Genomic DNA, 57671 nt, shown 5'->3' on the forward strand with positions numbered 1-57671 from the left:
AAAATTGAGCCCCTCCGGCGATTGAGGAGCGGGGGTCCGGGGGCGGAGCCCCCGCAGCCGACGGCAGTCTTTCGGGAAGGGGCGGGGAGGGGCGAAAACTCAGCCCGTCCGGCGATTGAGGACGAGCGCGGAGCGCGAAAAAGAAGCCTCTCCGGCGATTGAGGAGCGGGGGGCCGGGGGCGGAGCCCCCAGGGAGTGCCTGGGTAGGCCCGCACCTGAACGCACCCCACCGCACCCGGCACAATGCACCCCGTGATCCAGGACCTCTTCACACCCTCCGTCCAGCACAGCCTTGACCTGGTCGGAATCTTCGTGTTCGCCATCTCCGGGGCCCTCCTCGCGGTACGCAAGAACTTCGACGTGTTCGGCATCGCCGTACTCGCCGAGGTCACCGCCCTCGGCGGCGGCATCTTCCGGGACGTGATCATCGGCGCCGTACCCCCGGCCGCCTTCACCGACCTCGGCTACTTCCTCACCCCCCTCTTCGCCGCGGCCCTGGTCTTCTTCCTGCACCCGGAGGTGGAGCGGATCAACCTGGCCGTGAACGTCTTCGACGCGGCCGGCCTCGGCCTGTTCTGCGTCGCGGGCACGATAAAGGCGTACGAGTACGGCCTCGGTCTCACCTCATCCGCCGCGCTCGGCCTCGCCACGGCCGTCGGCGGCGGCGTGCTGCGCGACGTGCTCGCCAACGAGGTGCCGTCGCTGCTGCGCTGGGACCGTGACCTGTACGCGGTGCCGGCCATGGTCGGCGCGGGCATCGTGGTCCTCTGCATCCACTTCGAGGCCCTCAACGCCTACACCAGCGCCCTCGCCGTCATCACCGCGTTCGTGCTGCGGCTGCTCGCCATCACCCGGCACTGGCGGGCCCCGCGCGCCTGGAACCGGCGATCCGCGGTCGACGAAAAAGCTACCGCTCAGTAGTCGCCTGTTGTACCGTGCATCCATGACTCAGGGCACGCAGGCTGCGCAGGCCACGACACGGGCCACCATCGGCGACGGCGAGTTCGACCGCGACACCGCGGTGGTGCGCCGCGCGGAGGGTGTCTACGACACCGAACTCTCCGCGGGCTGGACGATCATCAACGCCGTCAACGGCGGCTATCTGCTCGCCGTCATCGGCCGCGCCCTGGCCGACGCCCTGCCGCACCCCGACCCGTTCACGATCTCCGCGCACTACCTCACCGCCTCCCAGCCGGGCCCGGCCGTGATCCGCACGGACACCGTCCGCGCCGGCCGCACCCTCTCCACCGGCCAGGCCTCCCTCCTCCAGTACGAGGCCGACGGCACCGAGGTGGAACGCATCCGCGTCATCGCCTCGTACGGAGATCTGGACGCCCTGCCCGACGACATCCGCACCTCGGCCGAGGCGCCGCCCATCCCGCCGGTCGACCAGTGCTTCGGCCCGCAGGACGCGCCCGACGACGCCCCGGTGCAGGGCAGCACCGCCATCGCCGAGCGGCTGTGGCTGAAGCTGGACCCGGCCACCCTCGGCTGGGCGCTCGGCGCACCCTCCGGCAAGGGCGAGATGCGCGCGTGGTTCGGCCTCGCCGACGGCCGTGACGCCGACCCGCTCTCCCTGCTCCTCACCGTGGACGCCCTCCCGCCGACCGCCTTCGAGCTGGGCCTCTCCGGCTGGGTGCCGACCGTCGAGCTGACCGTGCACGTGCGCTGCCGCCCCGCCCCGGGCCCGCTGCGCGTCGCCATCGCCACCCGCAACCTCGCCGGGGGCTTCCTGGAGGAGGACGCCGAGGTCTGGGACAGCGCGGGCCGACTCGTCGCCCAGTCCCGGCAGTTGGCCAGGACGGTCCTCGCCCGCTGATCCCCGTACGCGTAGGAGTGGGCGATCCTGGGTGGCGTGAAGTCCGAACGGCTGCTCTCCATCCTGCTGCTGCTCCAGACCCGCGGCCGCGTGCCCGCGCGCGAGCTCGCCGAGCGCCTAGAAGTGTCCGTCCGCACGATCTACCGCGACGTCGAGGCGCTCTCCGGTAGCGGCGTCCCGGTGTACGCGGAGCGCGGCCGGCACGGCGGCATCGCGCTGCTTCCCGGCTACCGCACGGATGTCACGGGGCTCACGGCCGACGAGTCGCGGGCGCTGTTCGTGCTGGCCGCCGAGGGTACGCACGCCGCGCTCGGCCTGGACTCCGCGATCGGCTCGGCGCTGCGCAAGGTCATGGCCGCGCTGCCCGCCCCGCACCGGCCCGGCGCCGAACTGGCCGCGCGCCGTATCCTCGTCGACCCGGTGCGCTGGCTCGGCGGACCGCGGTCCGCGGTCGACCTGGAGGCCCTGCAGGACGCCGTGTTCAGCGACCGCCGCATCGACGTGCGCTACCGCCACAGCGGCCGGTCGGCGGCGCGCGACTACACCGTCGACCCGTACGGCCTCGTCTCCAAGGCCGGTGTCTGGTATCTGGTCGCCGACCGGGACGGCGCCCCGCGGCTGCTGCGCGTCGACCGCGTCGAGGCGGCCGAGCTGACCGGTGAGCCCGTGCGCAGGCGGCCGGGCGTCGAACTCGCCGACGTATGGGAGGAGTTGCGGCGCCGCGTCGAGGACCGCTCGGGCGCGATCGCCGTGGAGGCGCGGGTGCGGCGGCCCTGGCTCGACATGTTCGTCCGGATGAACGGCGCGTACATGACGGCGCCGCCGGGGGAGGGGCACGACGACGAGGACTGGGTCCCCGTACGCCTCGCCTTCGGCGACATCCGCGAGATCCGCCAGCTGCTCTCCTTCGCCGACCGCGCCGAGGTCCTCTCCCCGCCGGAGGCCCGCCGTGAACTGGCGCGGGCGGCGGCCTCGATCGTCGGGCTCTACGCGGACGACGGCTGACCCTCGTCCAGCCAGTGTGCGCTGCCCACATTGATCAGGCGCAGCCTGCGTCGGGTGGCACGGGTGATACGCGCGGTCTCCTCCGTGGCGTCCGGCCCGGCCTCCAGGAGTGCGGCCGCGGTCATCACCATCTGGTCCACGTACATGCCCGCCAGCATGCGCAGGTCCTCGGGCTGCCAGCCGCGCAGTTCGGTCTCCGCGGCCAGTACCTCGGTCAACTCCTCCGAGAACAGGTCGAGTTGGGTCGCGATGGCCCGGCGCACCGGGGCCACTCCGCCGGTCCGCTCGCGTACCAGGAAGCGGAAGTAGGCGGGCTGCTCGGCGACATGGCGGGCGATCAGCTCGACGGTGCGCGCGATGCGCCGCTCGGTGTCGCCGGTCTCGGCCAGGATCGCGGCTGTCAGGGCGCGCAGACTGCCCAGGGTCTCCTCGACCAGGGCCACGCCGAGGTCCGGGATGCCGCAGAAGTGGCGGTAGAAGCCCGCGGGGGAGATGCCGACCGCCCGTGTCACCTCGCGCAGGCCGAGGCTGCTGAGGCTCTGCTGCTCCAGGAGTTCCAGGCTCGCGGACATGAGGGCCTGGCGGGTCCGCAGCTTCTGGGCCTGGCGTGTGCCCGGGGGGTCGGGACTGTGACTCATGGAACTCAGTAAACAGCCGTTCTCTGTCGCGAGGGACCCCTCGCACCCTTTAGACTCAGTAGTCAGTGAACAGTCGTACGCTGAAACCTGAGAGGCGTATCGTGATCGCACTTGTCGCCGCACTCCTGCTGCTGGGCGTTCTGCTCGGCTCCGTGGCCCAACTCCCCCTCTCCGTATCCCTCGTGGCCGCCGCCGTCATCGCCGGCTGGCTGGCCGCCTTCGCGGTGCGTGAGCAGCTCGCGCGCCACCGTTCGGAGTGAGTTCCGTGACGTCTTCCTCTTCCCTGCGCGCCGACCGTGCCGGGCCGCCGCGTGACGCGACCCGCCGCCCCGACTCCATGGCCGTCGCGTCCTTCGTCCTCGGCCTCCTCGGACTCCTCGTCCTGAACGTCGTCCTCGGGCCGATCGCCATCACCCTCGCCTGCCTCGCGCTGCGCGCCGGTACCTCCCGCCGCGGCCGCGCCTACCTCGGCCTCGGCCTGGGCGTCGCCGACCTGCTCGTCCTCGCCGCCCTGACCGCCGCCAACTCGACGGTGGTCTGGAACTTCGGCTGAGCTCGCGCCGCAGGGCTCAGCCGAGAAACCGTACGAGCTCCGCCGCCAGCTCAGCGGGCGCGTCCTCCTGTACGAGGTGGCCCGCGCCCTCGATCAGGCGCAGCTCGGCGCCCGGGATCGCCTCGGCCAGTTCGTACGCCTTGGCCGCCGGGATCCAGGTGTCCTCCGCGCCCCAGCACACCAGGACCGGAAGCTTCAACTCTTCGTATCTGTCCTGGATCTCATCGGTGAAGCGCTGGTCGTTCAGGGTGATCTGCCGGTAGAACGCCGCCTGTCCCTCCGGTGTGCACCACGGCGCGACCAGGCGTTCGTGGACCCCGGGGTGCAGCCCGAGGTGGCTCCCCGAGCCCAGGTACTCCCGTACCAGAGCCGCGTGCAGCGGCGCCGGGAGCTGGGCGAACACCTCGGCGTGCGCCCCGAGCAGCCGGTACGTCGGCGAGCCCCACGGGGCGAGCGCCACCGGGTCGAGCAGCGCGAGGCGCTCGTACCGCGCCCCGTGCAGCAGGTGGGCGCGCAGCGCGATGCAGCCGCCGAAGTCGTGCGCGACGACGGCGGGTCGGTCCAGGCCCCAGTGGTCGAGCAGTTCCGTGAAGACGCGGCCCTGCTGGTCCAGGGAGACGTCCTGGTCGTCCCGCATCTCCGAGGCGCCGTACCCCGGCAGGTCCCAGACGTGGACCCGGTGGTGCGGGGCGAGCGCGCGGGCGACGGATCGCCAGACGTACGACGAGAACGGGGTGCCGTGGACGAAGACGAGGGGAGGCGCATCGGGTGCGCCGAACGAGGCCCAGCGGACCTCGCCGGACGAGCTGTGGAAGGTGCGGTCGAGTGCCCAGTCGTGGTCGAGAACCCGGTTGGCTGTCATGACCGTAAGCCTATTTGGTACTGACACTCGGCGCCAGGGTTTCGCGGGACCCTGCCGTGCCCCCCTGCGCCCGCCGTGCCCCCTCCGCGCGGCTCGTAGAATCGATCGCACCATGGCCTATCTCGACCACGCCGCGACCACTCCGATGCTCCCGGAGGCCGTCGAGGCGATGACCGCGCAGCTCACCGTCGTCGGCAACGCCTCCTCCCTGCACGCCGCCGGGCGGCGGGCCAGGCGCACCGTCGAGGAGGCCCGCGAGACCCTCGCCGACGCGCTCGGCGCCCGCCCCAGCGAAGTCGTCCTCACCTCCGGCGGCACCGAGGCCGACAACCTCGCCGTGAAGGGCCTGTTCTGGGCGCGACGGGCCGCCGATCCGGCGCGCATCCGCGTCCTCGCCAGCCCCGTCGAACACCACGCCGTGCTCGACGCGGTGCACTGGCTCGGCGAGCACGAGGGCGCGACGATCGAGTACCTGCCCGTCGACGCGTACGGCCGGGTGCACCCCGAGGCGCTGCGCGCGGCCATCGAGCGCAACCCCGACGACGTCGCCCTCGCCACGGTCATGTGGGCCAACAACGAGATCGGCACCGTCATGCCGATACGTCAACTCGCCGACGTGGCAGCGGAGTTCGACGTTCCGCTGCATGCCGACGCCGTCCAGGCCTTCGGCCAGCTCCCCGTCGACTTCGGTGCCTCCGGGCTCGCCGCGATGACGGTCAGCGGCCACAAGGTCGGCGGTCCGTACGGCATCGGGGCGCTGCTGCTCGGCCGTGAGTACGCCCCCGTGCCCGTGCTGCACGGCGGCGGGCAGGAGCGGCATGTGCGCTCCGGGACCCTCGACGTGCCCGCCGTCGCCGCGTTCGCCGTGGCCGGGCGGATCGCCGCCGAGCGCCGCGACTGGTTCGCGCGGGAGATCGGCGGCCTGCGGGACGAGCTGATCGCCGCCGTCCGCGCCGCCGCACCCGACGCGATCCTGGGCGGCGACCCGGCCCCGGCCGGCCCGGACACCCTCGGCCGACTGCCCGCCAACGCGCACTTCACCTTCCCCGGCTGCGAGGGCGACTCACTGCTGCTCCTCCTCGACGCCCAGGGCATCGAGTGCTCCACCGGATCCGCGTGCACGGCGGGCGTGGCCCAGCCGAGCCATGTCCTGCTCGCCACCGGCACCGACCCGGACCTGGCCCGCGGCACCCTGCGCTTCTCCCTCGGGCACACGACGACCCGCGCCGACATCGAGGCCGTGGCGAAGGCGATCGGCCCGGCGGTGGAGCGGGCGCGGTCGGCGGGGCTGAGCTAGGCGCTTCCTGCGGGGCCAAATCCAGCCCGTCTGGGGGCACCTCCCGGCCGAAGGCTGGGGGAGTTTGAGGACGAGCCCGCAGGGCGATCGACGGTGACCGGGTCGACGGCACCTTTACGTCGACCTTCTTGCCGCCTCACGAACAAGCCGCATGTACTTGTCCCAGTCCCAGTGCCGCCCCGGGTCGGTGTGCGTGGCGCCCGGGACCTCGTTGTGGCCGATGATGTGCTCGCGGTCCACCGGTATCCCGTACCGCGCGCAGATGTCCGCCGCCAGGCGGGCCGACGAGCGGTACATCACGTCCGTCAGGGTCTCCGGCTTGTCGACGAAGCCCTCGTGCTCGATGCCGACGCTGCGTTCGTTGTACTCGCGGTTGCCCGCGTGGAACGCGACGTCCAGCTCGCGGGCCATCTGCGCGATGTGGCCGTCCTTCGCGCGGACCACATAGTGCGCCGCCGCGGCGTGCAGCGGATCGCGGAAGACCCGCACCGCCGTCGCGTAACTGCCCTCCGTGACATGGATGACGACGCGGTCGACCGTGAAGTCCGCGGGCCGGTCCGCGTACCGCAGGTTCGCCTCCGAGGCCGCGATCCACTGCGCGCCCCTGTGGTCCACGTCCCCGTCGTTGCGCTGCTTGTCGACGCCGGGCACCCGCCACCACAGGCGGCCCAGCTCCTCGTGGAACAGCGCCGCGCCCCCGCCCACGACGACCGCGCCGCCGATCAGCAGCCCGCGTCTGCTCACGCCTCGCCCCGACCGCTCCCGCTTCTCGTCCTTCTCGCCGCCGGACCGCTCTTCGGCCACTGAACCTCCCCGTGCTCCCCGTGATCGTAGAAACGCGCGAGGGGTCCTCGAAGGTTCCGTCTACCCTGGAGGAGTTATGACTGAGATCCCCGCCGCCCCGCAGCGCCGCCTCCGTGTCCTCGCCGCCATGTCCGGCGGGGTCGACTCAGCCGTCGCCGCCGCCCGCGCCGCGGAGGCCGGGCACGACGTCACCGGAGTGCACCTGGCCCTCTCGGCCAACCCGCAGTCCTTCCGCACCGGAGCCCGCGGCTGCTGCACGATCGAGGACTCCCGCGACGCCCGCCGCGCGGCCGACGTCATCGGCATCCCCTTCTATGTGTGGGATCTCGCCGACCGCTTCCGCGAGGACGTGGTCGAGGACTTCGTCGCCGAGTACGAGGCGGGCCGCACGCCCAACCCGTGCCTGCGCTGCAACGAGAAGATCAAGTTCGCCGCGCTCCTGGACAAGGCCCTCGCCCTGGGCTTCGACGCCGTCGCCACCGGGCACTACGCCCAGGTCGTCACGGACGCCGACGGCAACCGCGAACTGCACCGCGCGTCCGACATGGCGAAGGACCAGTCGTACGTCCTCGGCGTCCTGGACGACCGGCAGCTCGCGCACGCGATGTTCCCGCTCGGCGACACCGTGACCACCAAGGACGAGATCCGCGCGGAGGCCGAGCGCCGCGGCCTCGCCGTCGCCAAGAAGCCCGACTCGCACGACATCTGCTTCATCGCCGACGGCGACACCCAGGGCTTCCTCGCCAACCGCCTCGGCAGGGCGGAGGGCGACATCGTCGACGAGTCCGGCACGAAACTCGGCACCCATGAGGGCGCGTACGGCTACACCATCGGCCAGCGCAAGGGCCTGCGCATCGGCACCCCGGCCCCGGACGGCAAGCCGCGCTACGTCCTGGACATCTCACCGGTGAACAACACCGTGACGGTCGGCCCGGTCGAGGCGCTCGACGTCACCGCCCTCACCGCGATCAAGCCCCGCTGGTGCGGCACCGCCCCGGCGGGCCCCGGCACGTACACCGCGCAGCTGCGGGCGCACGGCGGCGAGACCCCGGTCAGCGCGGAGCTGGTCGACGGCACGCTGCACGTCACGTTCGACGAGCCGGTCCGCGGCGTCGCCCCGGGCCAGGCCATCGTGCTCTACGACGGCACGCGCGTGGTGGGCTCGGCGACCATCGCCACGACGGGGCGCGCGACGGCCGCCGCGTGACAACGCCGGTTGTCAGCCCGTGACTTCCTCCACCTCGTAGAAGCAGAAGTGGTCCTTGACATCGGCCACCAGGGGCTTCGGCTCCGGATACGCCCACACCAGATCGGGCGCCTCCGGAAGCGACCAGTACGAGGCGGTGCCCTTGAACGGGCAGTACGTATGCGTCTCCGAGGGCGCCAGCAGGTCCGTGCGGACGTCCTGCGGCGGCAGGTAGTAGCGCGCCGGGTAGCCGGTCTCGCGCAGCACCAGGGGGCGGGCGCTGTCGGCGATCACCTGCCCGTCGCGCACCACGCGCACGTGCTGCGTGCCCTGTTCGACGGTGATCCTGTGTCCCTCGGTGCGGTGTTCCTCGGTGGGGTGTCCCTCGGCCACGGCGGTCCTCCCAGGAGTGCGGTCGGCGTCACTCCGTACAGCACACGCGCGGTGCCGGATCTTCCCGTACGCGCGCGTGGAGTCGGCCGGCCGCGGGGCGGGGACGGAGTGTCGGTGGCGGGCCGTACGGTGACCGCATGAACATCTGCGTCTTCCTCTCCGCGGCCGAGCTCGACGAGCGCTACACCCGCCCCGCCCGCGAGTTCGCCGAGCTGCTCGGCAAGGCCGGCCACACGCTGGTGTGGGGCGGCTCCGACGTCGGCCTGATGAAGGTCGTCGCGGACGGCGTCGAGGAGGCGGGCGGCCGTCTCTTCGGCGTCTCCGTGGAGTTCCTGCAGGCCAAGGCGCGGCCCGTCACCGAGCCCGACCAGATGCTGGTCACGGCCGACCTCGCGGAGCGCAAGGCGGCACTCCTGGAGAACGCCGACGCCGTGGTGATCATGGTCGGCGGCACGGGCACACTCGACGAGGCCACCGAGATCCTGGAGCTGAAGAAGCACGGCAGGACCACGAAGCCGGTGGTGCTCCTGAACACGGCGGGCTTCTACGACGGCCTGAAGACCCAGTTCCGTCGCATGGAGGACGAGGGTTTCCTGCCCGTTCCCCTCACCGAGCTGGTCTTCTTCGCGGAGGAGCCGGTCGGTGCCCTGGCGTATCTCGAGGAGTCCATGGGCACGCGCTGATCCGCCTGTTGCGAGAATGGCCCGCATGGCTATTCATGTGATCACCGGAGCGGGCTCCGGCATCGGCGCCGCCGTCGCGCGCCGCCTGCACGAGCGCGGCGACGACCTCGTCCTCCTCGCGCGCGACGCCGGCCGCGCCAAGGAACTGGCCGAGCGGTACGAAGGCGCCCGCACCCTCGTCGGCGACCTCGCCGAGCCCGACCGCCTCTCCTGGGCCTTCTCGCACCAGCGCCTGCCCGACCGGGTCGACTCGCTGCTGCACATCGCGGGCGTCGTCGACCTCGGCCGGGTCGGCGACCTCACCCCCAAGATCTGGCGCCACCAGTTGGAGGTGAACCTGATCGCGCCGGCCGAGCTGACCCGGCACTTCCTGCCCCAACTCCGCGTCGCCCAGGGCCAGGTGCTGTTCGTGAACTCGGGGGCGGGACTGGACGCGCACGCCGACTGGTCCGCGTACGCCGCCTCCAAGCACGGCCTGAAGGCGCTCGCCGACTCCCTGCGGGCCGAGGAGAAGCCCAACGGCCTGCGCGTCACCACGGTCTACCCGGGCCGCACGGCCAGCCCCATGCAGGCCAAGGTGCACCAGCAGGAGGGCAAGGAGTACGACGCGGACCGCTGGATCGACCCGGAGTCCGTGGCCACCACGATCCTGATGGCCCTCGACCTGCCGCGGGACGCGGAGGTCAACGACCTGACGGTGCGGCCCGGCCGATGAGCGAGCACGTCTTCGGCCCCGCCACCGGCGTCGGCTCGATGCCCGGGGGCGACGCCCGTGAGGCCGCGAAGACCGTCACCGGCACCTTCGAGGACTTCACGTACCTCGCGGAGCTGCCCGCGCGCGGACCCGGCGCCGACATGATCGGCCGCACGGCCGGCCTCCTCGTCGAGGTCTACGCGCGCGTGGAGCCCAGCGGCTGGCGCATCGGCGACCGCCCCGGCATGGACACCCGCCGCGCCCGGTCCTGGCTCGGCGAGGACCTCGACGCCCTGGAGGAGTTCACGCAGGGGTACGAGGGCCCGCTGAAGGTGCAGGCCGTGGGGCCGTGGACGCTCGCCGCGGCCCTGGAGCTGAAGAACGGCGAGGCCGCGCTCTCCGACACCGGGGCCTGCCGCGACCTCGCGGGCTCGCTCGCCGAGGGCCTGGTCCGGCACCTGGAGGACGTGCGCCGCCGCGTCCCCGGCGCCACGCCCGTGCTCCAGCTCGACGAGCCGTCCCTGACCGCCGTACTGCGCGGGCAGATCAAGTCCGCCAGCGGCTACCGCACGCACCGCGCGGTGGACCGGCAGGTCGTCGAGGCCACGCTGCGGTCGGTCATGGAGGCGGCGGGCGTCGACGTCGTCGTCCACTCCTGCGCCCCGGACGTGCCGTTCGCACTGCTGCGGCGGGCGGGCGTCGCCGGGGTCTCCTTCGACTTCGGGCTCCTCACCGAACGTGACGAGGAGTCCATCGGGGAGGCCGTCGAGGGCGGTACGAAGCTGTTCGCGGGCGTCGTGCCGTCCACCGACGCCGCATTGTCAGACCCTGCCAGTAACGTCAGTGGTGTCAGGACGCTGTGGCGCAGGCTGGGGCTGAATCCGGGGTTGCTCGCGGAATCGGTGGCGGTCACGCCGTCGTGCGGACTCGCGGGGGCCTCTCCCGCGTACGCCCGCAAGGCGCTCGCGCACTGTGTCACGGCGGCGAGATCACTCGCGGACAACCCTGAGTAACCGTTACGGGAGGACGAAGACGGTGGCCGGCGACAAGGACGCACAGACTGCCTCGACCGGGAGCTCCGTGCCCGCTCAGGCGCGCGAGGAGCACGCCCAGCTCGCGGAGCGGATCGAGGAGCACCGCTTCCGGTACTACGTGAAGGACCAGCCGGTCGTCAGTGACGCGGAGTTCGACAAGCTCCTGCGCTCCCTGGAGGCCCTGGAGGACCGCCACCCGGAGCTGCGCACCCCGGACTCCCCGACGCAGAAGGTCGCGGGGGCGTACGAGACGGAGTTCACCGCGGTCGAGCACCGCGAGCGGATGCTGTCCCTGGACAACGCCTTCGACGACGCGGAACTCGCCTCCTGGGCCGACCGCGTGGCGAAAGAGGTCGGCTCGGGGGACTACCACTTCCTGTGCGAGCTGAAGGTCGACGGCCTCGCGGTGAACCTGACGTACGAGCACGGCAGGCTCACCCGCGCCGCCACGCGCGGGGACGGCCGCACCGGCGAGGACATCACGCCCAACGTCCGCACGATCGCGGACATCCCGGAGCGTCTGAAGGGGGACCGCATCCCGGAGCTCGTGGAGATCCGCGGCGAGGTCTTCTTCCCGATGGAGAAGTTCGAGGAGCTCAACGCCCGCCTGGTGGAGCACGGCGACAAGCCGTTCGCCAACCCCCGCAACGCGGCGGCGGGTTCACTGCGCCAGAAGGACCCGCGCGTCACCGCCACGCGTCCGCTGCACATGGTGGTGCACGGCATCGGCGCCCGCGAGGGCTTCGACATCGACTGCCTGAGCCACGCCTATGAGCTGCTGCGCGAATGGGGCCTGCCCACCGCGCAGTACAACAAGGTGGTGGACGGCATCGACGGCGTCCGCGAGTTCATCGCGTACTACGGCGAGAACCGCCACTCCGTGATGCACGAGATCGACGGTGTCGTCGTCAAGCTCGACGAGATCCCGCTGCAGGGCCGCCTCGGCTCCACCTCCCGCGCGCCCCGCTGGGCGATCGCCTGGAAGTACGCGCCGGAGGAGGTCAACACCAAGCTGGTGGACATCCGCGTCGGCGTCGGCCGCACGGGCCGCGTCACGCCGTACGCGTGCGTGGAGCCCGTGACGGTGGCCGGCTCGGAGGTCGAGTTCGCGACGCTGCACAACCAGGAGGTCGTCAAGGCCAAGGGCGTCTTCATCGGTGACACGGTGGTGCTGCGCAAGGCCGGAGACGTCATCCCGGAGATCCTCGGCCCGGTCGTGGACCTCAGGGACGGCAGCGAGCGGGAGTTCGCGATGCCCGCCGAGTGCCCCGAGTGCGGCACGCCGCTGCGGCCCATGAAGGAGGGGGACATCGACCTGCGCTGCCCCAACTCCCGTTCCTGCCCGGCCCAGTTGCGCGAGCGGCTCTTCTACCTCGCGGGCCGCAAGTGCCTGGACATCGAGAACTTCGGCTATGTCGCGGCCACCGCGCTCACCCAGCCCCTGGAGCCCGCCGAGCCGCCGCTGAAGGACGAGAGCGGACTCTTCGACCTCACCGTCGAAGAGCTCCTGCCCATCAAGTCGTACGTCCTGGACCAGGACTCCGGTCTGCCCAAGCGGGACCCGAAGACCGGCGAGGAGAAGGTCGTCACGTTCTTCGCGAACCAGAAGGGCGAGGCCAAGGCCAACACCCTCGCGATGCTGAAGAACATCCAGGAGGCCAAGGACCGCCCGCTCGCGCGCGTGATCACGGGCCTGTCGATCCGGCACGTCGGCCCGGTCGCCGCGGAGGCCCTGGCCCGCGAGTTCCGTTCCATGGACCGGATCGAGCGGGCGGGCGAGGAGGAGCTGGCCGCCGTCGAGGGCGTCGGGCCGACCATCGCGGCCTCCCTCAAGCAGTGGTTCGAGGTGGACTGGCACCGCGAGATCATCGACCGCTGGCGGACCGCGGGAGTCCGCATGGAGGAGGAAGGCGCGGGCGACGAAGGGCCGCGTCCGCTGGAGGGATTGACGGTCGTCGTGACCGGAACGCTGCAGACATATACGCGAGATGGCGCAAAAGAGGCGCTGCAGCGTCTGGGAGCCAAGGTGACCGGATCCGTCTCCAAGAAGACGTCTTTTGTGGTGGTTGGTGAGAATCCGGGTTCGAAATATGACAAGGCCATGCAGGTCAAAGTCCCGGTTCTGAACGAAGAAGGCTTCGAGGTGCTCCTGGACCAAGGCCCCGACGCGGCTCGCGATGTCGCACTTTCGGCCGAGGAGTAGCGGTTGAAGGCCACCCGTTCAGCGCATACCAGATGCATACGGGTGGTCGGGTCGCATTCGGGCAACCGTTGTCGACCGCTGCCCGTAGAAGCCTTCTGCGGCCTACTGTTGAGGAGTGCGCCTGCCGTGCCCCGCTGCCGAATGGGGTATCTCCAGCTCCACGAGAGCCTGGAGAAGGGTTTTCAGACGCGGTGACTTCTGAACACGAGGGCCGCGTGGCGTGGGCACCGCCGGCTGTGAGAGGGACGGGAATGAAACCGACCGAAAGCGCCGATCCGGTGTCAGGGCTGCGCCGGTTGATGCTGCCCGCGCTGCCGGCCGCGGTCGCGGCCACCGCGGCGGTGGTCCTGGCAGCGGGGGTCGTCCGAGCCTTCACCGATCACCACGCACTCTTCCCCAGCGGCGTCGTCGGCTGGTCGCTCGCCGTGCTCACCGGCGTCATCGTCGGCCACCTCGTCCTCCTCGGCCGCGAGCGCTGGTGGGGCGGCACCGGCTCCGGAGCCGCCCTCACTCTTGCCGTGCTCCTCCTCTACGGCTGGGTGCCCGCGGGCATGGTCAGCCTCAGCGTCGTCGTGCTGGTCGGCGCCGCCCGCAGACGCCGCTGGTGGCAGGCCGTGCAGCACGGCGCCGTGGACATCATCGGCATCGGCGCCGGAGCCCTGGTCCTCGCGGCCTTCGGCCAGGCCCCCTCGGTCGAGACCCCCTGGGACCCGAACAGCTGGAACGTCTGGAGCGCACCGGAGATCGTCCTGGTCGCCGCCGCGTACCTCCTGGTGACCCGCCTGCTGCTCTGGTACATGAACGCGCCGCACGGCGCGGGCCTGCCGACCGTCGCCCGAACCGCCGTGGTCCGTCAGGCCCTCGTCGGCGTCGCGCTGCTCGGCATCGCCCCGCTGATCTGCGTCGTCGCCACCGCCCTGCCGATCCTGCTGCCGCTCTTCGCGGTCCCGCTGATCGCCCTCGACTCCACGCTGTGGATCGCCCGGGCCCGGGCCGAGGAGCAGTTGCGCGACCCGCTCACCGGACTGCCCAACCGGCAGTGGCTGTTGGAGCGGACCTGGACCGCGCTCGACGAGGCCGAGCGGGCCGGGGCGCGCTCCGCCCTCGTCCTGATCGACCTCGACCGGTTCCGTTCCGTCAACGACACCCTCGGCCATCTCGCCGGTGACCGGCTGCTGCTGCAGATCGCCGACCGGCTCCGGCACGCCCTGCCGCGCGGTGCGGAGGCCGCGCGGCTCGGCGGCGACGAGTTCGCGGTGCTCCTGCCGACCTGCGACTCCACGACCAGCGCGCAGCGGGTCGCCCGCGGCCTGGTCGCCGAGCTCAGCTCCCCGCTCGACCTGGACGGGCTGACCCTCGTCCTGGAGGCGAGCGCCGGTCTCGCAGTCTTCCCCGACCACGCCCTGGATGCGGAGGGCCTGCTGCGCCGGGCGGACGTCGCGATGTACCAGGCGAAGCGCGACCGCACCGGCGTCGAGGTGTACGAGTCGAAGCGGGACTCCAACACCCCCGACCGCCTCGGTCTGTTGGGCGACCTGCGGCGCGCGCTCGACGCGGGCGAGGTCGAGCTGCACTACCAGCCGAAGGTCCGCTTCGACGGCCAGGTCGCCGGCCTGGAGGCGCTGGTCCGCTGGGTGCACCCGGAGCGCGGCAAGGTCCCGCCGGACGAGTTCATCGCGATCGCCGAGTCCTCCGGTCTGATGCCGCACCTGACGGAGTACGTCCTGGAGACCGCCCTCGCGCAGGTCGCGCGCTGGCACAAGCAGGGCCTGAAGGTGCCGGTCGCGGTGAACGTCTCGCCGCGGGACGTCCACACGCCCGGCTTCGCGGGCGCCGTCGCGGCCCGCCTGGCCCGGCACGGCGTCCCGGCGGGCGCGCTCCAGCTGGAGATAACGGAACACGTCCTCCTGGAGGACCCGCAGCGCGCCGCGGACACCCTGGCCGGGCTCACCGGGCACGGCGTGAAGATGTCCCTCGACGACTTCGGCACCGGCTACTCCTCGCTCGTGCACCTGCGGCGGCTGCCCGTCAGCGAGTTGAAGATCGACCGCTCGTTCGTGGCCCGCCTCGCCGTGGACAACGAGGACGCGGAGATCGTCCGCTGCACCGTCGACCTCGCCCACTCGCTCGGCCTCCTCGTCGTCGCGGAGGGCGTCGAGGACGACGAGACGTGGGAGCGGCTGCGGGACCTCGGCTGTGACGCGGTGCAGGGCTGGCTGGTCGCGGCGGCGATGCCCGCCGTCGAGACCACGTCCTGGCTCCGCGCCCGCGGCTCGCGTGGCTGGCGCCGCCCCGCGGAGCTGTCGGCCGAGGCCGACCCCGACACCCAGGAGGAAGCGGATCGGCCCTCCGGGCACGTGGTGAAGTAATCGGCCCTCCGGGCACGTGTGAAGGAACGGTCCTGCGGTCCCGGCGGGCCACGTCCGCGTACGCGCGCAGGTCCTCTCCCGCCGTCGTCCGCGTACGCGCGCAGGTCCTCTCCCGCCGTCGTCCGCGTACGCGCGCGGGCCGTGTCACGCGGTCCCTCGACCCCGCCGTCGAAACCGTTTCACGGGCACGGGGCCGGGCCCCATAGGATTGGGCCAGACACATCACGCTCATCCCAGTGAGGATCCGCATGCCTGGCATCACGCGCGAGGAGGTCGCCCACCTCGCTCGGCTGGCGCGTCTGGAGCTGAAGGACGAAGAACTCGACCACTTCGCCGGCCAGCTCGACGACATTCTCGGCGCGGTAGCACGCGTCTCCGAGGTCGCCGACCAAGACGTACCGCCGACCTCCCACCCGCTGCCGCTGACCAACGTCATGCGCGCGGACGAGGTCCGTCCGTCGCTCACCCCCGAGCAGGCGCTCTCCGGCGCCCCGGCCCAGGAGCAGCAGCGTTTCAAGGTGCCGCAGATCCTGGGGGAGGACTAACCCATCATGACGGACATCATCAAGCTCACGGCCGCCGAGATCGCCGCGAGGATCGCCTCCGGTGAACTCACCGCCGTCGAGGTCACCGAGGCGCACCTGGCCCGGATCGACGCCGTCGACGAGAAGGTGCACGCCTTCCTGCACATCGACCGCGAGGGCGCGGTCGCGCAGGCGCGCGCCGTCGACGCCAAGCGCGAGGCGGGCGAGAAGCTCGGCCCGCTGGCCGGCGTCCCGCTCGCGCTGAAGGACATCTTCACCACCGAGGGCGTCCCGACGACGGTCGGCTCGAAGATCCTCGAAGGCTGGCTCCCGCCGTACGACGCGACGCTGGTCAAGAAGCTCAAGGCCGCCGACGTCGTGGTCCTCGGCAAGACCAACATGGACGAGTTCGCCATGGGGTCGTCGACGGAGAACAGCGCCTACGGCCCGACCGGCAACCCCTGGGACCTCACCCGGATCCCGGGCGGCTCCGGCGGCGGTTCGAGCGCCGCGCTCGCGTCGTACGAGGCCCCGCTCGCCATCGGCACGGACACCGGCGGCTCCATCCGCCAGCCCGCGGCCGTCACCGGCACCGTCGGCGTCAAGCCGACCTACGGCGGCGTCTCCCGCTACGGCATGGTGGCCTTCTCCAGCTCCCTCGACCAGGGCGGCCCCTGCGCCCGTACGGTCCTCGACGCGGCGCTGCTGCACGAGGCCATCGCCGGGCACGACCCGATGGACTCCACCTCCATCGACGCCCCGGTCCCGCCGGTCGTCGAGGCCGCTAGGAACGGTTCCGTCGCCGGGATGCGCGTCGGCGTCGTCAAGCAGTTCCGCGGCGAGGGCTACCAGGCCGGTGTCGTACAGCGCTTCGACGAGTCGGTCGCGCTGCTGAAGGAGCTCGGCGCCGAGATCGTCGAGCTGGACTGCCCGTCCTTCGACCTGGCGCTCGCGGCGTACTACCTGATCGCGCCGTCCGAGTGCTCCTCGAACCTGGCCCGCTTCGACGCCATGCGCTACGGCCTGCGCGTCGGGGACGACGGCACGAAGTCCGCCGAGGACGTCACCGCGCTCACCCGCGAGGCCGGCTTCGGCGACGAGGTCAAGCGCCGCATCATCCTCGGCACGTACGCCCTGTCGAGCGGCTACTACGACGCGTACTACGGCTCCGCGCAGAAGGTCCGCACGCTCATCACACAGGACTTCGCGAAGTCCTTCGAGCAGGTTGACGTCATCGTCTCGCCGACCACGCCGACCACCGCCTTCCCGATCGGCGAGCGCGCCGACGACCCGATGGCGATGTACCTCGCGGACGTGTGCACGCTGCCGACGAACCTGGCGGGCAACGCCGCCATGTCGCTGCCCTGCGGCCTCGCGCCGGAGGACGGCCTGCCCGTCGGACTGCAGATCATCGCCCCCGCCATGAAGGACGACCGGCTGTACAAGGTCGGCGCCGCCGTAGAGGCCGCCTTCGTGGAAAAGTGGGGTCACCCGCTGCTTGAGGAGGCTCCGTCGCTGTGACAGCCATGGCAAAGAAGGCCAAGAACTTCAAGAAGTCCAAGACCGGCGTCTATGTCTCGCTGGCCAGCACCGCCTTCGGCGCCGTCAGCGTCGCCAAGCAGGCGAAGATGGCCCGCAAGGACAACGACCTGCTGCGTCTCGCGGACGCCGCGGTCTCCGCCGCCGCCATCGTCACCGGCCTGGCGATCCTCTATCGCGAGCTGAAGCGGCTCGGCGACGACGACGTCCTCCTTGGCTGAGAGGGAAAGTTTCACCGTGACTGTCACGACTGACCTGGTGTCGTACGAGGACGCGCTCGCGTCGTACGACCCCGTCATGGGCCTTGAGGTCCATGTCGAACTCGGCACCAGGACGAAGATGTTCTGCGGCTGCTCGACCGCGCTCGGCGCGGACGCCAACGCGCAGACCTGCCCGACCTGCCTCGGCCTGCCCGGCTCGCTGCCCGTCGTCAACGCGACCGGCGTCGAGTCCGCCATCAAGATCGGCCTCGCCCTCAACTGCGAGATCGCCGAGTGGTGCCGCTTCGCCCGGAAGAACTACTTCTATCCGGACATGCCGAAGAACTTCCAGACCTCGCAGTACGACGAGCCGATCGCCTTCAACGGCTACCTGGACGTCCAGCTGGAGGACGGCGAGGTCTTCCGCGTGGAGATCGAGCGCGCCCACATGGAGGAGGACACCGGCAAGTCGACGCACGTCGGCGGCGCCACCGGCCGGATCCACGGCGCGTCCCACTCCCTGCTCGACTACAACCGCGCGGGCATCCCGCTCATCGAGATCGTCACCAAGCCCATCGAGGGCGCGGGCGAGCGGGCCCCCGAGGTCGCCAAGGCGTACGTCGCGGAGCTGCGCGAGGTCATCAGGTCCCTGGACGTCTCCGAGGCGCGCATGGACAAGGGCCAGATGCGCTGCGACGTGAACCTCTCGCTGCGGCCGAACGGCACCGAGGAGTTCGGCACCCGCTCCGAGACGAAGAACGTCAACTCGCTGCGCTCCGTGGAGCGGGCGGCGCGCTTCGAGATCCAGCGGCACGCGGCGGTGCTCTCCTCCGGCGGCACGATCGTGCAGGAGACCCGGCACTTCCACGAGGACGACGGCTCGACCACCTCGGGCCGCATCAAGGACAACGCCGAGGACTACCGGTACTTCCCGGAGCCCGACCTCGTCCCCGTCGCCCCGGCCCGCGAGTGGGTCGAGGAACTGCGGGCGGGCCTGCCCGAGATGCCGCGCGTGCGCCGCAACCGGCTGCGCGAGCAGTGGGGCGTCACCGAGCACGACATGCAGTCGATGCTCAACGCCGGTGCGGTCGACCCGATCGTCGCCACGATCGACGCGGGCGCCCCGGCCGACCAGGCCCGCAAGTGGTGGATGGGCGAGCTGGCCCGGCACGCCAACGAGCAGGGCAAGGCGCTCGACGAGATGCCGATCACCCCGGTTCAGGTCGCCCGGGTCGCCGAGCTCGTCGCGGCCGGTGACCTCAACGACAAGCTGGCCCGCCAGGTCATCGAGGGCGTGCTCGCGGGCGAGGGCGACCCGGACAAGGTGGTCGAGAAGCGCGGCCTGAAGGTCGTCTCCGACGAGGGCGCGCTGACCGCAGCCGTCGAGGAGGCCATCGCCGGAAACCAGGCCATCGCGGACAAGATCCGCGGCGGCAAGGTGGCCGCGGCCGGTGCCCTGGTCGGCGCGGTCATGAAGGCCACCCGCGGCCAGGCCGACGCGGCCCGCGTCAAGGAGCTGATCCTGGAGAAGCTGGGCGTCGAGGGCTGACCCCGATTTCGTACGCGCACAGGGGCGGGACCGGAACTTCCGGTCCCGCCCTTGGCGTGGGCGGCGGGTTTGGACAACGGGCCCCGGTGCTTGGACAACGGGCCCCGGTGCTTGGACCGTTCACCGCCGAGTCGGCCGTACGTCTTCCCTGATCCACCCGGGCTGCATACCTTCCCGAGCGTCGGACCGGACTCGGGAGGATCAGTTGACCACGGACACTTCAGGCACGGGGCTTTCGCGGCGGCGGCTGCTCGCGCTCGGCGGCGGCGCGCTCGGTGCCGCCACGGCGGGCTCGCTGCTTCCGCCCTCGCTGCAGGCCGCACTGGCCGCCGAGCCGCCCGCCGGAGGCCTGAAGGCCGTCAAGCACGTGGTGATCCTCATGCAGGAGAACCGGTCCTTCGACCACTACTTCGGCACGCTGCGCGGCGTACGCGGCTTCGGTGACCGCAACGCCGTCCAACTGCCCGGAGGGAAGCCGGTGTTCGAGCAGCCCGCGCCGCTCGGCCGGACCGTGCTGCCCTTCCCGGTGTGGGCGGCCGCCGAGGCGCAGCAGAAGAACCCGCAGTACATCGGCGACCTCGACCACTCCTGGTCCGGAGGCGCGAAGGCCTGGAACAAGGGCTGGATGGACAACTGGATCACCGCCAAGTCGGCGGCCACGATGGCGTACTACACGCGCGAGGACATCCCGCTGCACTACGAGCTCGCGGACACCTTCACCCTCTGCGACGCCTACCACTCCTCGATCCACACCTCCACCAGCCCCAACCGCAACCACCTGTGGAGCGGCAGGACCGGGAACGAGGCGAACGGCGACCGCGCCGTCGGCAACGACGCCTACGCGGAGGGCACGCACCCCGGCTACGACTGGGGCACGTACGCCGAGCGCCTTGAGAAGGCGGGGCGCAGCTGGCGCACGTACACCGAGTGGGAGAACTTCACCGACAACCAGATCGAGTTCTTCACCACCTTCAAGGCCATCGCCCGCAAGGTCCTCGCCGAGACCGAGCACACCTACATGGAGTCCTTCTACGCGAAGGTCCGTGAAGCGGCGAGTGACGCCGAGCGGGAGAAGCTGCTCGCGGTCCTGGAGGAGGGCGTGAAGTCCCTTGACGCGAAGGAGCGTTCGCTGTTCGAGCGCGCCCTGCGCCGGGTTCCGACCGGTACGCTCGCCGACGAGTTCCGCCGCGACATCGCGGCGGGCAAGCTCCCCGAGGTGTCCTACCTGGTGCCGTCCGCGCAGGACTCCGAGCACCCCGGCTCGTCCTCGCCGATCCACAGCGCGACCCTCGTCTACAAGGTCCTCGACGCCCTCGCCTCGCACCCCGAGGTGTGGCGGCACACCGCCGTGTTCATCAACTACGACGAGAACGACGGCTTCTTCGACCATGTGCCGCCGCCCGTGCCGCCCGCCGACGTGACCGAGGAGCACTGGCAGGGGCAGCCCACCGGGCTCGGGATACGGGTGCCGATGCTGGTGGTGTCGCCGTGGACGGTCGGCGGCCATGTCTCCTCCGAGGTCTTCGACCACACCTCTGTGATCCGCTTCCTGGAGCGGTGGACGGGCATCGAGGAGCCCAACATCGGTGCCTGGCGGCGAAAGGTCACCGGCGATCTGACCGGCGCCTTCGACTTCAGGCGCGGCCGACCGCAGCCGGAGGTCGAGCAGCCGGGACCCGTACCGCCGTTTTCCGGCCGCTGGCGCCCGCAGCCGCCCGCGGACCAGCGGATGCCCGAGCAGGAGCCGGGCCGCCGCCCCGCCCGCGCGCTGCCGTACCAGCCGGACGCGCACGGCCGGGTGAGCCGCGACGGCAAGCAGGTCGAGCTGCGCCTGACGAACACCGGCCGCTCAAGCGCGCACTTCGCGCTCTATCCGTACGCCGGTGAGTACGAGGTGCCGCAGCACGTCGATGTAAGGGGCGCCGCACCATTGCGCGTGCCCCTTACCGAGGGTGCGTACGACTTCACCGTGACCGGGCCCAACGGGTTCCGCAGGGAGTTCACGGGGAGCGCCGACGGAACCGCCGCCGTGAGCACGGAGATCGACGCACGCGCGCGTGCCGTCCGCCTCACGCTGCGCAACACCGGCAGCGGCGACCTGACCTTCACGGTGCGGCCGCTCGCGTACGCCGACGTGGCGCCGCGCACCGTCCGCGTGCGGCCGGGCAGGAGCCGCAGCGTCGCGTACGAGACGGCCGAGGCGCACGGCTGGTACGACCTGGAGATCGTGGCCGCGGGTGACGAACCGTTCCGGCGGCGGCTGATGGGGCACATCGAGAACGGCCGAGACAGCGTGTCCGGCTGACCTCGACGGCGGCTCCCTGCGGATGGTTCCGGGCCCTCTTCCCCCAGGCCCGATTCCTTCGGCCCCACGGGTCCGGGACCTCCGTACCGAAGCCGTGCCGACCCCTGTGAGGATGACCACGAAAGGGGCAAAGGATCACCGCTTGCTGTCAGAGTGCTCGATGTAAAGCCCGATATCGGATATGTATCGGGTAAGTGTTCTTTGCGGGTCATGTTCCCGATGAAGATCCATCAGACATCCAGGGAGCAGCTCAGTGGCAGCACTCGCTCGGTGGTGCATCAAGCACCGTCTCGTAGCCGTCCTGCTCTGGCTTCTCGCTCTCCTCGGCGTCGGCGCCGCCGCGACCCTCGCCGGAACCGCGTACTCCAACAACTACGACGTCCCCGGCACCGAATCGGGCCGCGCGACCGAGCTCCTGGAGTCCGGCTTCCCCCACTTGGCGGGCGACAGCAACACCGTCGTCTGGCACACCGACACCGGCACCGTGGACGCGGCCGGCGTCCAGCAGACGATGACCCGGACCCTCGACGAGATCGCCCGACTGCCCGGGGTCGCCTCCGTCGTCAGCCCGTACCACGCCGAAGGCGCCGGGCAGATCAGCCGCGACGGGCACACCGCGTACGCCACCGTCACCTTCGACGGGCCCGTCCACGACATCGCACCCGCACAGGCGAAGGCCGTCGTCGACACCGCGCGTGCGGCGGATTCCGATGACCTGACCGTGGCGCTCGGCGGCAGCGCCGTCGGCCTCACCGAGGCGCCCGGCGGACACCTCGCGGAGGCCGTGGGCGTGGCCGTCGCCGCGGTCGTCCTGCTCATCGCGTTCGGATCGCTCGCCGCGAGCCTGCTGCCGATAGCGACCGCCCTGGTCAGCGTCGGCACCGCGTACGCGGGCACCGTGCTGCTCGGCCATGTCATGACGGTCGCCGACTTCGCGCCCATGCTGGGCCTGCTCATCGGGCTAGGCGTCGGCATCGACTACGCCCTGTTCATCGTGACCAGGCACCGCCGCGGCCTCAAACGCGGCCTGTCCGTCGCCGAGGCCGCGCAGAACGCCGTCGCCACCACCGGGCGCGCCGTCGCCTTCGCGGGCGCCACCGTGTGCATCGCCCTGCTCGGCATGCTCATCCTGCGCCTCAGCTTCCTCAACGGCGTCGCGATCGCCGCGTCCCTCACCGTCGTCCTGACCGTGGCCGCGTCCGTGACGCTGCTGCCCGCGCTGCTCTCCTTCATCGGCACGCGCGCGTTGTCCCGCCGTGAGCGCCGCGCCCTCGCCGAGCACGGGCCGCAGCCCGAACTGCCGACCGGGCTCGCGGCCCGCTGGTCCGCGTTCGTGGAGAAGCACCCGAAGCTGCTCGGCGCCCTCGCGCTCGTCGTGATCGCCGTCCTCGCCCTGCCCACGCTCTCCCTGCGCCTCGGCACCTCCGACCAGGGCAACAATCCGGTGTCCTCGACCACCCGGCAGGCGTACGACCTGCTCGCGGGGGACAGCGGTGCCGGTTCCGGGGGGACCGGTTCCGGGGCTTCCGGTTCTGCGGCTTCCGGTTCTGGGGGTTCGGGCTCTGGGGGTTCGGGCTCTGAGGGGTCCGGCTCTGGTGGTTCCGGTTTCGGGCCCGGTGTGAACGGCCCGCTCACTCTGGTCGCGGAGATACACGACGCCGAGGACAAGGTCGCCCTCGACCAGCTCCCGACCACCCTGCGCGACACTGAGGGCGTCGCGACGGTCACCCCGGTGACGTACGACGAACACGGCCGGATCGGCTTCCTCACCGTCGTGCCGGACTCCGCCCCGCAGTCCGAGGCCACCAGCGACCTCGTCGACCGGCTCCGCGGCGAGGTGCTGCCCGAGGCGCGCGCCGAGTCGGGCTCCGCGCTCGACGTGCACGTGGGCGGGGTCACCGCGGGCTACGACGACTTCGCCGATGTCATCGTCGGCAAACTGCCGCTCTTCGTGGGCGTGGTGATCGGGCTCGGCTGCCTGCTGCTCCTGCTCGCGTTCCGGTCCGTCGGCATCCCGCTGAAGGCCGCCGCGATGAACGTGGCCGCCGTCGCCGCCGCCTTCGGTGTCGTCGTCGCGATCTTCCAGTGGGGCTGGGGCAGTGAACTCCTCGGCCTCGGCCGGGCCGGGCCGATCGAGCCCTTCCTCCCGGTGATCATGGTCTCCGTGCTCTTCGGTCTCTCCATGGACTACCAGGTGTTCCTGGTCAGCCGGATGTACGAGGAGTGGCTGGAGACCGGCGACAACCGCCGCGCGGTGCGGGTCGGGCTCGCCGAGACAAGCCGGGTGATCAACTCCGCCGCCGTGATCATGATTTCGGTCTTTCTCGCCTTCGTGCTCAGCGGCGACCGGGTCATCGCGATGTTCGGCATCGCCCTCGCGGCGGCCGTCGCGCTCGACGCGTTCGTGCTGCGCACCCTGCTCGTACCGGCCCTCATGCACATGCTCGGCGGCGCCAACTGGTGGCTGCCGCGCCGAGTCGACCGCTGGCTCCCGCGCATCAGCATCGAGCCGCCGGAATCCGGTGCTGTGGCGGCCATACCGGCTCAGCGGCCGGAGGTGGAAGCGGGCGCGGACACGGATCAGGGCGACGACGAGGACCGCGACCAGGACCTGCTGTCCGGTGAGCGCCGCTGACCGGATTACGGCCCCTGCGCGTTAAGAAAGCTCTCAGACGCGACACCTAGCGTGCGCGAGATGAGCACAGAGACGAAGACCGCACGGGGCGGCACGAAGGCCGCCGCCGAGTCCGAGAACGCCGCGACCACCGCGACCACCGAGACCGCGGAGGCCACGGAGAACGCCGAGATCGCTATCGAGCCTGACGAGGCCGGTGCCGCGGGCGCCGCCGAGGCGGGCGAGGAGAAGCAGGCTGCCCCTGAGAAGGCAGCGGCGGATTCCGCTACCGATCCCGCTACCGATTCCGCTACCGATTCCGGTATCGCCGCCGATGCCGAGGCCGACCCGGTGTCCGACGGTGACGCCGACGACTTCGAGGGCAGCGAGGGCTCCGAGGGCTCCGAGGGCTCCGACAGCGAGCCCGAGGCCGTATCGCGGGACAAGTCCCACGGCGTCGGACAGGGCGCCGCGGCCGTGATCGCCGCCGGGCTCGGTGTCGTGTCCCTGACCGGCAGCTGGGTCGGCACCGTGGCCGCCGCCCGCTCCAACCTCGTCGGCCAGCTGGAGACCGCCCAGACCGCCGACGTCGCCCAGCAGATCCAGGCGCTCTACGGCGACCAGTGGCACCTCACCGCGCTGATCGGCGGCGCGTTCGCGCTGCTCGCGGTGGTCGTCGGCGCCGTGGTGCTCGCCCGTCCGGCCTTCGGCACGCCCGGCCGGGTCCAGGCGCCGTGGATCAAGTCGGTGGCCTGGGCCGGGGTCGGCCTCGGCGCGATCGGCCTACTGCTCGCCGTCGCCAAGTACACGGATCTGATCCTCGGACTTCCCTCCGCGTCCTGAGCCGTGGGACGCCCTTCGGACCAGGGCCTCGGACCGGCGTAAGTCCCCTCCTTACGTGGTCTGAGGCCCTTGGCATGTCGTAGATGCGGCGAACTCCCGATGTAGTCGGCCCACCTGGGCGGCGAAGGTGGGGTCACCGCACCGGGCCGTTCCGGCAGGTGCCGTGGAGTCGACCTTCGGAGGACGCCGTGTACGAGTACGAGATGCAGCGGATGCGCAGCGACGAGCTGATCGCCGAGGCCGAGACGCACCGCCTGGTGGCCGAGGCGCGCGCGGCCGCGCGCGAGGGCGGGTCCCGGCGGTCGGGCCGCCGTTCCGGGTCCCGTGATCCGGAGGGGCGGGTGAACGAGCCGTCCCGCAGGTTCCGCTTCACGCGCGCCGCGTGACGGGCGGGCGGAGTGCCGCTGCCCTGCCGGTGGCGGCGCGGGCCCAACTCGTAAGCGGAATGCGGGGGTCAGTGGTCGACGGGGCGTTGTCAGACCCCTGTGCCATGCTCGCAGACGTGGAGATCAGGTCCTTGAGCCCCGTGTTCGTCGGGCGCACCGGTGAGTTCGCCGTGCTGCGTGCCGCGCTTGCGCGTGCCGCCGCGGGCGAGCCGCAGTCGCTGCTGCTCGCGGGCGAGGCCGGGGTCGGAAAGACCCGGCTCGTCGAGGAGTTCGGCGCCGAGGCGCGGCGCGCGGGCGCCGTCGTCGCGGTCGGCGGCTGTGTGGAGATCGGCGCGGACGGGCTGCCGTTCGCCCCGTTCTCGACGGCGCTGCGCGCCCTGCGCGGCCTGCTGCCGGACGAGGTCGCGGCGGCCGCCGCGGGCCGCGAGGAGGAGCTGGCCCGGCTCCTGCCCGAGCTGGGCGAGCCGGGCAGCGCCCCGCCGCGCGGCAGCCGGCACGACGAAGAGGCGATGGCCCGCCTCTTCGAGCTGACGGTGCGGCTCCTGGAGCGGATCGCCGCGGAGCGCACGGTCGTCCTGGGCGTGGAGGACCTGCACTGGGCCGACGCCTCCACCCGCCACCTCCTCGCGTACCTGTTCCGTGCGCTCCGCGGCGGCCGCCTCGTCGTGATCGCCACGTACCGCGCGGACGACGTCCACCGCCGCCACCCGCTGCGCCCGCTCCTCGCCGAGCTGGACCGGCTGCGTACCGTCAAGCGGATCGAACTGCCCCGCTTCACCCGCGCCGAGGTCCGCCGCCAAGTCACCGGAATGCTCGCCTCCGAGCCGGACGAGGCGCTGGTCGACATGGTCTTCGAGCGGTCCGACGGCAACGCGTTCTTCGTCGAGGAGCTGGTCTGCGCGCGCGACGAGGACGGCCCCGGCACGCTCCCCGACTCCCTGCGGGACCTGCTGCTCGTCCGCGTGGAGGCACTGCCCGAGCAGGCCCAGCGGATCACGCGGACCGTCGCGGAGGGCGGCTCCACGGTCGAGTACGAACTCCTGGCCGAGGTCGCCCGGCTAGCCGAGGACGACCTCCTCGAAGCGCTCCGCGCCGCAGTCGGCGCGAACCTGCTGCTCGCCTCGGCCGACGGCGGCGGTTACCGCTTCCGGCACTCCCTGGTCCGCGAGGCCGTCAGCGACGACCTGCTGCCCGGCGAGCGCTCCCGCCTCAACCGCCGGTACGCAGAGGCGCTGGAGGCCGACCCCGGACTGGTCCGCGCGGGGGAGCGCGCCACCCGCCTGGCCAGCTACTGGTACGCGGCCCATGACGCGGCCAAGGCCCTGCCCGCCGTGCTGCACGCCTCGGTCGAGGCCCGCCGCCGGCATGCCTACGCCGAGCAACTCCGGCTCCTGGAACGGGCGATGGAGCTCTGGGAGGACGTGCCCGACGAGGTCCACGCCCGCCTGCGCCCCTCCGAGTTCACGGAAGGCTTCCGCCCACCGCTGTCCCCGCGGGACGGCCACGCCGCCGCCCCGGAGGCGGAGTCCGACGGTGCGAGCGGGCCGTTGCGCTACCTGGACCTCCTGGCCGAGGCGGTCGTGGCCGGGCGGCTGTGCGGCGAGCGCGAGACCGCCCTGAAGATCACCAAGCGCGCCCTGCGGCTGCTCGGCGACGACGGCGAGGCACTGCGCAGCGCCTGGTTCTGGACCCAGCGTTCCCGCCTGGTCTCCACGCTCGGCCGCGGCGACGGCCGGGAGGAACTCGCCCACGCCGAGGACCTGATGCGCGGACTGCCACCCTCCGTCGTGCACGCCGACGTCCTCACCCACCTCGCCTCCTGGCACTCGCTGCACGAACCGGGCCCGGAGGCCATCGCGGCCGCCGAGCGGGCCGTGCAGTACGCGCACATGGTGGCCGCCGAGGACATCGAGCTGAACGCCCGGCTCACCCGCGCGGGACTCCTCGTCGAGGCGGGCTCGGTGGAACCGGGCCTGGCGGAGATGTACGAGGTCAGGCAGCAGGCCGTCGAGCGCGGAATGATCGCCGACCTGGCCCGGGTGCACATCAACCTGCCATCCGCCCTGGAGGGCGTCGGCCGCTCTGCCGACGCCGTGCGCACCGCGACCGAGGGGATCGCCTTCTGCCGCGAGTTCGGTCTCCTCGACACCGAGGGCTGGGTCTGGGCCAACCTCGCCGAGTCGCAGATCTCCCTGGGCGGGTGGGAGGAGGCCCTGACCGCCGTAGAGCAGGCGCGTCGCAGCGCCCTCAGTGCCAAACCGCGCGGCTCGGCCGCCGAACGCGTCGCCCGCCTCGCCCTGTACCGAGGGGACCTCGCCACCGCGGGCCGTCAACTCGCCGCCGCCCACGAGCAGTACGGCACGTACGACCCGCAGCCGCAGTACGAACTCCCGCTGCTCACCATCGAGTTGGGCATCGCCGCCCGCGAGGGCCGCATCCTCGACCTCCGCGCCGGACTCCGTGAGCTCGCGGCCAGGGGACTCCCGCCCGGCACACAGCGGTACGGCTGGCCGCTCGTGCTCACCGCCACCACCGCCGAGGCCGACGCCCGCGGCCTGCCCGCCGCCGAGCCCGGCCGGGCCGAGGCCCTGGAGACGCTGCGTACGGTCCGCAAGTCCCTGGCGACGCCGGTGCCGGTGTGGTGCGCGCACGACCAGTGGGTCAGGGCCGAACTGGCCCGTGCCGAGAACGCGGACACCCCCGAGCACTGGGCGGAGGTCCTGGCCGCCTTCGAGGTCCTGGACCGGCCGTTCGACCTCGCGCAGGTGCGGCACCGCGCGGCCGAGGCCCTGCTCGCCGCCCGCCCCGACGACACCGCCCGGACGCACGCGGCGGAACTCCTGCGCCAGGCCCGCGCCACCGCCGAGGACCTGGCCGCCCGCCCCCTCGCCGAGGACGTCGCCCTGCTCGCCCAGCGTGCCCGGATACCGCTCACCGAGCCGGACCCGGGCGGACGGGCGGGAGCCCCGGGCGGCGCGGGGCCCGCCGACCCGGCCGGTGAGCTGGGCCTGACGAGCCGCGAGCGGGATGTGCTGCGTCTGGTCGCGCTCGGCCGCAGCAACCGGCTGATCGCCGAGGAGCTGTTCATCTCGCCGAAGACGGCCAGCGTCCATGTCTCCAACATCCTGGCCAAGTTGGGCGTCTCGGCGCGGGGTGAGGCGGCGGCGCTGGCGCATCGGTTGCGGTTGTTTCCGCCGGGGGCCTGAGGCGTTTTCCCCTCCCCGCCCCTTCCCGAAAGTCCTCAGCGGACGGCCCTCGGGGCTCCGCCCCCGGCCCCGGGTCCGTCGTTCGGCTGCGGCGCCGTCGTGGCTGGTCGCGCAGTTCCCCGCGCCCCTGAAGAACCAGCCCCTCCGGCAAGATCCAGCCGTCCGGCAGGGCTACTTCACCTCAAGCCGCAGCACCCGGTCGTCGCCCTCCTCCGGCTCGCCTCGGGTGTCCGTCTCGCTGGTCAGCAGCCACAGCTTGGCGCCGCTCTCCGCGACGACGGTGCGCAGCCGCCCGTACTTCTCCGTCAGGAACGCCTGCGGATCCGCCGAGGCCTTCGTGCCGTCCAGCGGGATGCGCCAGAGCCGTTCGCCGCGCAGGCCCGCCATCCAGATCGAGCCCTCGGCCCAGGCGATGCCGCTGGGGGAGGCCTCGTCCGTCCTCCACTGGGCGACCGGATTCACATACTCGGAATCCCCCCCGCCGCCCTCGCCCTTGCCCTCGACCTCGGGCCAGCCGTAGTTCCCGTCCGGCTTGATCAGGTTCAGCTCGTCCCAGGTGTTCTGCCCGAACTCGGCCGCCCACAGCCGCTGTTTCCCGTCCCAGGCGAGGCCCTGCACATTGCGGTGGCCGTACGAGTACACGAGTGAGTCGGACTCGGGGTTGCCCGGCGCGGGCCGACCGTCCGGTGTCATCCGCAGGATCTTGCCGCCGAGCGAGTCCTTGTCCTGCGCGAGGCCGGTGTCCCCGGTCTCGCCGGTGCCCGCGTACAGCATCTTGTCCGGGCCGAACGCGATCCGGCCGCCGTTGTGGATCGTGCCCTTCGGGATGCCCCGCAGCACCGTGTCGGGGGCGCCGAGCTGCTCGCCCGGGGGCTTCTTCTCGTCGTACAGCATGCGGGCGATGCGGTTGTCGGACGCGGTGGTGAAGTAGGCGTACACCATGTGGTCCGAGGCGTAGTCGGGGGAGATCGCCAGGCCCATCAGGCCGCCCTCGCCGCCAGGGGCGACGCCCGGTACGGAGCCGAGCTCGGTCTTCTTGCCGCTCTTGCCGTCGATCCGCGTGATCGTGCCCTCGTCCCGCGAGGACACCAGCAGGTCGCCGCCCGGCAGCGCCGCGAGGCCCCACGGCGACTTCAGGTTCTCGGTGAGCGTGCCCACCACCTTCACCTCGCCCTTGTCGGGCGGTACGGAGCCGGCGGTGGCGCGGTCCGAGGTCGAGGCCTTGCCGCCGGGGCTCGCCGCGCCGCTCCGCTCATCCGCCGGTCCGTCGCCGGTGCCGTCCCCGCCGCCGGAACACCCGGTCAGGAGCAGGGCGGACAGGGCCAACGCGGCCGCCACAGCTGGTCGTTGCACGACAGGCATCCCTTCGACGCGGACAGCGTGTTCATCCTCACCTGTTCATGTTCACCTGTTCCTACACCGCAGCAGCCGCGGAAGTCCCCCGCAACAGGAATCACGTACGGCGACCGGTGCACCTCGCTCCGCAGCCGCACCTACTCCCAGGAGCCCTCCCGGGGCTACTCCCAGGAGTCCTCCGCCAGCGGCAGCGCCGCCAGCTCCGTCAGGTCGCGGTGCGTCAGCCCGAGCTCGGCGGCCGCCGCGTTCTCCACCGCCCACCGCGCGCGCTTCGTGCCCGGCACCGGCAGCACGTGCGGACCCCGGGTGAGCAGCCAGGCGAGCGCCACCTGGGCCGGGGTGACCTCCGGGCCGTGGCGCTCGGCGACACGGCGCAGGCCCACCACGATCGACTGGTTCGACGCCATCGTCTCGGCCGTGAACCGGGGGTGCCGGGCCCGCAGATCGTCCGGCTCGAAGCCCTGCCCCGGCGTCAGCGTGCCGGTCAGGAAGCCGTTGCCGAGCGGCATCGCCGCGAGCAGCGCGACCCCGCGCGCCTCGCACCACGGCAGCAGTGTCTCCAAGGCCTCCGGCGACCACACCGACAGCTCCGCCTGGACGGCGCTGACCGGGAAGACCTGCTGGATCCGCGCCAGCTGCCGGATCGTTCCTTCGTACAGCGCCGCTCCGGGCCCGCGCCCTCGCGCGCCCCTGCGCGGCCCGGCTGCGGGCGTGCTCCGCTGCGCGCTTCGTTGCGCCCGCGCGCCCACGGCGCACAGCCCGAGCGTGCGCACCTTGCCCGCGGTGACGAGCTCCGCCATCGCGCCCCAGGTCTCCTCGATCGGCACCTCGGGGTCGGCGCGGTGCAGCTGGTAGAGGTCGATCACATCGGTCTGCAGCCGGCGCAGCGAGGCGTCGCAGGCCCGCTTCACATAGCCGGGCCGCCCGTTGGCCACGATGTGCTGCTCCCCCACGAGCAGCCCGCACTTGGTCGATACGAACGCGTCCGCGCGGCGCTCCTTCAACACCCGGCCGACGAGCAGCTCGTTGGTGAACGGCCCGTACATGTCCGCCGTGTCGAGGAGTCTCACACCGGCGTCGAGGGCGGCGTGCACCGTACGCAGGGACTCGCCCCCGCGTTGCTGCGAGCCGGTGTAGGCCCAGCTCATCGGCATGCAGCCGAGGCCGACCGCGCCCACATCGAGCGCCCCCGCGCCGATCGTCCTGCGCTCCACCTGCCCGTTCCTCCCCACGATACGAACCGCGCCCCAAACTAACGTCTGCGCCCCCGGGCACCGCGCTCAGCCCGCCCCCGACCACCCGAAACCGCCACCACGCGCGCGTGCGCCCAGCCTCAAAGCCGCCACCACGCGCGCGTGCGACCCGTCCCGAAACCGCCACCACGCGCGCGTGCGCCTAGCCTCAAAGCCGCCACCACGCGCGCGTGCGCCCGTCCTGAAACCGCCACCACGCGCGCGTGCGCCCAGTCTCAAAGCCGCCACCACGCGCGCGTGCGCCCGCCCTGAAACCGTCACCACGCGCGCGTGCGCCCAGCCCCTGACCCCGCCCGTACCGCATGCCGAACACCGTGTCCGCCCGTACGGGACCGGCGGTTAGCCTCCTCGGCATGACCGCACGAGACGTATGGATCCCCTTCGCGCCCGACACCGTCCCCGGACTTCCGGACGGGTTCGACTACCGGATCTGGGACGGCGAGGACGCCTTCCCGGCCGACCCCGCCGACTGCGCGTTCTACGTCGTGCCGTACATGAAGCCCGCCGAGGTCTGCGTCCGGCCGCTGTCCGAGATGACGTCCGTGCAGGTCGTGCAGACCCTCACCGCGGGCATGGACCACATGCTGCCCGGCGCCGCCGACCTGCGTCCCGGCGTACGGCTGTGCAACGCGCGCGGTGTGCACGAGGCGTCCACCGCGGAGCTGACGCTCGCGCTCGTCCTGGCGTCGCTGCGCGGCATCCCCGGATTCGTCGAGGGCCGGCGCAAGGAGGAGTGGCGCTCCGGCTTCTACCCGGCCCTGGCCGACAAGTCGGTGCTCATCGTGGGCTACGGGTCCATCGGCTCCGCCGTCGAGGACCGGCTCGCCCCCTTCGAGTGCGCGCGGGTCGTGCGCGTCGCGCGCTCCGCCCGCACCACGGAGCGCGGCCCCGTGCACCCGTTCGCCGAGCTGACCGCCCTGCTCCCCGAAGCCGACGTGGTGATCCTCTGCACGCCCCTCACCGAGCGGACGAAGGGCCTCGTGGACGCGAAGTTCCTGGCCGGGATGCGGGACGGCGCGCTCCTGGTGAACGTCGCGCGCGGACCGGTGGTCGACACCCAGGCGCTCCTGGCCGAACTGGAGAGCGGCCGGATCAGCGCGGCGCTCGACGTCACCGACCCGGAACCGCTGCCCGCCGGACACCCCCTGTGGCATGCTCCGAACCTTCTGGTGAGCCCGCATGTCGGCGGCAGCAGCTCCGCCTTCCTGCCGCGCGCCAAGAGGCTGCTCGTAAGGCAGTTGAACCGGTTCGCCGACGGTGATCCCGTGGACAACGTCGTACACATCACTAAATAAACGCCTCAACTGGGCCATTTCTCAAGGCCGTTGCGCACGCTCCGCCATCGCCCGCGTGCGCCCCGTGCTTGCATCGCCGCTGGTCGTCACGGAGCGTAGAGAGACTATGTCCCTGAGTGACGAGACTGGTGTATCGTCCCGACAGGGGCTGCGCCAGGCGGAGTTCGGCGCCGGGGAGACAGCAGAGGACGAGGGGGCGACGGGCGATGTACGGCCGATGGGCGAACACTCCGAAGCGGCACGGCCGCCGGCGGCGACCACCGCGCGTTCCACTGCCCGCGAGCGACCGCAGAGCGCTCCGCGGGGCACCGCCACGCACGAGGGCTCCCTACGCGCGAGCGCTGCGCGGCAGGACCGCGCCCGCCGGGGACGCGAAGGCCCGGTGGCCCCGCCCGAGGTGGGTGGCCCGGTGAACGCGCCGGGAGCGTGGCAGGTCCGCCTCCTCGACCCGCGCCGCAGCCAGCTGAACCAGCTGCTGCTCGCGGGCGTCTGCGCGGCGTACGCGGCGGGCTCCGCCGTCGGCTGGGGCTCGGCCGAACTCTCGTACATCATGGGCGACTTCGGCCTCAGCGCCGCCGCCGCCGTGGCCGCCGTGTCGTGCTTCCTCTACGCCCGCAGCAAGCACAGCCGCTTCCGGCCCGCCTGGCTGCTGTTCGGCATCTCCTCCGCGATGGCGGCGCTCGGCAACGCCGTCTGGGGCTGGTACGAAGTGGTGCTCCAGCGCCCCGTGCCGAGCCCGTGCCTCGCCGACCTGTTCTTCCTGTGCTTCGCGCCGCCCGCCATCGTCGGGCTGCTCGTGCTCGCCAAGCGGCCCGTCACGCGCGCCGGCTGGGTCTGCCTCGGCCTCGACTCCTGGCTGATCGGCGGCTCGCTCCTGACGCTCGCCTGGAGCCTGGCCCTCGCGCACACGGCCGAGTTCGGCGACCTGAGTGTCTCGCACGCCGCGCTGTCGCTCGCGTACCCACTGCTCGACATCGCGCTCGTCAGCATGGTCCTCGCCCTGCACTTCCGGCGCTCCGCGACCAACCGCTCCGCGGTGAACACGGCGATCGCCGCGATAGCCCTGACGGTGATGTGCGACGCCCTGTTCACCTCCCCGCTGCTGCGGGAGGCGTACCGCTCGGGCCAGATCCTCGACGCCGGCTGGTTCGCCGGCTCCCTGCTCCTCGCGTACGCCCCGTGGACCACCCCCCGCGAGCCGGTCGGGAGCGAGCCGGGGCCCGAGGCGCGACGCGCGGCGGACGCGACCGGACCGCGGCGCGGCGCCGGGCGCGGACCGCGGCCGATCGCGGGCTCGCTGGCCGCACTCACCCCGTATCTGGCCGCCGCCGTCTGCACGCTGGGGATTCTCTACAACACCCTGGACGGCCGCAGCGTCGACCGCGTCGTGCTCTTCACCGCCTGTACGGTCGTGCTCGCCCTGGTCGTGCGGCAGGCGATCATGCTGCTCGACAACATCACGCTCACCCAGGAACTCGCCCAGAAGGAGAACCACTTCCGCTCCCTGGTGCAGGGCTCCAGCGACGTCATCATGATCGCCGCCCCGAACGGCATCCTGCGGTACGTCAGCCCGGCCGCCGCCGGAGTCTGGGGCCGGGACGCGGACGAGCTGGTCGGCTCCGAGCTGGCCACGCTGATCCACCCCGCCGACCTCGGCCGCGTCGTCCACGAGATCCGCCGCTTCCTCGCCGTACGACCGCAGGACGAGCCGACCACGCGCATCGAGTGCCGCTTCCGCTCCGGCAGCGGCAGCTGGCTGAACGTGGAGTCGACCGTCAACAGACACCACGGCGGCCTCATCTTCAACAGCCGTGACGTGACCGAACGGGTGCGCCTGCAGGCCCAGTTGCAGCACAACGCCGAGCACGACCCGCTCACCGACCTGCCCAACCGCGCCCTGTTCACCAAGCGCGTCGCGGGCGCCCTCGGCGGCAGGCGCATCGGGGACCGCGGCACCGCCGTGCTCTTCATCGACCTCGACGGCTTCAAGGGCGTCAACGACACCATCGGCCACCAGGCGGGCGACGAACTCCTCGTCCAGGCAGCCCGCCGACTGGCCGAATCGGTGCGCTCCGGGGACACCGCCGCCCGCCTCGGCGGTGACGAGTTCGCGGCGCTCATCGTCGGCGACGGCACCCGCGACCGCGCGGCGCGTGAACGGCACATCTACGAGCTCGCGGACCGGCTCCGGCTCAGACTCTCCGAGCCGTACACCATCGACGGCCAGGAGGTGCGCGTGGCCGCCTCCATCGGCGTCTCCTTCGCCGAACCCGGCGTCACGGCGGGGGAGTTGCTGCGCAACGCCGACCTCGCGATGTACCGCGCCAAGGCCGCGGGCAAGGGCCGCGTCGTGCTCTACGCGCCCCAGATGCAGGCCGAGGTGGTCCGCAAGGCCGAGCTCGCCACGCGGCTGCGCAGCGCGCTGCACGAGGGCGAGTTCGCGCTGCTGCACCAGCCGGTGGTCTCGCTCGACTCCGGGGACGTCACCGCCGTCGCCGCGCAGGCCAGATGGCGCTCGGCCCAGGGCATCCTGTTCACGCCCGCCGAGTTCCTGCGCGTGGCCGACGACCACGACCGCGCCGCCGAGCTGGGCCGCTGGCTCCTGGAGGAGGCCGTCGAGCAGGCCGCCGAGCGCGGTCGCGCCGGGCACGCCGTCCCCGTGACCGTCCGGATGAGCGCGCAGCGCCTCCTCGACCGCTCCATGCCCCTCGGCTCCGTCGAGGCGCTCCTGACGCGGTACGGACTGCCCTCCGGCGCCCTCGTCATCGAGCTGGCCGACAGCGACCCGCGCACGCCCCTGGACGACCTGGAGCGGCGCCTGGCCGCACTGCGCAGGCTCGGCGTCCGGATCGCCCTGGACGGCCTGGGCACCGGCCACGCCGCGATCAACGCGCTGCGCCGGCTCCCCGTGGACGTACTGAAGCTGGACCGCTCCCTGGTCGAGGGTGTCGTCGAATCGGCCAGGCTGCACAAGATCACCAGCGGTCTCCTGCGCATCGCGGGCGACCTCGGCCTGCAGTCGGTGGCCGACGGCGTGGACCTTCCGGAGCAGGTCGTCGCCCTGCGCGAGATGGGCTGCACGCACGGCCAGGGCATGGCCTTCTCCGGGCCCCTCGACGAGCTCCGCCTGCGCAGTGCCCTCGTCGCGGGCGACTACGCGCTGCCGCAGGGGCCGGCCGAGCCGGTCTTCGTGGGCGGCGGGGTGATCGGCTCTACCAGAGACACCCGCTTGCGCTCACATAATGAGACGGCCGTCCCACCCACTTGACACATCCTGGGGGGTGGGGAGAGGGTCAATGCCATGCGCACCCGAATTCTCGTACTTGGAAAGCGCGTCGGCTAAGGCTGGGACTGCGGACACCGCAGAGATCTCAGCGCTACTGGCACCGACGCGCTCCCCTCGCTTGCCTCCGGGCACGAGGGGTTTTTTGTTGCACTGGCACCTCACATATCCTCGCAAAACACCCTCTTAGCTTCGAGAAGAGACGCCGATGACCGAGCAGGCCACCGGGGCCCATCCGCAGCCGCGGCCCCGACCCTCTGGACAGCAGACCGCCCCCGCCCAGCAGCTGACGGGTGCGCAGTCCCTCATTCGTTCTCTCGAGGAAGTCGGGGCCGAGACGGTATTCGGCATCCCGGGCGGCGCGATCATGCCGGCCTACGACCCGCTCATGGACTCCGCCAAGGTCCGCCACATCCTGGTCCGCCACGAGCAGGGCGCGGGCCACGCGGCCACCGGTTACGCGCAGGCCACCGGCAAGGTCGGCGTCTGCATGGCCACCTCGGGCCCCGGCGCCACCAACCTGGTCACCCCGATCGCCGACGCGCACATGGACTCGGTGCCGCTGGTCGCGATCACCGGCCAGGTCGCCTCGAAGGCCATCGGCACGGACGCCTTCCAGGAGGCGGACATCGTCGGCATCACCATGCCGATCACCAAGCACAACTTCCTGGTCACCAAGGCCGAGGACATCCCGAAGACGATCGCGGAGGCCTTCCACATCGCCTCCACCGGCCGTCCGGGCCCGGTCCTGGTGGACATCGCCAAGGACGCGCTGCAGGCGCGGACCACGTTCAGCTGGCCGCCGCAGGCCGACCTGCCGGGCTACCGGCCGGTGACCAAGCCGCACGCCAAGCAGATCCGCGAGGCTGCCAAGCTGATCGCCCAGGCCAAGCGGCCCGTCCTGTACGTCGGCGGCGGTGTGCTCAAGGCGCACGCCACCGCCGAGCTGAAGGTCCTCGCAGAACTCACCCGGGCGCCCGTCACCACCACCCTGATGGCGCTCGGCGCGTTCCCCGACAGTCACGAGCTGCACGTGGGAATGCCGGGCATGCACGGTGCGGTCACCGCCGTCACCGCGCTGCAGAAGGCCGACCTGATCGTCGCCCTCGGAGCCCGCTTCGACGACCGCGTCACCGGCAAGCTCGACTCCTTCGCCCCGTACGCGAAGATCGTGCACGCCGACATCGACCCCGCGGAGATCGGCAAGAACCGCGCCGCCGACGTCCCGATCGTCGGTGACGCCCGCGAGGTCATCGCCGACCTGGTCCTGGCCCTGCAGACCGAGCACGGCGAGGGTCACGTCGGCGAGGCCGCCCAGGACGGGTACGCCGCCTGGTGGGAGCTGCTCGACCGCTGGCGCGAGACCTACCCGCTCAGCTTCGACCTGCCCGAGGACGGCAGCCTCGCCCCGCAGCAGGTCATCCAGCGGATCGGCCAACTCGCCCCGGAGGGCACGGTGTTCGCGGCCGGCGTCGGCCAGCACCAGATGTGGGCCGCGCACTTCATCGACTACGAGAAGCCCGCCACCTGGCTCAACTCCGGCGGCGCCGGAACCATGGGCTACGCGGTCCCCGCCGCCATGGGCGCCAAGGCCGGCCGCCCCGATGCCCCGGTCTGGGCGATCGACGGCGACGGCTGCTTCCAGATGACCAACCAGGAACTGACCACCTGCGCCCTGAACAACATCCCGATCAAGGTCGCCGTCATCAACAACGGCGCCCTCGGCATGGTCCGCCAGTGGCAGAACCTGTTCTACGACGGCCGGTACTCCAACACCGTCCTGCACGCCGACGACACCGGCCACGAGAACACCGGCTCCCAGCTCGGCGCCAGCAAGGCCGCCCGCAAGGGCACCCGCGTCCCGGACTTCGTGAAGCTGTCCGAGGCCATGGGCTGTGTCGCGCTGCGCTGCGAGGACCCGGCCGAGCTCGACGCGGTCATCGCCAAGGCGAACGAGATCAACGACCGCCCGGTCGTCGTCGACTTCATCGTCCACGAGGACGCCCAGGTCTGGCCGATGGTCGCCGCCGGCACCTCCAACGACGAGGTCATGGCCGCCCGGGGCGTCCGCCCCGACTTCGGCGACATGGCAGACGACTGAGGCCCAAGAGAGCGAAAGAGAGACTCACGAGACATGTCCAAGCACACGCTCTCCGTCCTGGTCGAGAACAAGCCCGGTGTCCTGGCCCGGATCACCGCCCTGTTCTCGCGCCGCGGCTTCAACATCGACTCGCTCGCCGTCGGCGTCACCGAGCACCCCGACATCTCCCGCATCACCATCGTGGTCAACGTCGAGGACCTCCCCCTCGAACAGGTCACCAAGCAGCTGAACAAGCTCGTCAACGTCCTGAAGATCGTGGAGCTCGAGCCCGGCCAGGCCGTCCAGCGCGAACTCGTCCTCGCCAAGGTCCGCGCCGACAACGAGACCCGCTCGCAGATCGTCGAGATCGTCCAGCTGTTCCGCGCCAAGACCGTGGACGTCTCGCCCGAGGCGGTCACCATCGAGGCCACCGGATCCAGCGACAAGCTGGAGGCGATGCTCAGGATGCTGGAGCCCTACGGCATCAAGGAACTCGTCCAGTCCGGCACGATCGCCATCGGCCGCGGCTCGCGCTCCATCACGGACCGCTCGCTGCGCGCCCTCGACCGTTCGGCCTGACGCGCCGACGCGCCCCCGCGGCGCGCCTCTCGGATACCGAGACCCGACACCCTCTCACCCTGAGCCCGCCGTACGGTGGGACGCACCACCAGCACACATAGGAGATCTCCAGTGGCCGAGCTGTTCTACGACGACGACGCCGACCTGTCCATCATCCAGGGCCGCAAGGTCGCGGTCATCGGTTACGGCAGCCAGGGCCACGCCCACGCGCTGTCCCTGCGCGACTCGGGCGTCGACGTCCGCGTCGGCCTGCACGAGGGCTCCAAGTCCAAGGCCAAGGCCGAGGAGCAGGGCCTGCGCGTGGTCACCCCGTCGGAGGCCGCCGCCGAGGCCGACGTCATCATGATCCTCGTCCCGGACCCGATCCAGGCCCAGGTCTACGAGGAGACCATCGCCCCGAACCTGAAGGACGGCGACGCCCTGTTCTTCGGCCACGGCCTCAACATCCGCTACGGCTTCATCAAGCCCCCGGCGGGCGTCGACGTCTGCATGGTCGCCCCCAAGGGCCCGGGCCACCTGGTCCGCCGCCAGTACGAGGAGGGCCGCGGCGTTCCGTGCATCGCCGCCGTCGAGCAGGACGCGACCGGCAACGGCTTCGCGCTGGCGCTCTCGTACGCGAAGGGCATCGGCGGCACCCGCGCCGGCGTCATCAAGACGACCTTCACCGAGGAGACCGAGACCGACCTGTTCGGCGAGCAGGCCGTTCTCTGCGGTGGTACGGCCGCGTTGGTCAAGGCCGGTTTCGAGACCCTGACCGAGGCCGGCTACCAGCCGGAGATCGCGTACTTCGAGTGCCTGCACGAGCTGAAGCTCATCGTGGACCTCATGTACGAGGGCGGCCTGGAGAAGATGCGCTGGTCCATCTCCGAGACCGCCGAGTGGGGCGACTACGTCACCGGCCCGCGCATCATCACGGACGCCACCAAGGCCGAGATGAAGAAGGTCCTCGCGGAGATCCAGGACGGCACGTTCGCCAAGAACTGGATGGACGAGTACCACGGCGGTCTGAAGAAGTACAACGAGTACAAGAAGCAGGACTCCGAGCACCTCCTGGAGACCACCGGCAAGGAGCTGCGCAAGCTCATGAGCTGGGTGAACGAGGAGGCGTAAGCCTCAGGCGACAGGGCCGGAGCAGCTTGCTCCGGCCCTGTTGTCCAACCCGTCGCACACGGACGGGTGATCCCTTCCGCAGAGGCGCAAGACCACCTCCGCACCGGCACTAGACTGCCGTACTACATACGCGTCAGGCCCACAGCGTCGTGCGTCTTCCACGCGGCTTGCCCCTCCACCGCCTGCGGCCGTCGGGACGGCCGTCCGCAATGGACTTGTGAGGACACACGTGAGCTCGAACCCTGCCAAACCCGTCGTACTCATCGCCGAAGAGCTGTCGCCCGCGACCGTGGACGCGCTGGGTCCGGACTTCGAGATCCGGCAGTGCAACGGCGCCGACCGCGCCGAGCTGATCCCCGCGATCGCCGACGTCGACGCGATCCTGGTCCGCTCCGCCACCAAGGTGGACGCCGAGGCCATCGCCGCCGCGGGCAAGCTCAAGGTCGTCGCGCGCGCCGGCGTCGGTCTGGACAACGTCGACGTCTCCGCCGCCACCAAGGCCGGCGTGATGGTCGTCAACGCCCCGACGTCCAACATCGTCACCGCCGCCGAGCTGGCCTGCGGCCTTCTCGTCGCCACCGCGCGGAACATCCCGCAGGCCAACACCGCGCTGAAGAACCGCGAGTGGAAGCGCTCCAAGTACACGGGTGTCGAGCTGGCGGAGAAGACCCTCGGCGTCGTCGGCCTCGGCCGCATCGGCGTCCTGGTCGCCCAGCGCATGTCGGCCTTCGGCATGAAGGTCGTCGCGTACGACCCCTACGTCCAGCCCGCGCGGGCCGCGCAGATGGGCGTCAAGCTGCTCTCGCTCGACGAGCTCCTCGAGGTCTCCGACTTCATCACCGTGCACCTGCCGAAGACGCCCGAGACCCTCGGTCTCATCGGTGACGAGGCGCTGCACAAGGTCAAGCCGAGCGTCCGCATCGTGAACGCCGCGCGCGGCGGGATCGTCGACGAGGAGGCGCTGTTCTCCGCGCTCAAGGAGGGCCGCGTCGCCGGCGCCGGCCTGGACGTGTACGCCAAGGAGCCGTGCACGGACTCGCCGCTCTTCGAGTTCGACCAGGTCGTCTGCACCCCGCACCTCGGCGCCTCCACGGACGAGGCGCAGGAGAAGGCGGGCATCGCCGTCGCCAAGTCGGTGCGCCTCGCGCTCGCCGGTGAGCTGGTGCCGGACGCGGTGAACGTCCAGGGCGGTGTCATCGCCGAGGACGTGCGCCCGGGTCTGCCGCTCGCCGAGAAGCTCGGCCGGATCTTCACCTCGCTCGCCGGTGAGGTCGCCGTCCGCCTGGACGTCGAGGTCTGCGGCGAGATCACCCAGCACGACGTCAAGGTGCTCGAACTCTCCGCGCTCAAGGGCGTGTTCGAGGACGTCGTGGACGAGACGGTGTCGTACGTGAACGCCCCGCTGTTCGCGCAGGAGCGCGGCGTCGAGGTGCGGCTGACCACCACGTCCGAGTCGCCCGACCACCGCAACGTCGTCACGGTGCGCGGCACGCTGTCCGGCGGTGAGGAGATCGCGGTCTCCGGCACGCTGGCCGGGCCGAAGCACCTGCAGAAGATCGTCGCGATCGGCGAGCACGACATCGACCTGGCGCTCGCCGACCACATGGTGGTGCTGCGGTACGCGGACCGTCCCGGTGTCGTCGGCACGGTCGGCCGGGTGCTCGGTGAGGGTGGGCTGAACATCGCGGGCATGCAGGTGTCGCGTGCGGCGGCCGGGGGCGAGGCGCTGGCGGTCCTCACGGTGGACGACACGGTGCCGGCGCAGGTCCTGACGGAGCTGGCGGCGGAGATCGGCGCGACGTCGGCTCGGTCGGTGAACTTGTCGGAGTAGTGGGGGGAGTTGGCGGGGCTCGGGGTGCGGTTGCGCGCCTCGGGCCCCGCTTTCTTCTTCCCCACCCCGCCCCTTCCCGAAGTCCTCGCCGGACGGGCCTCCTCAAACGCCGGAGGGGCTGAAAATTCAGCCCCTCCGGCGTTTGAGGAGCGGGGTCCGGGGCGGAGCCCCGTGGCTGTCCGCAGGACTTTCGGGAAGGGGCGGGGAGGGGAGGAACTAAAGCCGGGCCGCCTTGAGCGCCATGTGCAGCAGCAACCGGTCCTCACCCGCGTCCAGGTCGAGCCCAGTGAGCTGCTCCACCCGCGACAAGCGGTAGTACAGCGTCTGCCGGTGCACGCCGAGTACCGTCGCCGCGCGCCCCGCCTGGCCCGCCTGGTCGAGGAACACCTCGGCGGTGCGGGCGAGTTCGGGCCGGGCGAGGAGCGCGTCCGCCACCGGATCGTGCGCCGCCCGCGCAGGCAGCGCCGTGAGCAGGCGGTACGGGCCCAACTCCGCCCACTCCGCGACCCGTTCGGCCCCGACCGCCGTACCACCGGGCCCCCCGAGCCGCGCCCCCGCCGCCCGCGCCGACGCGACCGCCTCCTGCCAGGCGGCGGGCAGTTCGGCGAGCCCGCGCCGCGGCACCGCGATGCCCGCCGTACCCGTACCGCCGTCGCCAGCGTCGAGGAGCCGGGCGGCCGCCGTACGGGCCGGGCCCAGCACCTCCGCCGAGCGCAGCCGCACCAGCGCGGCCAGCACCTGAGCCGCCCCGAAAGCCCCCGCGACCGTGCACACCGCCACCGTCCCCGGCGCCCGCCCCGCCGCACCCGGAGAGGCCGACGCCGGCCACGGCGTGACGCACACCAGCGCGTGCAGCTCGTCGGCCGCCGCGCCGAGCGCGTCCCGCAGGGCCGTCGTCGCCGCCTCGCGCTGCGCGGCGGACGGCGCGGTGAGCAGGGCGCGCAGCTCGCGGGCCACGTCGTCGCCCGCCGACTCCTCCGCCGCGAGCAGCACCCCGATCCGCTCCGTCACCTGGAGGGCCGCGTCCAGCTGGGCGGCAGAAGGGCCCGGCTCGGAGTCGAGCAGCCACACGTACCCGTGGACCACGCCCCGGTGACGTACCGGAAGACAGATCCGGGCCCGGAGGACGCCCGCGTCCGGGGCCGCCGGGATGCGCACCGGGCCGTCCGCGCGGGTGATGCCGAAGCCCTCGAACCAGGACCGCACCGCGGCCGTGGACTTCCTGGTCAGGATCGAGCGCGTCCGCACCGGATCGAGGTCCAGCTCGTCCATGCCGTCGCTGTCCTGCGCGCCGAACGCGATCAGCTCGAAGTCCCGGTTCTCCAAGGTCGCGGGCGCGCCGAGCAGCGCGGAGATCTCATCGACCAGGTCCTGGTAGTCGCCCTTCACGAGGGCCATTGTGCGGCACCCGGAAGCCTGTCCCATACAGATGTCTGAGATGCAGGGCACGGATGCGTGACACCTGTCGATGGTTCAGGATCGGAGCGAACCTTAGGTTTCACGGTGGTTCCCCCTGCCGCTCCCTTTCGGTCACCGACCGCCCGGGAGCCGCTCCCTTCACATCCGTTCTGGAGGTGCCCCGTGCTGGCTCCCGTGATTCTCGCCGCGTCGCGCAGCGACAAGATGCGCCGCTTCGTGTCGGCCGCGCCGGGCACCAAGCAGGTCGTCGAGCGGTTCATCCCCGGCGAGACCGTCGACCAGGTCGTGCCGGTCGTCGAGGACGCCGTCGCCAAGGGCCTCGAAGTGACCCTCGACGTCGTCGGCGAGGACATCACGACGCCCGAGCAGGCCGCCGCCGCCCGGGACGCGTACCTGGACCTGATCGCGCACCTCAAGGGCCTCGGCCTCGGCACCAAGGCCGAGATGTCCGTGAAGCTGTCGATGTTCGGCCAGGCGCTCGCGGGCGGCCACGAGCTGGCGCTTGCCAATGTGCGCCCCGTCGTCGAGGCCGCCGCCGCCATCGGCACCACGGTGACCCTTGACGCGGAGGACCACACGACCCTCGACTCGATGTTCGCCATCCACGACGAGCTGCGGAAGGACTTCCCGCAGACCGGCTGCGTCATCCAGGCGTACCTGTTCCGCACCGAGGACGACGCCCGCCGCCTCGCCGCGAACGGCAGCCGGGTCCGGATCGTGAAGGGCGCCTACAAGGAGCCCGCCGAGGTCGCGTACCAGGACAAGGGCGAGATCGACAAGGCGTACGTCCGCATCCTGAAGATCCTGATGCACGGCGAGGGTTACCCGATGATCGGGTCCCACGACCCGCGACTCATCGCCATCAGCCAGGAGCTCGCCCGCCGTGCCGGGCGCAAGCTGGACGAGTACGAGTTCCAGATGCTGTACGGCATCCGCAGCGAGGAGCACGTCCGGCTGGCCGCCGAGGGACACCGCATGCGTGTCTACACCGCGTACGGCACCGACTGGTACGGCTACTTCATGCGGCGCCTCGCGGAGAAGCCGGCCAACCTGCTCTTCTTCGCCCGCTCGACGATCACCAAGAACTGACCGCCGGGCACCGAGACTTGGCCCAGGGCCGAGCCCCACACCCCTCATCAGAACCCCACCAAGGAGGACGGAATACATGGACGCCGTGACCCAGGTCCCCACCCCCGTCAATGAGCCGGTGCACGGCTACGCCCCCGGCTCCGCCGAGCGCGTCCGCCTGGAGGCCAAGCTCAAGGAGCTGGCCGAGAACCCGATCGACCTGCCGTGCTTCATCGGCGGCGAGCGTCGTCTCGGTGGCGGCGAGACTTTCCAGGTCGTACAGCCGCACAACCACCAGAAGGTCCTCGGCACCGCGCGCAACGCCACCACGCAGGACGCGCAGGACGCGATCGACGCCGCGCTCGCCGCCGCCCCGGCCTGGCGCGCGCTGTCCTTCGACGACCGTGCCGCGATCATCCTGCGCGCCGCCGAACTGCTCTCCGGCCCCTGGCGCGAGACGCTCGCCGCCTCGACGATGCTCGGCCAGTCGAAGACCGCCCAGCAGGCGGAGATCGACACCCCCTGCGAGCTCGTCGACTTCTGGCGCTTCAACGTCTCGTACGCCCGCCAGATCCTCGCCGAGCAGCCCCCGGCCAACGCGCCGGGTGTGTGGAACCGTCTGGACCACCGCCCGCTCGAAGGCTTCGTGTACGCGATCACGCCGTTCAACTTCACGGCCATCGCGGGCAACCTGCCGACCGCGCCCGCCCTCATGGGCAACGTGGTCGTGTGGAAGCCGTCCCCGACGCAGACCCACGCCGCCGTGCTGCTGATGCAGCTGCTTGAGGAGGCCGGGCTGCCGAAGGGCGTCATCAACCTGGTCACGGGTGACGGCCTGGCGGTCTCGGAGGTCGCCCTGGAGCACCCGGAGCTCGCGGGCATCCACTTCACCGGTTCGACCAAGACCTTCCAGCACCTGTGGAAGACGGTCGGCAACAACATCGAGAAGTACCGCTCGTACCCGCGCATCGTCGGTGAGACCGGCGGCAAGGACTTCGTCGTCGCCCACCCGTCGGCCGACCCGGCGGTCCTGAAGACGGCGCTGACCCGCGGTTCCTTCGAGTTCCAGGGCCAGAAGTGCTCCGCCTCGTCGCGTGCGTACGTCCCCGCCTCGATCTGGAACAACGGCTTCAAGGAGCAGTTCGCGGCCGAGGTCGACGGCATCAAGATGGGTGACGTCACCGACCTGTCGAACTTCATCGGCGCCGTCATCGACGACCGTTCCTTCGCGAAGAACAAGGCCGCGATCGACCGCGCCAAGGCGGACGAGTCCTGCACGGTCATCGCGGGCGGCACGTACGACGACTCGGAGGGCTACTTCGTCCGCCCGACCGTCATCGAGTGCACCGACCCCGAGAATGAGGTCTTCACGACCGAGTACTTCGGCCCGATCCTCGCCGTGCACGTCTACGAGGACGACAAGTACGAGGAGATGCTGGCGCAGATGGAGTCCGTGTCCGCGTACGCGCTGACCGGCTCGATCATCGCCGGTGACCGTGCGGCCGCGGCCGACGCGATGGAGAAGCTCCGCTTCGCCGCGGGCAACTTCTACATCAACGACAAGTCGACCGGCGCCGTCGTCGGCCAGCAGCCCTTCGGCGGCGGCCGCGCCTCCGGCACCAACGACAAGGCCGGCGCCCCGCAGAACCTGATGCGCTGGACGCTGACCCGCGCCATCAAGGAGTCGCTGGTCTCGCCGACCGACTACTCCTACCCGCACATGGGCTGAGGTTCACTGCCCGCTTGAACACCCGCCCCCGTACGGTGACCGCACCGGACGGGGGCGGTGTACGTACGGGGGGGGCGGTGTACGTGCGGGTCAGACTTCCACCAGCACCTGGTCGAGCGACTTCCGCACCAGGTCCGGGACGTGGCAGTCCGGTGCCGGGTAGCCGACCGGGATCACCGCGAACGCCTTCTCGTTCTCCGGCCGGTCGAGGACCTGGCCGAGGAACCGCATCGGGCTCGGCGTGTGCACCAGCGCCGCGAGCCCCGACAGATGCAGGGCCGAGAGCAGCATGCCGACGGCGATGCCCACCGACTCGTCGACGTAGTAGTGCTTGTGCCGGGTGCCGTCCGCGCCGAGCCAGTAGCGCTGCTGGAAGACGACGATCAGGGCCGGGGCGTCCGTCAGATGGGGCTTCACCTCGTCCGTGCCGAGCGGCCGCAGCGCCGCCAGCCACTCCTCGCCGAGCCGCCCGTCGTAACTGACCTGCTCCTCGTGCTCGGCCGCCGCGCGGATCCGCCGCCGCACGTCCGGGTCGCGTACGAGCACGAACGTCCACGGCTGCTGATGCGCCCCGGACGGCGCGGTCGACGCACACGCGATCGCGTCCCGTACGGCCTGCTCGGGTACGGGGTCGGGCGCGAACTGCCGTACGGTGCGCCGCCGTTGCATCCGCTCCCGCAGCTCGGCGGCGCGGGCCAGCGACTCGTCGTGCGGCATCCGCTCGGGACGGTAGGGGACGGGCCGGTAGGGCTCTCCGTGGACCGGGGTCCAGTGCGCAGTCTCGCTCATACGCCGAAGTCTGCCGCGCGCCCCGCTCTCCTGGACAGAGGGCATTCCGCCCGGATTTCGGAGTGCGGCGACCGATCGCCGGTACGTACGGTGACCCGGTGACCGAACTCCTCCTCACCCACACCAGCGTCCTCACCGCCCCCGAACTCGCCGACGTACGCGCCCTGTTGGACGCCGCCTTCGACGGGGACTTCGGCGTGGAGGACTGGGACCACTGCCTGGGTGGCCTTCACGCCCGCATCCTCGACGGCGGCCGCCTGCTCGCCCACGGCGCCGTGGTGCAGCGCCGGGTGCGGCACGCGGGCCGCTGGCGGCGCGTCGGATACGTGGAGGCCCTCGCGGTGCGTGCGGACGTCCGCAGGCGTGGGCTGGGCGGGCAGATCATGGGAGCTCTGGAGCAGATCGTCGAGCGTGGTCACGACTTCGGGGCGCTGTCGGCCTCCGACGAGGGCGCACTGCTGTACGCCTCGCGCGGCTGGCAGGTGTGGCCCGGACTCGTGCTGGCCGCCGACCCCTCCATGGGTCCGCTCCGCCTCCCCGACGAGGAGGGTTCGACGTACGTCTGGCCGCCCCTGGCCGCGAGCGCGGGCGACGAGCTGGTCTTCGACTGGCGGGACGGGGATGTGCTGTGACCGGGCGGCGAGAGGACCGGCGGAAGGGCCTCCGCGGGCCCGCTTCATGATCGCCGTCTCAGATAGTAGGAAGTCCGAGTAATTGTAGAGACAGCGGCTCGATGCTGGCTTAGCTTGGTAGGAGCCGAACGTCTCGCTCGATCCAGCGAATGGCGGTCGTGAGCCGGCCCTCACGCAGGCAACCCCTGCGGGCCCCGGGCTCCCCGCCTGCCTTCCGGCGTCTCGTAGAAACCCCTCTCCGCACTCCGTCGTGCCCCTCAAGGAGTCGAATCCTCATGACCGAGACGACCGTCGCCGCCCGCCGAGTCCGCCGCGCCCCCCGCATCGGGGAGACCGAGCGCAAGAACGCCGCCGCCGCCCTCCAGCGCGCTCTCGACCGGAGGGACAACGGCGGCGAGACGGGTCACTGAGGTCACTGAGACCTCTGGGCCCGTCCTCGTACGACCTCGAAGTGGTCGACGCGCTCGCCGTTCTCGGCGAGTGCGGAGACAGTCATACGCGGCCTCGCTGGGGATTCGTGCCCCGACAGGGGCGCGGGGAACTGCGCGGCCAGCCGCGACGGCGCAGCGGTCGGGCGACGGCGGAATCAGCCCCTCCGGCGTTTGAGGAGCGGGGGGCCGGGGGCGGAGCCCCCTGGGGGCCGTCCATATAACGGACACCGAGTGTCACCGGGTAAGACAACCGCGTACCCTCAAAACCATGTCTCGCAGCATCAATCTCGCAGTCATCCCCGGCGACGGCATCGGCCCGGAGGTCGTGGCCCAGGGGCTCAAGGTTCTCGGTGCCGTGCTCCCGCAGGATGTGAAGCTGGAGACGAAGGAGTTCGACTTCGGCGCGAAGCGGTACCACGCCACCGGTGAGACCCTCACCGACGCCGACACGGACGCCCTCAAGCGGCACGACGCGATCCTGCTCGGCGCCATCGGCGACCCGAGCGTCCCGTCCGGGGTCCTGGAGCGCGGCTTCCTGCTGAAGCTCCGCTTCCTCTTCGACCACCACGTCAATCTGCGCCCGAGCCGCCTGCTCCCGGGTGTCCCGACTCCGCTCGCGGGCCAGCCCGAGATCGACTTCGTCGTCGTACGCGAAGGCACCGAGGGTCCGTACACCGGCAACGGCGGCACCATCCGCAAGGGCACCCCGCACGAGGTCGCCACCGAGGTCTCCGTGAACACGGCCTTCGGTGTCGAGCGCGTCGTCCGGGACGCCTTCGCCCGCGCGCAGGCCCGCCCGCGCAAGAAGCTGACCCTGGTCCACAAGAACAACGTCCTGGCGTACGCGGGACACCTGTGGACGGACGTCTTCAACCGCGTGGCCGAGGAGTTCCCCGAGGTCACCACCGACTACATCCACGTCGACGCCGCGACGATCTACCTCGTCACCGACCCGGCCCGCTTCGACGTGATCGTCACCGACAACCTCTTCGGCGACATCATCACCGACCTCGCCGCGGCCGTCTCCGGCGGCATCGGCGTCGCGGCCTCCGGGAACATCAACCCGAGCCGCGAGTTCCCGTCCATGTTCGAGCCCGTGCACGGCTCGGCCCCGGACATCGCCGGTCAGGCCAAGGCCGACCCCACGGCCACGGTCCTCTCCGTCGCCCTCCTCCTGCGCCACCTCGGGTACGACGCCGAGGCCGCGCGCATCGAGGACGCCGTCTCCGCCGACCTGGCCGAGCGCGGCGAGAACTCCCGTACCACGGACGAGATCGGCGACGCGCTCGCCGGGCGAGTAGCCGGCTGACCCGGCCGCTCCACCTCAGGGTTACCAAGCCGCCGGGTCGCACACGCACCCGGCGGCTTCTCGTATGCGCCGCCGGGTGCCACCATCGACATCTGGACCGCAGCCACACCGTTTCAGTCACAGCCCCTCCCGAGCGATAATCGGACGTGGGGCCGCGAAATGCGGGTAAGCGAGTACGAGACAGTCGCCTCAGCGCGGCGTGAGCGCGGTCCGACACACACGAAACGGTGAAGGACAAGCACTCATGACGACGCCCACGATCGAGCTCAAGCCCTCCTCAACGCCGCTCTCCGACGCGGAGCGGGACGCGATCCTGGCCAACCCCGGGTTCGGCCGCCACTTCACCGACCACATGGTCACCATCAAGTGGACGGAGGGGCGTGGCTGGCACGACGGTCAGCTGGTGCCGTACGGCCCGCTGTCGCTCGACCCGGCGACGAACGTCCTGCACTACGCCCAGGAGATCTTCGAGGGCCTCAAGGCCTACCGCCGCCCCGACAGCTCCGTCGCCACGTTCCGGCCCGACGCCAACGCCCGCCGCTTCCAGGCCTCTGCCCGCCGCCTGGCCATGCCCGAGCTGCCGGTCGAGACCTTCGTCGAGGCCTGCGACGTGCTCGTCCAGCACGACAAGGCGTGGGTTCCGGCGCACGGCGGTGAGGAGTCGCTCTACCTGCGGCCGTTCATGATCGCCACGGAGGTCGGGCTCGGTGTGAAGCCGGCCAGTGAGTACCTTTTCGTCGTCATCGCCTCGCCGGCCGGCGCGTACTTCCCGGGCGGCGTGAAGCCCGTCTCCATCTGGGCCTCCCAGGACCGCGTGCGCGCCGTGCCCGGCGGCATGGGCGACGCCAAGACCGGTGGCAACTACGCCGCTTCGCTGCTCGCCCAGGCCGAGGCCGCGGAGCAGGGCTGCGACCAGGTCTGCTACCTCGACGCCGTGGAGCACAAGTGGGTCGAGGAACTCGGCGGCATGAACCTGTACTTCGTGTACGGAGACAAAATCGTCACGCCGACCCTCACCGGCTCGATCCTGGAGGGCATCACGCGCGACTCGCTCCTGGAGGTCGCCCGTGACCTCGGCTACGAGTCCGTGGAGGAGCGCGTCTCCATCGACCAGTGGCGCGAGGACACCGCGAACGGCACGCTCACCGAGGTCTTCGCCTGCGGTACGGCCGCGGTGATCACCCCGGTCGGCACCGTCAAGACGGACGGCACCGAGTGGACCCAGGGCAACGGCGAGCCGGGCCCCGCCACGATGAGGCTGCGGGAGGCGCTGCTCGACGTCCAGCGGGGCAAGGCGGAGGACAAGCACGGCTGGATGCACGTGCTGGGCTGAGGTCTTGCCGGGGCGTGCCGGTGGGCGTCGACCAGCTGATCGTCGATCGCCTGCGGCTCGTCCTCAAGCGCCGGACGGGCTGGATCATCGGCCTTCGGCCTCGTCCTCAAGCGCCGGACGGGCTGGATCATCGGCCTTCGGCCTCGTCCTCAAGCGCCGGACGGGCTGGATCATCGGCCTTCGGCCTCGTCCTCAAGCGCCGGACGGGCTGGAGTTGCCGGCCCGAGCCCCAAGCGGCGACCTCAAGCCCGCACGCTCAAGTGCGATCGCCGGACGAGCTCACCAGGACGAGCTCGTCCGGCGCCGGCGCGTTCGCGGCCCGCGGCGCGAGCAGCGCGTACACCACGCCCCCGACCACTCCCGACAGCACGAAGCTGCAGTCCACACCTCCGGTGAGCGGCAGCAGCGGGCCCTCGTACAGCGGTGTCGAGACCGCGGCCAGGCCGATGACCGCGCCCGCCGTCCAGGCCGTCGTGGCGCGGGGTTCCCAGCCGGCGCGGTACCAGTAGATGCCGCCTCGGGAGCGGTTGTTGAAGACCTGGAGGGCCTCCGGGTCGTAACGGCCGCGCAGGCGCCGGTGGCCGATGAGGGTGATCACCGCCCAGGGCGTGCCGATCGCCGTCAACAGCAGGACGAAGGACGTCATCGCCGACTGGGCGTCCCACGCGAAGTGGCCGAGGAAGACGAACGCGGTGGCCACGACGGCGACGATCACCGTGGCCTGCGTACGGCTGGCGCGCGGGACGATCGCGTCCAGGTCGAGGCCCATCGAGTACAGCATCAGACCCGCGTTGCCGACCGAGCCGGCGGTGGCGGCGAGCAGGAGCGGGAGCAGGTACCAGCCGGGGGCCGCGTCGACCAGCGGGCCCGCGTAGTCCAGGCCGGCGCGGGCGGCGAGCGCGGTGAACGTTCCGAAGAGCTGCGGCAGCAGGAGGCCCACCGTCAGGCCCAGACCCGTCGCGCGCAGGACGGTGCGGGGTGTGTGCCGGGTGGGGGAGATGTAGCGGGAGTAGTCGCCGAGCAGGGTGATGAACGCGACCGGTCCGCTGAGCCCCGCGGCGACCGCGGCGAACAGCCAGGTCGGCCAGAACGAGCCGAGCAGGTACGGGGTGTCGGGCGGGGCGGCGGTCGTGAAGTCGCCCGCGTACGCGAGAACGCCGAGGGCGAGCAGCACCGTCATGCCGACGGCGAGCGCCTTGCTCAGGCGGAGCAGCAGCTGGTAGCCGAAGACCGCGCCGACCACGGTGGCGCCCGCGAGCAGCGCGTACACCAGGGCGTGCACCAGGCCGCCGTCCGGCATCCCGGTCAGCCGGGCCAGCGTGCCGATCATGACGTCGCCGCCGATCCACAGCGTCAGCGCGGTGTAGCCGAGGGAAAGCAGCAGGCCCACGACCGAGCCGATGAGGCGGCCGCGGACGCCGAAGGCGGCGCCGCTGGACGTGGAGAGGTTGGTCGCGGTGCGCAGCGAGACCAGGGCGAGCGGGGCCGTGACGAGGACGCCGACGGCGGTGCCCGCGACGATCGCCGTGACCGACGGCCACAGGCCGAGCCCGAACGACGGCGGCAGCCAGCCGAAGACGATCACGCCCAGGCAGAGGTTCGAGCCGAGCAGGATCGAGATGAGGTCACGCGGGCCGCTGGTGCGTTCCGCTTCCGGGATGGTGTCCACTCCGCGCTGTTCAATCGGCATCGGCGTCCCCTGTCCGTGGCATCAGTTTGAGTGGTGCTCTAACTCATCTAGGCTGGCTACCATGAAGTACGTCAAGGTTTCGCGTCAATCCTTTGCTCATTTCGGATCCGGGTTTAGAGTGACGTACTAACTGGAAGCAAGGGAGTGCCGTGCGACTCACCCCCACCGAGCGGGACCGGCTGCTGCTGTTCAACGCGGCCGAGCTGGCCCGTGCCCGCCGCGCCCGCGGGCTGCGACTCAACGTCCCCGAGTCGACCGCCCTCATCGCCGACACCGTCTGCGAGGCCGCCCGTGACGGACTGCGCCTCGCCGAGGCCGTGGAGCGCGCCCGCTCCGTGCTCGGCCCGGACGATGTGCTGCCCGGCGTCGCCGATGTCGTGACCGAGGTGCATGTGGAGGCCGTCTTCGACGACGGCTCCCGCCTCGCCGTCGTCGCCGACCCGCTGCGGGGCGGCTCCCTCGGCGACTCCGCCCCCGGCGCCGTGCTGCCCGGACCGGCGCACGAGGAGCCCGAGCCGGACGTGCGGCTCGCCGTGCGGAACACGGCTTCCGTGCCGGTCAGCGTGACCTCGCACTTCCACTTCTTCGAGGCCAACCCGCGACTCGACTTCGACCGCTCCGCGGCGTACGGGATGCGGCTCGCGATCCCCGCCGGGGCGTCGTTCCGCTTCGACCCGGGAGGCGAGGCCGAGGTCGGTCTCGTACCGATCGGGGGCGCGCGGATCGCGATCGGCTTCGCCGGTCTCGTCGACGGAGCGCTGGACGCACCCGGCGCGAAGCACGAAGCTCTGCGCCGCGCCGCGGCCTGCGGATACCTGGGGGCCACGGAGGGAGACCGAGCATGAGCAGGCCCACCAGGCACACCGACCACGGCGTGCCGGCCGCCGAGCACATCGACCCGCGCGAGTACGCCTCCGTGCACGGTCCGCGCGCCGGTGACCGGGTCGTCCTCGGTGATTCCGGTCTCGTCGTCCGTGTGGAGTCGGACTCGCAGCGGCACGGCGACGAGTTCCTGGCCGGTTTCGGCAAGACGGCCCGTGACGGGCTGCATCTCAAGGCCGCCGCCGTACGTGAGACCTGCGATGTCGTGATCAGTAATGTGCTGGTGATCGACGCGGTGCAGGGGATCCGGAAGGTGTCGATCGGGATCAGGGAAGGGCGGATCACGGCGATCGGGCGGGCCGGCAACCCCGACACCCTCGACGGTGTGGACGTCGTCGTGGGCACCGGCACCACCATCGTCTCCGGCGAAGGCATGATCGCCACCGCCGGTGCCGTGGACACCCACGTCCACCTGCTGTCGCCGCGCGTCATGGAGGCCTCGCTGGCTTCCGGTGTCACCACGATCATCGGGCAGGAGTTCGGCCCGGTGTGGGGTGTCGGTGTCAACTCGCCCTGGGCGCTGCGCAACGCGTTCGGCGCGTTCGACGCCTGGCCGGTCAACATCGGCTTCCTGGCGCGGGGTTCGTCCTCCGACGGTGCACCGCTGGTGGAGGCGCTCGCCGAGGGCGGGGCCTCCGGCTTCAAGGTGCACGAGGACATGGGCGCGCACACGCGGGCGCTTGACACGGCGCTGCGGGTGGCCGAGGAACATGACGTCCAAGTCGCCCTGCACAGCGACGGGTTGAATGAGTGCCTGTCGGTGGAGGACACGCTCAGTGTTCTTGACGGGCGTACGATCCACGCCTTCCACATCGAGGGCTGCGGCGGCGGTCATGTGCCGAACGTGCTGAAGATGGCGGGTGTGCCGAACGTGATCGGTTCGTCCACCAACCCGACGTTGCCGTTCGGGCGGGACGCGGTCGCCGAGCACTACGGGATGATCGTCTCGGTCCACGACCTGAAGACGGATCTGCCCGGCGATGCCGCGATGGCCCGCGACCGCATCCGGGCCGGGACGATGGGTGCCGAGGACGTCCTGCACGACCTGGGCGCGATCGGGATCACCTCGTCCGACGCGCAGGGCATGGGCCGGGCGGGCGAGACGGTCCGTCGTACGTTCGCGATGGCCGGGAAGATGAAGGCCGAGCTGGGCCCGATGGAGGGCGACGGCGTGCACGACGACAACGCGCGCGTGCTGCGTTACCTGGCCAAGCTGACCCTCAACCCGGCGATCGCGCACGGCCTTTCGCACGAGGTCGGATCGATCGAGGTCGGCAAGATGGCCGACATCGTGCTCTGGCAGCCGCAGTACTTCGGCGCCAAACCGCAGCTCGTCCTCAAGTCCGGCTTCCCCGCGTACGGCGTCACCGGCGACCCCAACGCCGCCACCGACACCTGCGAACCCCTGGTCCTCGGGCCGCAGTTCGGGGCGTACGGGGCGACGCCCGCGGAGATCTCCGTGGCCTTCGTCGCCCAGGCCGCCATCGACCGCGGACACGACCTGATGCCGACCCGGCGCCGCCGCGTCGCCGTGCGCGGCACCCGCGGCATCGGCCCGGCCGACCTGTTGCTCAACTCCCGTATCGGCGACGTGAACGTGGACGCGCGCAGCGGCCTCGTCACGCTCGACGGCGACCCGCTGCGCTCCGAGCCCGTCGAGTCGATGTCGCTCAACCGCCTGTACTTCCTCTGACCGTCCCTCCTCTGACCGACCCCCCGCTGACCTGACCGACCCCCCTTGCGAGAAGGATCCCCATGACGTTCCGCATGCCGCCCGAGTGGGCCCCGCACGAGCGCACCTGGATGGCCTGGCCCGGCCCCAACACCACGTTCTCGTCCTCCGAGGAACTGGCCGAGTCCCGCGCCGCCTGGGCCGCCGTGGCCCGCGCCGTACGCCGCTTCGAGCCGGTCACCGTCGTCCACGGCCCCGGCCAGTCCGCCTCCGCGCGCGCCCTGCTCGGCCCCGACATCGAGCTGGTCGAGCGGGAGCTGGACGACGCGTGGATGCGCGACATCGGCCCGACCTTCGTCACCGACGGCACCCGACTGGCCGCCGTGGACTGGGTGTTCAACGGCTGGGGCGCCCAGGAGTGGGCCACCTGGGAGCACGACTCGAAGATCGCCTCGTACGTCGCCGACCTGGCCGGAGTCCCCCTGCACAGCTCGTCGCTCGTCAACGAGGGCGGCGGCATCCACGTCGACGGCGAGGGCACCGTGCTCCTCACCGAGACCGTGCAGCTCGGCCCGGAGCGCAACCCCGGCTGGACCAAGGAGATGGTCGAGGCGGAGATCCACGCCAAGCTCGGCACCACCAAGGCGATCTGGCTGAAGCGCGGCCTCGCCGCCGACTATCCCCCGCACGGCTACGGCACCCTCGGCCACGTCGACATCGTCGCCGCCTTCGCCGGGCCCGGAGTCGTCGTCGTGCACACCCAGCCCGACCCGGAGCACCCGGACCACGAGCCCTGCCAGGAGAACGTCGAGTTCCTGCGCACCCAGACCGACGCGAAGGGACGCCGCCTGACGGTCGTCGAGGTGCCCGCGCCGACCAGGATCCGCGAGGAGGACGGCGGCTGGGCCGACTACTCGTACATCAACCACTACCTCTGCAACGGCGGCGTCGTGCTCTGCTCCTTCGACGACCCGCGCGACGAGCTCGCGGCCGGTACGTTCCGCCGGCTCTTCCCGGACCGGACCGTCACCCTCGTCGATGCCCGTACGATCTTCGCGGGAGGCGGTGGCATCCACTGCATCACCCAGCAGCAGCCCAAGGTGTGATTCGAGGAGAGACCGCATGGCTCCGGGAGCCCGCGCGCGCAGGCACGCCCCACCGCGCGACCAGGTGCTGTCCGCTGCCATGGCGATGATCGCCGAGGGCGGCCTGGACCGGCTCACCATGGCCGCGCTCGGCCGTGAGGTCGGCATGAGCAGCGGCCACCTTCTCTACTACTTCAAGACGAAGGACGAGCTGCTCCTGCAGACCCTGGAGTGGAGCGAGGGCCGCCTCGGCGAGGAGCGCCGCACACTCCTCGACTCCCCACAGCCGGCGCGCGCCCGCCTGGACGCGTATGTCGAGCTGTACGTCCCGGTCGCGCCCCGCGACCCGCACTGGACGCTGTGGCTGGAGGTCTGGAACCGCTCGCAGTACGCGGACGCGGAGGCCGAGTCGCGCGGCCGGCAGGCCGCCATCGAGAAGGCCTGGCACCGCGACCTGGTGGCGCTGCTCGCCGAGGGCATCTCGCGCGGCGAGCTGCGCGCGGTCGACCCGGAGCGCTTCGCGGCCCGCCTTCGCGCCCTGCTCGACGGCTTCTCGCTGCATGTGGCGGTCGGCCTGCCGGGCACGGCACGGGACCAAGTCATCGCGCACGTACGGGAGTTCGTGGACAGCGCCCTGGGCGTATGACCGAGCGGCGCACCCCGGGACGGGGGGTGCGCCGCTCTTGCCGTTCTGTACGCGGTTCAGTGCGCGGTTCAGTGGTCGGTTCAGTACGCGGTTCAGTGCTCGGTTCAGTAGACGTCGACCCCGTACGCGGTCAGCGCCTCCTGCACCGGCTGGAAGACCGCCGAACCGACGCCGTTGTCGCAGGTGCCGCCGGAGCCGGAGTGGATGCCGAGGGCCGTGCTGCCCGCGAAGTGCGCGCCGCCGCTGTCGCCGCCGGCCGAGCAGGCGTTGGTCTTCACCATGCCGTACACGTAGTCGCCGTTGCCGTAGTTCACGGTGACGTCGGTCTGCGTGACGGAGCCCGAGGTGACCTTGGTGGTCGAGCCGGACTTCTTGATCGCCTGGCCGACCACGGCCGCTGCGGCCGAAGTGATGTCCTGGTAGCTGCCGTTGTAGAGGTTCACATGGCCCGCGGGTGCCGAGCCGTCGGTGTACTTGACGATGCCGTAGTCGTTGGTCGGGAAGCTCGACCCGGTGCGCTCGCCGATCACCGGGCCGCCGGAGGAGGCGCTCCAGTTCGCGACCGAGTCGGTGCAGTGCCCGGCCGTGAGGAAGTACCGGGTCGAGCCGCTGGAGACGTTGAACGCGGCCGAGCAGCGGGTGCCGCCGCCGTAGATCGCGTCCCCGCCCGCCACCTCCTCGGTGAACTCGCCCGGTACGCGGGTGACTTGGACCGCCCCGTCCAGGGTGCCCGCGACCCGCTCGATGGTGGTGTACTCGGCCGCCGAGACCGTGGAGTCGGCCTCGACGACGACCTGGTTGCGTCTGGGGTCCACGCCCCAGCTGGTGCCGGGGATCTTCGCGCCCTTCTCCAGGGCGGCCGTCGCCTCTTTCAGCTGGGTGCCGCTGCGCTCGACCAGCTTCGGCGTGCCGCCGCGGGACCGGACCAGTTCGGCGTCCGCCTCCTTCGTGACCGTGGTGACCAGATCGCCCGTGCGGGCGTCGAGGTAGCTGCCCGCGCTGCGCCCGCCCAGCTCGCGCGCGAGGTCGTCGCTGCGCTGGTACGTGTCGGCGCCCGCGCGGACACCGGGCGAGGGGTCTTCGGCGCCGGGCGCGGCGGCCGCGGGGGAGCCGGGCAGTAGGAGGGTGAGGGGGAGTGCCACCAGGGTCACGGCGGTGGCCAGAGTGCGCTTCACGTGCTGCCTCCCGACAGGGTGGGGGTGTCGTTGCGACAGGGCGTTGCTCCGACAGAGTGTCGTGTTCACAACAGAAAGCGCGTGCATCATAGGTCCGGACCAGCACCGGGAGGCCGCAGCGACGCGTGGAGGTTTTGTGCGCCGTTACCCCCGATGCGGAGTGCGTCGCCCTGTACCGCTGTGGGCAGCAGTTCCGCTGGGGCGGAACGGGTGGGCACAGCCCCACGTGCCGGGCGCCCATGGCGACAACGCTCAGGCGGGCGCCCCGGGGTGACGGACACCACGCCCCGGGCCGCCCGCATAGTGAGACCCCCGCCC

47 protein-coding genes are annotated in these 57671 nt (G+C 71.6%); 37 read left to right on the forward strand and 10 right to left on the reverse strand.

Features of this window, described 5'->3' with window-relative positions:
• Window positions 1-252 precede the first annotated feature (252 nt).
• From QIT00_RS32465 to QIT00_RS32475, 3 genes are read left to right on the forward strand one after another with little or no spacing between them, the layout of a single operon-like run.
• The gene (locus QIT00_RS32465) at window positions 253-921 is read left to right on the forward strand and encodes a trimeric intracellular cation channel family protein (protein ID WP_282539047.1); all 669 of its coding nucleotides are present in this window, start codon (window positions 253-255) and stop codon (window positions 919-921) included.
• 22 nt (window positions 922-943) lie between these two features.
• Entirely contained in the window at window positions 944-1819 is an 876-nt protein-coding gene (locus tag QIT00_RS32470) for a thioesterase family protein (protein WP_282539048.1), read from the forward strand.
• A 36-nt stretch (window positions 1820-1855) separates the two neighbouring features.
• Window positions 1856-2824, forward strand: a complete 969-nt coding sequence (locus tag QIT00_RS32475) for a helix-turn-helix transcriptional regulator (protein WP_282539049.1) — start codon at window positions 1856-1858, stop codon at window positions 2822-2824.
• On the opposite strand, the gene QIT00_RS32480 is transcribed toward QIT00_RS32475, so the two are convergent.
• A complete protein-coding gene (locus QIT00_RS32480) occupies window positions 2806-3462 on the reverse strand; it encodes a TetR family transcriptional regulator (RefSeq protein ID WP_282539050.1) in 657 nt (218 codons plus the stop codon). The genes QIT00_RS32475 and QIT00_RS32480 overlap by 19 nt on opposite strands.
• A 101-nt stretch (window positions 3463-3563) precedes the next feature.
• On the opposite strand from QIT00_RS32480, the gene QIT00_RS32485 reads away from it, so the two are divergent.
• Both QIT00_RS32485 and QIT00_RS32490 read left to right on the forward strand, forming a co-directional pair.
• Window positions 3564-3722 (forward strand): hypothetical protein, encoded by a 159-nt coding sequence (locus QIT00_RS32485; RefSeq protein WP_282539051.1) that lies wholly within the window; start codon window positions 3564-3566, stop codon window positions 3720-3722.
• Window positions 3723-3745: 23 nt separating this feature from the next.
• A complete protein-coding gene (locus tag QIT00_RS32490; RefSeq protein WP_282539090.1) occupies window positions 3746-4015 on the forward strand; it encodes a DUF4190 domain-containing protein in 270 nt (89 codons plus the stop codon).
• 16 nt (window positions 4016-4031) lie between these two features.
• Here QIT00_RS32490 and QIT00_RS32495 read toward each other — a convergent pair whose 3' ends face one another.
• Window positions 4032-4877, reverse strand: a complete 846-nt coding sequence (locus QIT00_RS32495) for an alpha/beta fold hydrolase (protein ID WP_282539052.1) — start codon at window positions 4875-4877, stop codon at window positions 4032-4034.
• A 112-nt stretch (window positions 4878-4989) separates the two neighbouring features.
• On the opposite strand from QIT00_RS32495, the gene QIT00_RS32500 reads away from it, so the two are divergent.
• Entirely contained in the window at window positions 4990-6174 is a 1185-nt protein-coding gene (locus QIT00_RS32500) for a cysteine desulfurase family protein (protein ID WP_282539053.1), read from the forward strand.
• Window positions 6175-6288: 114 nt separating this feature from the next.
• On the opposite strand, the gene QIT00_RS32505 is transcribed toward QIT00_RS32500, so the two are convergent.
• Window positions 6289-6978 (reverse strand): N-acetylmuramoyl-L-alanine amidase, encoded by a 690-nt coding sequence (locus tag QIT00_RS32505; protein ID WP_282539054.1) that lies wholly within the window; start codon window positions 6976-6978, stop codon window positions 6289-6291.
• 76 nt (window positions 6979-7054) lie between these two features.
• Between QIT00_RS32505 and mnmA the strand changes: the two genes are divergently transcribed.
• The gene (gene mnmA, locus QIT00_RS32510; protein WP_282539055.1) at window positions 7055-8185 is read left to right on the forward strand and encodes a tRNA 2-thiouridine(34) synthase MnmA; all 1131 of its coding nucleotides are present in this window, start codon (window positions 7055-7057) and stop codon (window positions 8183-8185) included.
• Window positions 8186-8197: 12 nt separating this feature from the next.
• Here mnmA and QIT00_RS32515 read toward each other — a convergent pair whose 3' ends face one another.
• Window positions 8198-8557 carry a DUF427 domain-containing protein gene (locus tag QIT00_RS32515; protein WP_282539056.1) on the reverse strand — a complete coding sequence of 120 codons (360 nt, stop codon included), beginning with the start codon at window positions 8555-8557 and terminating at the stop codon, window positions 8198-8200.
• Window positions 8558-8694: 137 nt separating this feature from the next.
• Between QIT00_RS32515 and QIT00_RS32520 the strand changes: the two genes are divergently transcribed.
• The 14 genes from QIT00_RS32520 (at window position 8695) to QIT00_RS32585 (ending at window position 28706) form a co-directional block, all read left to right on the forward strand.
• Window positions 8695-9240 carry an LOG family protein gene (locus QIT00_RS32520; RefSeq protein ID WP_282539057.1) on the forward strand — a complete coding sequence of 182 codons (546 nt, stop codon included), beginning with the start codon at window positions 8695-8697 and terminating at the stop codon, window positions 9238-9240.
• 25 nt (window positions 9241-9265) lie between these two features.
• On the forward strand, window positions 9266-9955 hold the full coding sequence (locus QIT00_RS32525) for an SDR family oxidoreductase (RefSeq protein WP_282539058.1): 690 nt from the start codon (window positions 9266-9268) through the stop codon (window positions 9953-9955).
• A complete protein-coding gene (locus QIT00_RS32530) occupies window positions 9952-10947 on the forward strand; it encodes a methionine synthase (RefSeq protein WP_282539059.1) in 996 nt (331 codons plus the stop codon). Before QIT00_RS32525 ends, QIT00_RS32530 begins: the two co-directional genes overlap by 4 nt.
• A gap of 22 nt (window positions 10948-10969) precedes the next feature.
• Window positions 10970-13171, forward strand: coding sequence for an NAD-dependent DNA ligase LigA (gene ligA / locus QIT00_RS32535; protein ID WP_282539060.1), 2202 nt, complete (start codon window positions 10970-10972; stop codon window positions 13169-13171).
• 191 nt (window positions 13172-13362) lie between these two features.
• Window positions 13363-15540, forward strand: coding sequence for a putative bifunctional diguanylate cyclase/phosphodiesterase (locus QIT00_RS32540; protein ID WP_408909897.1), 2178 nt, complete (start codon window positions 13363-13365; stop codon window positions 15538-15540).
• A 248-nt stretch (window positions 15541-15788) separates the two neighbouring features.
• Window positions 15789-16085 carry an Asp-tRNA(Asn)/Glu-tRNA(Gln) amidotransferase subunit GatC gene (gene gatC, locus QIT00_RS32545; RefSeq protein WP_282511819.1) on the forward strand — a complete coding sequence of 99 codons (297 nt, stop codon included), beginning with the start codon at window positions 15789-15791 and terminating at the stop codon, window positions 16083-16085.
• 6 nt (window positions 16086-16091) lie between these two features.
• Window positions 16092-17585 carry an Asp-tRNA(Asn)/Glu-tRNA(Gln) amidotransferase subunit GatA gene (gene gatA / locus QIT00_RS32550; RefSeq protein ID WP_282539062.1) on the forward strand — a complete coding sequence of 498 codons (1494 nt, stop codon included), beginning with the start codon at window positions 16092-16094 and terminating at the stop codon, window positions 17583-17585.
• A gap of 5 nt (window positions 17586-17590) precedes the next feature.
• Window positions 17591-17824 (forward strand): hypothetical protein, encoded by a 234-nt coding sequence (locus tag QIT00_RS32555; protein ID WP_282539091.1) that lies wholly within the window; start codon window positions 17591-17593, stop codon window positions 17822-17824.
• Between the two features lie 16 nt (window positions 17825-17840).
• Window positions 17841-19352, forward strand: coding sequence for an Asp-tRNA(Asn)/Glu-tRNA(Gln) amidotransferase subunit GatB (gene gatB, locus QIT00_RS32560; protein WP_282539063.1), 1512 nt, complete (start codon window positions 17841-17843; stop codon window positions 19350-19352).
• A 205-nt stretch (window positions 19353-19557) separates the two neighbouring features.
• A complete protein-coding gene (locus QIT00_RS32565; protein WP_282539064.1) occupies window positions 19558-21657 on the forward strand; it encodes a phosphocholine-specific phospholipase C in 2100 nt (699 codons plus the stop codon).
• A gap of 253 nt (window positions 21658-21910) precedes the next feature.
• Complete coding sequence (locus QIT00_RS32570; protein WP_282539065.1) at window positions 21911-24292, forward strand: MMPL family transporter; 2382 nt, start codon at window positions 21911-21913, stop codon at window positions 24290-24292.
• A gap of 60 nt (window positions 24293-24352) precedes the next feature.
• Window positions 24353-25114 (forward strand): hypothetical protein, encoded by a 762-nt coding sequence (locus QIT00_RS32575; protein WP_282539066.1) that lies wholly within the window; start codon window positions 24353-24355, stop codon window positions 25112-25114.
• Between the two features lie 188 nt (window positions 25115-25302).
• A complete protein-coding gene (locus tag QIT00_RS32580) occupies window positions 25303-25500 on the forward strand; it encodes a hypothetical protein (protein WP_282539067.1) in 198 nt (65 codons plus the stop codon).
• Between the two features lie 104 nt (window positions 25501-25604).
• Complete coding sequence (locus tag QIT00_RS32585; RefSeq protein WP_349017217.1) at window positions 25605-28706, forward strand: helix-turn-helix transcriptional regulator; 3102 nt, start codon at window positions 25605-25607, stop codon at window positions 28704-28706.
• 171 nt (window positions 28707-28877) lie between these two features.
• Here the strand turns inward: QIT00_RS32585 and QIT00_RS32590 are convergent, their stop codons facing one another.
• Window positions 28878-30068: a PQQ-dependent sugar dehydrogenase gene (locus tag QIT00_RS32590; RefSeq protein WP_282539069.1), complete on the reverse strand. Its 1191-nt coding sequence runs from the start codon at window positions 30066-30068 to the stop codon at window positions 28878-28880.
• Window positions 30069-30223: 155 nt separating this feature from the next.
• Window positions 30224-31276, reverse strand: a complete 1053-nt coding sequence (locus tag QIT00_RS32595) for an aldo/keto reductase (RefSeq protein WP_282539070.1) — start codon at window positions 31274-31276, stop codon at window positions 30224-30226.
• 392 nt (window positions 31277-31668) lie between these two features.
• Between QIT00_RS32595 and QIT00_RS32600 the strand changes: the two genes are divergently transcribed.
• The 6 genes from QIT00_RS32600 (at window position 31669) to serA (ending at window position 41493) form a co-directional block, all read left to right on the forward strand.
• On the forward strand, window positions 31669-32610 hold the full coding sequence (locus QIT00_RS32600) for a 2-hydroxyacid dehydrogenase (RefSeq protein ID WP_282539071.1): 942 nt from the start codon (window positions 31669-31671) through the stop codon (window positions 32608-32610).
• 409 nt (window positions 32611-33019) lie between these two features.
• Window positions 33020-35878, forward strand: coding sequence for a putative bifunctional diguanylate cyclase/phosphodiesterase (locus QIT00_RS32605; RefSeq protein ID WP_408909898.1), 2859 nt, complete (start codon window positions 33020-33022; stop codon window positions 35876-35878).
• 223 nt (window positions 35879-36101) lie between these two features.
• Complete coding sequence (locus tag QIT00_RS32610; protein ID WP_282539072.1) at window positions 36102-37994, forward strand: acetolactate synthase large subunit; 1893 nt, start codon at window positions 36102-36104, stop codon at window positions 37992-37994.
• Window positions 37995-38027: 33 nt separating this feature from the next.
• Window positions 38028-38552: an acetolactate synthase small subunit gene (ilvN, locus tag QIT00_RS32615; protein ID WP_282539073.1), complete on the forward strand. Its 525-nt coding sequence runs from the start codon at window positions 38028-38030 to the stop codon at window positions 38550-38552.
• 111 nt (window positions 38553-38663) lie between these two features.
• Window positions 38664-39662, forward strand: a complete 999-nt coding sequence (gene ilvC, locus QIT00_RS32620) for a ketol-acid reductoisomerase (RefSeq protein WP_282539074.1) — start codon at window positions 38664-38666, stop codon at window positions 39660-39662.
• Between the two features lie 229 nt (window positions 39663-39891).
• Window positions 39892-41493 (forward strand): phosphoglycerate dehydrogenase, encoded by a 1602-nt coding sequence (gene serA, locus QIT00_RS32625; protein ID WP_282539075.1) that lies wholly within the window; start codon window positions 39892-39894, stop codon window positions 41491-41493.
• Between the two features lie 216 nt (window positions 41494-41709).
• On the opposite strand, the gene QIT00_RS32630 is transcribed toward serA, so the two are convergent.
• Window positions 41710-42891, reverse strand: a complete 1182-nt coding sequence (locus QIT00_RS32630; RefSeq protein WP_282539076.1) for a PucR family transcriptional regulator — start codon at window positions 42889-42891, stop codon at window positions 41710-41712.
• Between the two features lie 183 nt (window positions 42892-43074).
• Here QIT00_RS32630 and QIT00_RS32635 point away from each other — a divergent pair, with 183 nt between their 5' ends.
• Window positions 43075-44001 (forward strand): proline dehydrogenase family protein, encoded by a 927-nt coding sequence (locus QIT00_RS32635; RefSeq protein ID WP_282539077.1) that lies wholly within the window; start codon window positions 43075-43077, stop codon window positions 43999-44001.
• 76 nt (window positions 44002-44077) lie between these two features.
• The gene (pruA, locus tag QIT00_RS32640; protein ID WP_282539078.1) at window positions 44078-45709 is read left to right on the forward strand and encodes an L-glutamate gamma-semialdehyde dehydrogenase; all 1632 of its coding nucleotides are present in this window, start codon (window positions 44078-44080) and stop codon (window positions 45707-45709) included.
• 90 nt (window positions 45710-45799) lie between these two features.
• Here pruA and QIT00_RS32645 read toward each other — a convergent pair whose 3' ends face one another.
• Complete coding sequence (locus tag QIT00_RS32645) at window positions 45800-46498, reverse strand: nitroreductase family protein (protein WP_282539079.1); 699 nt, start codon at window positions 46496-46498, stop codon at window positions 45800-45802.
• Window positions 46499-46596: 98 nt separating this feature from the next.
• Here QIT00_RS32645 and QIT00_RS32650 point away from each other — a divergent pair, with 98 nt between their 5' ends.
• The 4 genes from QIT00_RS32650 to QIT00_RS32665 all read left to right on the forward strand — a co-directional run bounded on the left by QIT00_RS32650 (window position 46597) and on the right by QIT00_RS32665 (window position 50203).
• A complete protein-coding gene (locus QIT00_RS32650) occupies window positions 46597-47130 on the forward strand; it encodes a GNAT family N-acetyltransferase (RefSeq protein WP_282539080.1) in 534 nt (177 codons plus the stop codon).
• 275 nt (window positions 47131-47405) lie between these two features.
• Window positions 47406-47540 carry a hypothetical protein gene (locus QIT00_RS32655; RefSeq protein ID WP_282539081.1) on the forward strand — a complete coding sequence of 45 codons (135 nt, stop codon included), beginning with the start codon at window positions 47406-47408 and terminating at the stop codon, window positions 47538-47540.
• 289 nt (window positions 47541-47829) lie between these two features.
• Window positions 47830-48870: a 3-isopropylmalate dehydrogenase gene (locus QIT00_RS32660; protein ID WP_282539082.1), complete on the forward strand. Its 1041-nt coding sequence runs from the start codon at window positions 47830-47832 to the stop codon at window positions 48868-48870.
• Between the two features lie 244 nt (window positions 48871-49114).
• Complete coding sequence (locus tag QIT00_RS32665; RefSeq protein ID WP_282539083.1) at window positions 49115-50203, forward strand: branched-chain amino acid aminotransferase; 1089 nt, start codon at window positions 49115-49117, stop codon at window positions 50201-50203.
• A 256-nt stretch (window positions 50204-50459) separates the two neighbouring features.
• Here QIT00_RS32665 and QIT00_RS32670 read toward each other — a convergent pair whose 3' ends face one another.
• Window positions 50460-51893 carry a cytosine permease gene (locus QIT00_RS32670; protein WP_282539084.1) on the reverse strand — a complete coding sequence of 478 codons (1434 nt, stop codon included), beginning with the start codon at window positions 51891-51893 and terminating at the stop codon, window positions 50460-50462.
• Between the two features lie 149 nt (window positions 51894-52042).
• Between QIT00_RS32670 and ureA the strand changes: the two genes are divergently transcribed.
• From ureA to QIT00_RS32690, 4 genes are all read left to right on the forward strand, one after another.
• Window positions 52043-52738, forward strand: coding sequence for an urease subunit gamma (ureA, locus tag QIT00_RS32675; RefSeq protein WP_282539085.1), 696 nt, complete (start codon window positions 52043-52045; stop codon window positions 52736-52738).
• The gene (locus tag QIT00_RS32680) at window positions 52735-54468 is read left to right on the forward strand and encodes an urease subunit alpha (protein ID WP_282539086.1); all 1734 of its coding nucleotides are present in this window, start codon (window positions 52735-52737) and stop codon (window positions 54466-54468) included. Before ureA ends, QIT00_RS32680 begins: the two co-directional genes overlap by 4 nt.
• Window positions 54469-54530: 62 nt before the next feature.
• Window positions 54531-55553: an agmatine deiminase family protein gene (locus tag QIT00_RS32685; RefSeq protein ID WP_282539087.1), complete on the forward strand. Its 1023-nt coding sequence runs from the start codon at window positions 54531-54533 to the stop codon at window positions 55551-55553.
• 16 nt (window positions 55554-55569) lie between these two features.
• A complete protein-coding gene (locus tag QIT00_RS32690) occupies window positions 55570-56178 on the forward strand; it encodes a TetR/AcrR family transcriptional regulator (RefSeq protein WP_282539088.1) in 609 nt (202 codons plus the stop codon).
• Between the two features lie 104 nt (window positions 56179-56282).
• On the opposite strand, the gene QIT00_RS32695 is transcribed toward QIT00_RS32690, so the two are convergent.
• Window positions 56283-57353, reverse strand: coding sequence for a S1 family peptidase (locus QIT00_RS32695; protein WP_282539089.1), 1071 nt, complete (start codon window positions 57351-57353; stop codon window positions 56283-56285).
• Window positions 57354-57671 lie beyond the last annotated feature (318 nt).

Origin of the sequence: Streptomyces luteolus (assembly GCF_029968015.1) — a bacterium.
In the GTDB taxonomy this organism is placed as follows: Bacteria; Actinomycetota; Actinomycetes; order Streptomycetales; family Streptomycetaceae; genus Streptomyces; species Streptomyces luteolus.

What these genes read in the sequence shown, in the direction of transcription:
- QIT00_RS32470 (WP_282539048.1), top strand. Translation starts at nt 944, where the DNA reads ATGACTCAGGGCACGCAGGCTGCGCAGGCCACGACACGGGCCACCATC.
- QIT00_RS32480 (WP_282539050.1), bottom strand. Translation starts at nt 3,462, where the DNA reads ATGAGTCACAGTCCCGACCCCCCGGGCACACGCCAGGCCCAGAAGCTG.
- QIT00_RS32495 (WP_282539052.1), bottom strand. Translation starts at nt 4,877, where the DNA reads ATGACAGCCAACCGGGTTCTCGACCACGACTGGGCACTCGACCGCACC.
- QIT00_RS32500 (WP_282539053.1), top strand. Translation starts at nt 4,990, where the DNA reads ATGGCCTATCTCGACCACGCCGCGACCACTCCGATGCTCCCGGAGGCC.
- mnmA (WP_282539055.1), top strand. Translation starts at nt 7,055, where the DNA reads ATGACTGAGATCCCCGCCGCCCCGCAGCGCCGCCTCCGTGTCCTCGCC.
- QIT00_RS32520 (WP_282539057.1), top strand. Translation starts at nt 8,695, where the DNA reads ATGAACATCTGCGTCTTCCTCTCCGCGGCCGAGCTCGACGAGCGCTAC.
- QIT00_RS32525 (WP_282539058.1), top strand. Translation starts at nt 9,266, where the DNA reads ATGGCTATTCATGTGATCACCGGAGCGGGCTCCGGCATCGGCGCCGCC.
- QIT00_RS32530 (WP_282539059.1), top strand. Translation starts at nt 9,952, where the DNA reads ATGAGCGAGCACGTCTTCGGCCCCGCCACCGGCGTCGGCTCGATGCCC.
- gatC (WP_282511819.1), top strand. Translation starts at nt 15,789, where the DNA reads ATGCCTGGCATCACGCGCGAGGAGGTCGCCCACCTCGCTCGGCTGGCG.
- gatA (WP_282539062.1), top strand. Translation starts at nt 16,092, where the DNA reads ATGACGGACATCATCAAGCTCACGGCCGCCGAGATCGCCGCGAGGATC.
- QIT00_RS32555 (WP_282539091.1), top strand. Translation starts at nt 17,591, where the DNA reads ATGGCAAAGAAGGCCAAGAACTTCAAGAAGTCCAAGACCGGCGTCTAT.
- QIT00_RS32575 (WP_282539066.1), top strand. Translation starts at nt 24,353, where the DNA reads ATGAGCACAGAGACGAAGACCGCACGGGGCGGCACGAAGGCCGCCGCC.
- QIT00_RS32585 (WP_349017217.1), top strand. Translation starts at nt 25,605, where the DNA reads ATGCTCGCAGACGTGGAGATCAGGTCCTTGAGCCCCGTGTTCGTCGGG.
- QIT00_RS32590 (WP_282539069.1), bottom strand. Translation starts at nt 30,068, where the DNA reads ATGCCTGTCGTGCAACGACCAGCTGTGGCGGCCGCGTTGGCCCTGTCC.
- QIT00_RS32600 (WP_282539071.1), top strand. Translation starts at nt 31,669, where the DNA reads ATGACCGCACGAGACGTATGGATCCCCTTCGCGCCCGACACCGTCCCC.
- QIT00_RS32610 (WP_282539072.1), top strand. Translation starts at nt 36,102, where the DNA reads ATGACCGAGCAGGCCACCGGGGCCCATCCGCAGCCGCGGCCCCGACCC.
- ilvN (WP_282539073.1), top strand. Translation starts at nt 38,028, where the DNA reads ATGTCCAAGCACACGCTCTCCGTCCTGGTCGAGAACAAGCCCGGTGTC.
- QIT00_RS32630 (WP_282539076.1), bottom strand. Translation starts at nt 42,891, where the DNA reads ATGGCCCTCGTGAAGGGCGACTACCAGGACCTGGTCGATGAGATCTCC.
- pruA (WP_282539078.1), top strand. Translation starts at nt 44,078, where the DNA reads ATGGACGCCGTGACCCAGGTCCCCACCCCCGTCAATGAGCCGGTGCAC.
- QIT00_RS32645 (WP_282539079.1), bottom strand. Translation starts at nt 46,498, where the DNA reads ATGAGCGAGACTGCGCACTGGACCCCGGTCCACGGAGAGCCCTACCGG.
- QIT00_RS32655 (WP_282539081.1), top strand. Translation starts at nt 47,406, where the DNA reads ATGACCGAGACGACCGTCGCCGCCCGCCGAGTCCGCCGCGCCCCCCGC.
- QIT00_RS32660 (WP_282539082.1), top strand. Translation starts at nt 47,830, where the DNA reads ATGTCTCGCAGCATCAATCTCGCAGTCATCCCCGGCGACGGCATCGGC.
- QIT00_RS32665 (WP_282539083.1), top strand. Translation starts at nt 49,115, where the DNA reads ATGACGACGCCCACGATCGAGCTCAAGCCCTCCTCAACGCCGCTCTCC.
- QIT00_RS32670 (WP_282539084.1), bottom strand. Translation starts at nt 51,893, where the DNA reads ATGCCGATTGAACAGCGCGGAGTGGACACCATCCCGGAAGCGGAACGC.
- QIT00_RS32680 (WP_282539086.1), top strand. Translation starts at nt 52,735, where the DNA reads ATGAGCAGGCCCACCAGGCACACCGACCACGGCGTGCCGGCCGCCGAG.
- QIT00_RS32685 (WP_282539087.1), top strand. Translation starts at nt 54,531, where the DNA reads ATGACGTTCCGCATGCCGCCCGAGTGGGCCCCGCACGAGCGCACCTGG.
- QIT00_RS32690 (WP_282539088.1), top strand. Translation starts at nt 55,570, where the DNA reads ATGGCTCCGGGAGCCCGCGCGCGCAGGCACGCCCCACCGCGCGACCAG.